General features: G+C 63.1%; 54 protein-coding genes and 4 pseudogenes (2 of these 58 only partly in view). 21 read left to right on the forward strand and 37 right to left on the reverse strand.

Translation table 11 applies throughout. The features are described 5' to 3' along the window. The 5 genes from V1273_RS11920 to V1273_RS11940 all read right to left on the reverse strand — a co-directional run. On the reverse strand, positions 1-512 hold the beginning of the coding sequence (locus V1273_RS11920; protein WP_334409721.1) for a LysM peptidoglycan-binding domain-containing protein. The gene continues 664 nt to the left of window position 1, outside the view; the window shows 512 of its 1,176 coding nt (coding positions 1-512); its start codon is at positions 510-512; the stop codon falls past the left edge of the window. 147 nt (positions 513-659) lie between these two features. Continuing rightward, a complete protein-coding gene (locus V1273_RS11925) occupies positions 660-1,151 on the reverse strand; it encodes a hypothetical protein (protein WP_334409722.1) in 492 nt (163 codons plus the stop codon). Then, positions 1,144-1,566: a hypothetical protein gene (locus V1273_RS11930; RefSeq protein WP_334382968.1), complete on the reverse strand. Its 423-nt coding sequence runs from the start codon at positions 1,564-1,566 to the stop codon at positions 1,144-1,146. Before V1273_RS11930 ends, V1273_RS11925 begins: the two co-directional genes overlap by 8 nt. Positions 1,567-1,599: 33 nt before the next feature. Further along, complete coding sequence (locus V1273_RS11935; protein WP_334367876.1) at positions 1,600-2,571, reverse strand: alpha/beta fold hydrolase; 972 nt, start codon at positions 2,569-2,571, stop codon at positions 1,600-1,602. A gap of 382 nt (positions 2,572-2,953) precedes the next feature. After that, a complete protein-coding gene (locus tag V1273_RS11940) occupies positions 2,954-4,369 on the reverse strand; it encodes a TolC family outer membrane protein (protein WP_334367877.1) in 1,416 nt (471 codons plus the stop codon). Positions 4,370-4,662: 293 nt separating this feature from the next. Here V1273_RS11940 and V1273_RS11945 point away from each other — a divergent pair, with 293 nt between their 5' ends. Beyond that, positions 4,663-6,561 (forward strand): acetyl-CoA hydrolase/transferase C-terminal domain-containing protein, encoded by a 1,899-nt coding sequence (locus tag V1273_RS11945; RefSeq protein WP_334409723.1) that lies wholly within the window; start codon positions 4,663-4,665, stop codon positions 6,559-6,561. 98 nt (positions 6,562-6,659) lie between these two features. Here V1273_RS11945 and V1273_RS11950 read toward each other — a convergent pair whose 3' ends face one another. Both V1273_RS11950 and V1273_RS11955 read right to left on the reverse strand, forming a co-directional pair. Next, positions 6,660-7,439: an enoyl-CoA hydratase gene (locus tag V1273_RS11950; RefSeq protein ID WP_334367879.1), complete on the reverse strand. Its 780-nt coding sequence runs from the start codon at positions 7,437-7,439 to the stop codon at positions 6,660-6,662. 113 nt (positions 7,440-7,552) lie between these two features. Continuing rightward, entirely contained in the window at positions 7,553-8,230 is a 678-nt protein-coding gene (locus V1273_RS11955; protein WP_334382964.1) for a hypothetical protein, read from the reverse strand. A gap of 348 nt (positions 8,231-8,578) precedes the next feature. Between V1273_RS11955 and V1273_RS11960 the strand changes: the two genes are divergently transcribed. Both V1273_RS11960 and V1273_RS11965 read left to right on the forward strand, forming a co-directional pair. Next, entirely contained in the window at positions 8,579-9,124 is a 546-nt protein-coding gene (locus tag V1273_RS11960; protein ID WP_334367881.1) for a sigma-70 family RNA polymerase sigma factor, read from the forward strand. A gap of 2 nt (positions 9,125-9,126) precedes the next feature. After that, complete coding sequence (locus tag V1273_RS11965; RefSeq protein ID WP_334382963.1) at positions 9,127-9,765, forward strand: DUF1109 domain-containing protein; 639 nt, start codon at positions 9,127-9,129, stop codon at positions 9,763-9,765. A 14-nt stretch (positions 9,766-9,779) separates the two neighbouring features. Here V1273_RS11965 and V1273_RS11970 read toward each other — a convergent pair whose 3' ends face one another. Then, on the reverse strand, positions 9,780-10,889 hold the full coding sequence (locus V1273_RS11970; RefSeq protein ID WP_334409724.1) for a DUF2336 domain-containing protein: 1,110 nt from the start codon (positions 10,887-10,889) through the stop codon (positions 9,780-9,782). Between the two features lie 62 nt (positions 10,890-10,951). After that, positions 10,952-12,100 carry a GGDEF domain-containing protein gene (locus V1273_RS11975; RefSeq protein WP_334382961.1) on the reverse strand — a complete coding sequence of 383 codons (1,149 nt, stop codon included), beginning with the start codon at positions 12,098-12,100 and terminating at the stop codon, positions 10,952-10,954. A 428-nt stretch (positions 12,101-12,528) separates the two neighbouring features. Between V1273_RS11975 and V1273_RS11980 the strand changes: the two genes are divergently transcribed. Together V1273_RS11980 and V1273_RS11985 are read left to right on the forward strand one after the other, a co-directional pair. After that, positions 12,529-13,098: a sigma-70 family RNA polymerase sigma factor gene (locus V1273_RS11980; protein WP_334367885.1), complete on the forward strand. Its 570-nt coding sequence runs from the start codon at positions 12,529-12,531 to the stop codon at positions 13,096-13,098. Then, positions 13,095-13,805 carry a hypothetical protein gene (locus tag V1273_RS11985; RefSeq protein ID WP_334367886.1) on the forward strand — a complete coding sequence of 237 codons (711 nt, stop codon included), beginning with the start codon at positions 13,095-13,097 and terminating at the stop codon, positions 13,803-13,805. The genes V1273_RS11980 and V1273_RS11985 overlap by 4 nt, the downstream gene beginning before the upstream one ends. Positions 13,806-13,837: 32 nt before the next feature. Here V1273_RS11985 and V1273_RS34015 read toward each other — a convergent pair whose 3' ends face one another. Then, positions 13,838-14,095, reverse strand: a complete 258-nt coding sequence (locus V1273_RS34015) for a hypothetical protein (RefSeq protein ID WP_334369297.1) — start codon at positions 14,093-14,095, stop codon at positions 13,838-13,840. Here V1273_RS34015 and V1273_RS11990 point away from each other — a divergent pair. Together V1273_RS11990 and V1273_RS11995 are read left to right on the forward strand one after the other, a co-directional pair. Then, entirely contained in the window at positions 14,094-15,560 is a 1,467-nt protein-coding gene (locus V1273_RS11990; RefSeq protein ID WP_442894081.1) for a S8 family serine peptidase, read from the forward strand. The genes V1273_RS34015 and V1273_RS11990 overlap by 2 nt on opposite strands. 546 nt (positions 15,561-16,106) lie before the next feature. Then, positions 16,107-16,646 carry a TIGR03809 family protein gene (locus V1273_RS11995; RefSeq protein ID WP_334409725.1) on the forward strand — a complete coding sequence of 180 codons (540 nt, stop codon included), beginning with the start codon at positions 16,107-16,109 and terminating at the stop codon, positions 16,644-16,646. 20 nt (positions 16,647-16,666) lie between these two features. Here the strand turns inward: V1273_RS11995 and V1273_RS12000 are convergent, their stop codons facing one another. The 6 genes from V1273_RS12000 to V1273_RS12025 all read right to left on the reverse strand — a co-directional run bounded on the left by V1273_RS12000 (position 16,667) and on the right by V1273_RS12025 (position 23,070). Next, on the reverse strand, positions 16,667-18,037 hold the full coding sequence (locus tag V1273_RS12000; RefSeq protein ID WP_334409727.1) for a TIGR03808 family TAT-translocated repetitive protein: 1,371 nt from the start codon (positions 18,035-18,037) through the stop codon (positions 16,667-16,669). A gap of 312 nt (positions 18,038-18,349) precedes the next feature. Then, positions 18,350-18,994, reverse strand: a complete 645-nt coding sequence (locus tag V1273_RS12005; RefSeq protein WP_334367889.1) for a pyroglutamyl-peptidase I — start codon at positions 18,992-18,994, stop codon at positions 18,350-18,352. Next, positions 18,991-19,983, reverse strand: a complete 993-nt coding sequence (gene meaB / locus V1273_RS12010) for a methylmalonyl Co-A mutase-associated GTPase MeaB (RefSeq protein ID WP_334409728.1) — start codon at positions 19,981-19,983, stop codon at positions 18,991-18,993. Before meaB ends, V1273_RS12005 begins: the two co-directional genes overlap by 4 nt. 48 nt (positions 19,984-20,031) lie before the next feature. After that, positions 20,032-21,543, reverse strand: coding sequence for a tripartite tricarboxylate transporter permease (locus V1273_RS12015; RefSeq protein WP_334382955.1), 1,512 nt, complete (start codon positions 21,541-21,543; stop codon positions 20,032-20,034). Positions 21,544-21,546: 3 nt separating this feature from the next. Further along, the gene (locus V1273_RS12020) at positions 21,547-22,032 is read right to left on the reverse strand and encodes a tripartite tricarboxylate transporter TctB family protein (RefSeq protein WP_028348941.1); all 486 of its coding nucleotides are present in this window, start codon (positions 22,030-22,032) and stop codon (positions 21,547-21,549) included. Positions 22,033-22,074: 42 nt separating this feature from the next. Next, positions 22,075-23,070, reverse strand: a complete 996-nt coding sequence (locus V1273_RS12025; protein ID WP_213285175.1) for a tripartite tricarboxylate transporter substrate binding protein — start codon at positions 23,068-23,070, stop codon at positions 22,075-22,077. A 222-nt stretch (positions 23,071-23,292) separates the two neighbouring features. Here V1273_RS12025 and V1273_RS12030 point away from each other — a divergent pair, with 222 nt between their 5' ends. After that, on the forward strand, positions 23,293-23,763 hold the full coding sequence (locus V1273_RS12030) for an SRPBCC family protein (protein WP_334367893.1): 471 nt from the start codon (positions 23,293-23,295) through the stop codon (positions 23,761-23,763). A gap of 7 nt (positions 23,764-23,770) precedes the next feature. Here the strand turns inward: V1273_RS12030 and V1273_RS12035 are convergent, their stop codons facing one another. From V1273_RS12035 to V1273_RS12075, 9 genes and pseudogenes are all read right to left on the reverse strand, one after another. Further along, positions 23,771-24,490 carry a DUF3298 and DUF4163 domain-containing protein gene (locus V1273_RS12035; RefSeq protein WP_334412200.1) on the reverse strand — a complete coding sequence of 240 codons (720 nt, stop codon included), beginning with the start codon at positions 24,488-24,490 and terminating at the stop codon, positions 23,771-23,773. Positions 24,491-24,604: 114 nt separating this feature from the next. Next, positions 24,605-26,762, reverse strand: a pseudogene (scpA, locus tag V1273_RS12040) (methylmalonyl-CoA mutase). A gap of 42 nt (positions 26,763-26,804) precedes the next feature. Continuing rightward, on the reverse strand, positions 26,805-27,269 hold the full coding sequence (locus V1273_RS12045) for a GFA family protein (RefSeq protein WP_334384278.1): 465 nt from the start codon (positions 27,267-27,269) through the stop codon (positions 26,805-26,807). Next, positions 27,269-29,137 (reverse strand): methylmalonyl-CoA mutase family protein, encoded by a 1,869-nt coding sequence (locus V1273_RS12050; RefSeq protein ID WP_442894082.1) that lies wholly within the window; start codon positions 29,135-29,137, stop codon positions 27,269-27,271. Before V1273_RS12050 ends, V1273_RS12045 begins: the two co-directional genes overlap by 1 nt. A gap of 92 nt (positions 29,138-29,229) precedes the next feature. Next, on the reverse strand, positions 29,230-29,721 hold the full coding sequence (folK, locus tag V1273_RS12055) for a 2-amino-4-hydroxy-6-hydroxymethyldihydropteridine diphosphokinase (protein WP_334367896.1): 492 nt from the start codon (positions 29,719-29,721) through the stop codon (positions 29,230-29,232). 1 nt (position 29,722) lies between these two features. Beyond that, positions 29,723-30,094: a dihydroneopterin aldolase gene (gene folB, locus V1273_RS12060; protein ID WP_334409731.1), complete on the reverse strand. Its 372-nt coding sequence runs from the start codon at positions 30,092-30,094 to the stop codon at positions 29,723-29,725. After that, positions 30,091-30,945, reverse strand: a complete 855-nt coding sequence (folP, locus tag V1273_RS12065; protein ID WP_442894147.1) for a dihydropteroate synthase — start codon at positions 30,943-30,945, stop codon at positions 30,091-30,093. Before folP ends, folB begins: the two co-directional genes overlap by 4 nt. An 89-nt stretch (positions 30,946-31,034) precedes the next feature. Next, on the reverse strand, positions 31,035-31,442 hold the full coding sequence (locus tag V1273_RS12070) for a DUF4332 domain-containing protein (protein WP_057848113.1): 408 nt from the start codon (positions 31,440-31,442) through the stop codon (positions 31,035-31,037). A gap of 51 nt (positions 31,443-31,493) precedes the next feature. Next, entirely contained in the window at positions 31,494-31,859 is a 366-nt protein-coding gene (locus V1273_RS12075; protein WP_065744201.1) for a hypothetical protein, read from the reverse strand. A 326-nt stretch (positions 31,860-32,185) separates the two neighbouring features. Between V1273_RS12075 and V1273_RS12080 the strand changes: the two genes are divergently transcribed. The 4 genes and pseudogenes from V1273_RS12080 to V1273_RS12095 all read left to right on the forward strand — a co-directional run bounded on the left by V1273_RS12080 (position 32,186) and on the right by V1273_RS12095 (position 37,198). Next, on the forward strand, positions 32,186-33,805 hold the full coding sequence (locus tag V1273_RS12080; protein WP_334409733.1) for a helicase HerA-like domain-containing protein: 1,620 nt from the start codon (positions 32,186-32,188) through the stop codon (positions 33,803-33,805). A 79-nt stretch (positions 33,806-33,884) separates the two neighbouring features. Next, a complete protein-coding gene (locus V1273_RS12085) occupies positions 33,885-35,204 on the forward strand; it encodes a glycosyltransferase family 87 protein (protein WP_442894148.1) in 1,320 nt (439 codons plus the stop codon). Positions 35,205-35,210: 6 nt separating this feature from the next. After that, positions 35,211-36,617, forward strand: coding sequence for a M20/M25/M40 family metallo-hydrolase (locus V1273_RS12090; protein WP_334409735.1), 1,407 nt, complete (start codon positions 35,211-35,213; stop codon positions 36,615-36,617). Between the two features lie 51 nt (positions 36,618-36,668). After that, positions 36,669-37,198, forward strand: a pseudogene (locus V1273_RS12095) (REP-associated tyrosine transposase). 167 nt (positions 37,199-37,365) lie between these two features. Here V1273_RS12095 and V1273_RS12100 read toward each other — a convergent pair. Together V1273_RS12100 and V1273_RS12105 are read right to left on the reverse strand one after the other, a co-directional pair. Beyond that, a complete protein-coding gene (locus V1273_RS12100) occupies positions 37,366-38,349 on the reverse strand; it encodes an NAD-dependent epimerase/dehydratase family protein (RefSeq protein ID WP_334409736.1) in 984 nt (327 codons plus the stop codon). 107 nt (positions 38,350-38,456) lie between these two features. Then, a complete protein-coding gene (locus V1273_RS12105) occupies positions 38,457-40,106 on the reverse strand; it encodes a glycosyltransferase family 39 protein (RefSeq protein WP_334367903.1) in 1,650 nt (549 codons plus the stop codon). Between the two features lie 345 nt (positions 40,107-40,451). On the opposite strand from V1273_RS12105, the gene V1273_RS12110 reads away from it, so the two are divergent. Beyond that, the gene (locus V1273_RS12110; protein ID WP_334367904.1) at positions 40,452-41,342 is read left to right on the forward strand and encodes a DUF308 domain-containing protein; all 891 of its coding nucleotides are present in this window, start codon (positions 40,452-40,454) and stop codon (positions 41,340-41,342) included. A 172-nt stretch (positions 41,343-41,514) separates the two neighbouring features. Then, positions 41,515-41,928: a MucR family transcriptional regulator gene (locus tag V1273_RS12115; protein WP_065728006.1), complete on the forward strand. Its 414-nt coding sequence runs from the start codon at positions 41,515-41,517 to the stop codon at positions 41,926-41,928. A gap of 21 nt (positions 41,929-41,949) precedes the next feature. Here the strand turns inward: V1273_RS12115 and V1273_RS12120 are convergent, their stop codons facing one another. Together V1273_RS12120 and V1273_RS12125 are read right to left on the reverse strand one after the other, a co-directional pair. Continuing rightward, positions 41,950-42,378, reverse strand: a complete 429-nt coding sequence (locus V1273_RS12120; protein ID WP_028348922.1) for a SufE family protein — start codon at positions 42,376-42,378, stop codon at positions 41,950-41,952. Between the two features lie 82 nt (positions 42,379-42,460). Continuing rightward, the gene (locus V1273_RS12125) at positions 42,461-42,892 is read right to left on the reverse strand and encodes a DUF5330 domain-containing protein (protein WP_334412201.1); all 432 of its coding nucleotides are present in this window, start codon (positions 42,890-42,892) and stop codon (positions 42,461-42,463) included. Between the two features lie 422 nt (positions 42,893-43,314). Here V1273_RS12125 and V1273_RS12130 point away from each other — a divergent pair, with 422 nt between their 5' ends. The 3 genes from V1273_RS12130 to V1273_RS12140 are packed head-to-tail and all read left to right on the forward strand — an operon-like array spanning position 43,315 to position 46,246. Next, positions 43,315-45,141, forward strand: coding sequence for an ATP-binding protein (locus tag V1273_RS12130; protein ID WP_334409737.1), 1,827 nt, complete (start codon positions 43,315-43,317; stop codon positions 45,139-45,141). Next, positions 45,134-45,868 carry a peptidoglycan-binding domain-containing protein gene (locus V1273_RS12135; protein WP_334409739.1) on the forward strand — a complete coding sequence of 245 codons (735 nt, stop codon included), beginning with the start codon at positions 45,134-45,136 and terminating at the stop codon, positions 45,866-45,868. Before V1273_RS12130 ends, V1273_RS12135 begins: the two co-directional genes overlap by 8 nt. A gap of 33 nt (positions 45,869-45,901) precedes the next feature. Further along, positions 45,902-46,246: a DUF1491 family protein gene (locus V1273_RS12140; RefSeq protein ID WP_028348916.1), complete on the forward strand. Its 345-nt coding sequence runs from the start codon at positions 45,902-45,904 to the stop codon at positions 46,244-46,246. Between the two features lie 13 nt (positions 46,247-46,259). On the opposite strand, the gene V1273_RS12145 is transcribed toward V1273_RS12140, so the two are convergent. Next, entirely contained in the window at positions 46,260-47,234 is a 975-nt protein-coding gene (locus V1273_RS12145) for a DUF2336 domain-containing protein (protein ID WP_334382942.1), read from the reverse strand. A 243-nt stretch (positions 47,235-47,477) separates the two neighbouring features. Here V1273_RS12145 and V1273_RS12150 point away from each other — a divergent pair, with 243 nt between their 5' ends. The 3 genes from V1273_RS12150 (at position 47,478) to V1273_RS12160 (ending at position 48,896) form a co-directional block, all read left to right on the forward strand. Further along, a complete protein-coding gene (locus tag V1273_RS12150; RefSeq protein ID WP_028348914.1) occupies positions 47,478-47,678 on the forward strand; it encodes a hypothetical protein in 201 nt (66 codons plus the stop codon). A gap of 16 nt (positions 47,679-47,694) precedes the next feature. Further along, positions 47,695-48,468 (forward strand): hypothetical protein, encoded by a 774-nt coding sequence (locus V1273_RS12155; RefSeq protein ID WP_334409740.1) that lies wholly within the window; start codon positions 47,695-47,697, stop codon positions 48,466-48,468. A 200-nt stretch (positions 48,469-48,668) separates the two neighbouring features. Continuing rightward, a complete protein-coding gene (locus tag V1273_RS12160) occupies positions 48,669-48,896 on the forward strand; it encodes a hypothetical protein (protein ID WP_334382939.1) in 228 nt (75 codons plus the stop codon). Between the two features lie 206 nt (positions 48,897-49,102). On the opposite strand, the gene V1273_RS12165 is transcribed toward V1273_RS12160, so the two are convergent. The 3 genes and pseudogenes from V1273_RS12165 to V1273_RS12175 all read right to left on the reverse strand — a co-directional run bounded on the left by V1273_RS12165 (position 49,103) and on the right by V1273_RS12175 (position 52,647). Next, a complete protein-coding gene (locus tag V1273_RS12165) occupies positions 49,103-50,308 on the reverse strand; it encodes a serine hydrolase domain-containing protein (protein ID WP_334382938.1) in 1,206 nt (401 codons plus the stop codon). A 297-nt stretch (positions 50,309-50,605) separates the two neighbouring features. Further along, a pseudogene (locus V1273_RS12170) lies at positions 50,606-51,717 on the reverse strand (IS630 family transposase). A 72-nt stretch (positions 51,718-51,789) separates the two neighbouring features. Then, positions 51,790-52,647, reverse strand: a complete 858-nt coding sequence (locus V1273_RS12175) for a LysR family transcriptional regulator (protein ID WP_334382937.1) — start codon at positions 52,645-52,647, stop codon at positions 51,790-51,792. A gap of 93 nt (positions 52,648-52,740) precedes the next feature. Between V1273_RS12175 and V1273_RS12180 the strand changes: the two genes are divergently transcribed. Continuing rightward, entirely contained in the window at positions 52,741-53,598 is an 858-nt protein-coding gene (locus tag V1273_RS12180) for an MBL fold metallo-hydrolase (protein WP_334409741.1), read from the forward strand. Between the two features lie 267 nt (positions 53,599-53,865). On the opposite strand, the pseudogene V1273_RS12185 reads toward V1273_RS12180, so the two are convergent. The 4 genes and pseudogenes from V1273_RS12185 to V1273_RS12200 all read right to left on the reverse strand — a co-directional run. Further along, positions 53,866-54,147: pseudogene (locus tag V1273_RS12185) on the reverse strand (DUF1254 domain-containing protein); the annotation flags it as partial. 60 nt (positions 54,148-54,207) lie between these two features. Then, positions 54,208-54,558 carry a DUF2846 domain-containing protein gene (locus V1273_RS12190; RefSeq protein WP_334409743.1) on the reverse strand — a complete coding sequence of 117 codons (351 nt, stop codon included), beginning with the start codon at positions 54,556-54,558 and terminating at the stop codon, positions 54,208-54,210. Between the two features lie 447 nt (positions 54,559-55,005). Continuing rightward, positions 55,006-55,608 carry a DUF4337 domain-containing protein gene (locus V1273_RS12195; RefSeq protein ID WP_334409744.1) on the reverse strand — a complete coding sequence of 201 codons (603 nt, stop codon included), beginning with the start codon at positions 55,606-55,608 and terminating at the stop codon, positions 55,006-55,008. 193 nt (positions 55,609-55,801) lie between these two features. Further along, on the reverse strand, positions 55,802-56,365 hold the 3' portion of the coding sequence (locus V1273_RS12200) for a DUF1254 domain-containing protein (RefSeq protein ID WP_334367916.1). The gene runs 57 nt beyond the window's last position; the window shows 564 of its 621 coding nt (coding positions 58-621); the start codon falls outside the window, past its right edge; the stop codon is at positions 55,802-55,804.

Raw genomic sequence — 56,365 nt, forward strand, 5'->3', positions numbered from 1 at the left:
AGGTTCGGCTCAAGCGCCACCGTCACGCTCTGCTTGGACACGATCTCTCTGCCGTCGGGCTGCTTGGCGCGCAACGTCAGATCGTAGGTGCCTGGCGGAAGCGGGCGCGGGATCATAACGAATTGTCCGGATTGATCCGCGACCGCGCGATCATGCAGTTCGCCATTGCGTAGCAGTTCCACGGTGACGCCCGGCGCCGCGCGTCCCGCGATCACAGCTTCGCCGGTCGGCTCGACGCGTGCGACGTCGAACGCCGGTCCGCCATCGCCGCTCTCGGGCGCGGCGATCGATCCGGCGAGTGCGGCCGCCACGGCGTTTGCCTCCGCCTGCACGCTTGCGAGTGCCGGCCCCTTAATGCGCTCGTCAGTGGCCGGTTTTGGCGCGACGCTTGCAGCCTTATCAGCAGTCGGCTCGCGCCCAATGTACTGCATGGCGACGATCGTTCCGATGCCAGTCGCCGCAACAAGCCCTATCAGGGGCACGACCAACCGGTTCATTGATGTCTTGATCATGGTCTTTAGCCCGTCGGCCGGAAGGTCGGCCCGCCACCACTATACAGATATTTCGGCCGGAATGGGTACTCAAGCCGAGAGATAACCCGCAGGCACAGAAGGGTTAAGCCGTCTAGGGCAGGCCGGCCAGGCTGGAACCCTGATCCCTCAAAGCTGCGCGGTGAACCGCTTCGGCGGCAGGCCGCTGCAGCCGCCCGCCTGTTCGGCGTCGAGCACCAAGAGCGCGCCGGCCGCGTAGAGACGGCCGACGAAATCGGCGTCGTCGGACCGCGCGATGGTGACATAGTTGTTCGACGCAAGAATGCGGCCGTTGGCCTTGGTGATGGTGCAGAAGCTGCGCCAGAAACCGAAGATGTGGCCAAGATAGTTGAAACGGCTTTCGCTGGAGCGGTCGAGGAAACGGCCGAAATCCTCGAAGGAGTAGACGATGTACCATTCGGGGAACGTGAAGAACGTGTTGTTCAGCTTGCGCCGGTAGCCGGGCTCATCGATCGCGGGCAGGGTGACGGCCGGCGCAATCGAGGTCGATGTGCTGGCCGCGGGCCGGCACGTGCCCTCGATATAGGCCAGTGGCAAAAGCACCGTCAGCGCAATCAGGATCGCGACGACAGCCAGGATGCGCCGCGGCCACTTAAGCATGAACGGCGTTCCGCGTCCGCGGCGCGAGCAGATAGCCGATCAGGATGGCCATGCCACCGAGGCCGAGATGCGGCGCGTTGGCGAAAAACCGCGTCGAGAGCGGCAGGTTGAGGACGCCGTTGATCAGGATGCCGAAGTCGAGATAGCCGCTGCCGGTGAGCAGGCCGAGTACGCCATCGGCAAAATAAAACACGCCGAACAATTGAAAAAACAATTCCGAGGCGCGGCGCGAGGTCATCGCCGCAATTGCGGCCCATAGCGCCGACACCAGATGCAGCCCATCGGCATACCAGGTGCGGCGAAACAGGCCGAAGATCATGTCATTGGCATCGATGAACGCCGGGATGTAGCCGGTGAGGATGACGAAGCCGAGCAGGGCGGCGTAGCCCCAGGCGCACGATCTAATGATGTCCATGATGTCTCCGGCCGGTTCGAATCTCGGTCCAGTCTAGAGTTTTCCAATCGTCTTGAGCAGGGCGTCGTTGAACAGGCCGGGGTCCTCGATTTGCGGAATGTGACCGAGCCCCGGCAGCAACGTCAGGTCCGTATCTGATGGCAGCAGCGTTCGCAGATCGTGGGCCTGCTCGACCGGGGTGATGGTGTCCTTGTCGCCCCACAGGATCGCGACGGGGACTTCCAGCTTCGCATACGCATTGCGGTCCGCGCTCGCGGCGTTGGTGTCGGAGCCGAGGAAATAATATAGCCAGTCGGCGATATCGCTCGTGCTGTCGCGCTGCGCCAGCGGCCGTTGCAGGATCGCGACATATTCCGGCAGCGCGCGCTCCTTCTTTGCGATCATCGATTGGAGCAGCATTTGCGTCGCGATCGGATTGGTGATGGTCAGCGACACCAGGATTTCGCGGATCCATTGCGGCTGGATCACCCAGGGCGCCGCCGATGGCGCTGCTGTCAATCCGAGCGCCGCATCGACTAGCACCAGGGCCCGCGCCCGATCCGGATATCGCATCACGAGTTCGGTCGCCGCACCGGCACCGAACGAATGACCGACGATGATGGCGGGCGGGGCCTCCAGCGTATCGAGCACGTCGTTGATCCGGGAAGCCTGGTCCTGCCGCGTATAGCTGCCGGGACGATCCGAGAATCCAAACGGCGGCAGGTCAAGCGCGATCACATGAAAGCCGGCCGCGGCCAGCACGTCGGTGGTATGCCGCCATAGCTCGCTCCACGCCGCCGTGCCGTGAAACAGGACCACCGGAATGCCATTCGCCGGACCCTTCTCCTGTACGAACACACCGCCCGAACGCGTCGGCACCAGATGGCCGGTCCCTGGCGCCAATTGGGCGCGCGTGCTGGTTTCGCGTATCGACGCCGCCATTCGAAATGAGGTGATCAGGAGGATTACCGACAGGAACAGGACCAGCAGGCCGTTGGCCGACCAGCGCAGGATGTTTGAAACCACAGGGCCTCGTAAATCGATCATCAAAAGGGGGGCGGGAACGGACCCGAGTTTTAGGGCAAGGCGAGTTGCTGGCGACTGAAAATACCGGACATGATCAGCGTCCGGTTAATTGCATGATAGGCGAGAAGATCTGGCACGACCGTGGGGGAGGTAGCCACAGCATTTCTTGTAGTCGGTCTTTCTTACCCTCCCCTGAAGGGCAGGGTCGGCTCGCATTGAGCGCAGCGAAATGCGAGATGGGGTGGGGTGATCTCTCCACTCGGGCACTGTTGGATGTGGAGAGACCGTCACCCCGCCCCGCCGCTCAATTCATGAGCGTCGACCCACGAGCGAGCTTCGCTCGTCTCGGACCCCTCCAGGGGAGGGCAAGTTACGGTACAACCTACTGACCGGACGGCGTCCGCAGGCCGTGCCAGGCGTCGCGCACCTGGTGATAGTGCACTTCCGGCAGGTAGTCCGGCGTGTTGAGGCCGAGATTCTTGACGTCGAGCCGGCCGATTGCGCTCAGCAACGTATAGGAGGCGATGACGCGGTCGCGCTGCGCGCCGATCAGCCGCGCCTTGGCCAGGATCAGGTCCTGCTGCGCGTTCAGCACGTCGACCGTAGTTCGCTGGCCGCCCGCCGCCTCTCGCTGTACGCCCTGCAGCGCGACGGTGGCAGCGCGCACTTCAGCTTCGGATGCCGTGACCGCAATCTTGGCACCTTCATTGGCGACCCAGGCGCCGACCGCGGCGGTGCGGGCCTGATTGCGGACCTGGTCCAGCACCTGCCGGCTTTGGGCTGCGATTTCCTTGGCTTGTCGGGTCTGCGAGGCGGCCATGCCGCCATCATAGATCGGCTGCGTGAGCTGGCCGGTCACGGAAGCCTGGTCGGTCCCCAGGGTGCCGAGCGTGGGGTCCGACTGCTTGCTACGGCTGGCGCTGCCTTGCAGCGTGATCGTCGGCATCAGGCTGCCTTCGGCGACGCGGATGGAAGTCGTGGCGACGTCGAAATCGAAGCTTGCCGCCATCACGGCGGGATGCCCGCGGAAGGCCTGCCCGGTGGCATCATCGCGGCTGCGCGGCAGCAGGCGGTCGACGGTGTCAGCGGGGCGGAGCAGGTTGGGCGCGTTGCCGATGACCTGGAGATAAGTCGCTTGGCTGACAGCCAGATTGACCTCAGCGGCATTCAAATCGGCGCGGCCCCGGCTCAGACGCGCCTCGGCCTGCGCAGCGTCGGTGGGCGTGACGTCGCCGGCATTCAGACGCTTCTGGGTGATGCCGAGCGTTTCCTGCAGAAACGCCACGTTGGCGCGCTGGGCTTCGACCAGCGATTGGTTGGCGAGAACGTTGGTGTAGACCGTGACCGCATCCAGCAGCACGCCCTGACCGACATTGCGCAGCGCCTCGCGACCCGCCTGCACCTGCAATTCCGCCACGCGTACACTGTTGGCGGTCCTGAAGCCGTTGAACAACGTCTGGGACACGGTCACGCCGATGGTCCAGGGCTTCAGGTTCGCCGACTGGACGGTGTTGTCGGGCAGCAGGTTGCGCACCGCCTGAAAGCCGGCGGAGAGAGTAGCGACGATCTGCGGCCGATAACCCGAAAGCGCTTGCGGCACGTTCTCGTCGGTGGCGCGCTGGCGGGCGCGTTCGGCATTGAGCGCGGGATTGGTCTGGTAGGCCTTGGCCAGCGCCTCGGGGAGGCTTTCACCACGCGCGGCTGGCGCGGCAAGCGCGAAGCAAGCCACAACAAGGCAAATGCCCGATCGAAGCAACCGTCTTTCAACGTAGCCAACCCTAGCGGCGCGCCTGGTCATTTGATTCCGTAGTCAACACAAGAACGTGAGCATGATCCGGAATGCCGGTTACCCGTCATGTCCGGATCATGCACTGTCCGTCCGCCCCCGCCGACATCCTCGGTTCGTCTACCTGTTTAGGGGGCACCATGGCCACAGGCAAACTGCCGCGCGACATCAGTACATTAATTCGGTGAAATCCGTGCTTGGCTGTTGCCCGTTCGTCACAGACGAATCTCCGGTGAAGATAGGCTATAGCTCTGGCGTCCGATTCCAGGACGGCTGCCTGCCAGCTACGCCCAGGTTCGCATTCGATGCCAAAGCTGTTTTCCGATCCCGAAGCGATCGCGGAGGATATCATCCGCGATGTCGGAACCAATCTCGTGGTTGGATTGCCGCTCGGGCTCGGCAAGGCGAACCACGTCGTCAACGCTCTGTATGCACGCGCACTGGCCGACCGTTCGATCAAGCTGACGTTATTTTCGGCACTGACGCTGGAAAAGCCGCGGCCCTCGAGCCTGCTCGAACAACGTTTCATCAGCCCGGTGATCGATCGCCTGTTTGGTGGTTATCCTGACCTCGCCTATGCGAATGCACTGCATGCCGGAGAACTGCCGCCCAACGTCAAGGTGATCGAGTTTTTCTTCCTGGCCGGCAAATGGCTGCACGTGCCGTTCGCGCAGCAGCATTACATCTCCGCGAACTATACCCATGCTGCATCGTATTTGCTGGCGCGCGGGCTCAATGTCGTCACGCCATTGGTGGCCAAGCGCGTCGTCGATGGCGCGACGCGTTACAGCCTGAGCTGCAACACCGACACAGCGCTTGATCTGCTGCGCGCCCGCGCCGAGGGGCGCGCTTCGTTCAAAGTGTTCGCGCAAGTCAATTCAGAACTGCCGTTCATGCCGGGTGCGGGCGATCTGCCAGGGGAAGAATTTTCCGCCGTGCTCGACAGCCCCGCGACGGATTTCCCGCTGTTCGCCCCGCCGGCCGAGCCGGTCAGCGACACCAAATACGCGATCGGGCTTCACGCCACTAGTCTCGTACCCGATGGCGGCACACTGCAGATCGGCATCGGGCAAGTCGGCGATGCGCTTGCGCGGGGGCTGATCGTCCGTCATCGGGACAGTGCGCAGTTCCGCGCCATCATGAAGCGGCTCGCGCCCGGCGTGGAGCCGATGGAGAGCGCGCCGTTCGCAAAGGGGCTGTATGGGGTCAGCGAAATGCTGATCGAGGCATTTCTCAGCCTGATCGAGGCTGATATTCTCAAGCGCGAGGTCGACGGCGTCGTGCTGCACGGCGCATTTTTCCTCGGGCCGAAATCGTTCTATCGCGCGTTGCGCGAGATGCCGCCCGAGCAACTCGCGCGCGTCCAGATGATGCCGGTATCGTTCACCAACGAGCTCTATGGCGACGAGGACGCCAAGCGCCGCGCGCGCATCGATGCCCGCTTCGTCAACAACGCGATGATGGCGACGCTGATGGGGGCGGCAGTCTCCGACGGTCTCGACAATGGCCAGGTCGTCAGCGGCGTCGGCGGCCAGTACAATTTCGTCGCGCAGGCGTTCGCGCTTCAAGGCGCACGCTCGGTCCTCACGCTGGAAGCGACGCGGCAGGCGGGCAGGAGGACGCACTCCAACATCCGCTGGAACTACGGTCACGAGACCATCCCGCGGCATCTGCGCGACGTGTTCGTCACCGAATACGGTGTTGCCGATGTCAGGGGCAAATCGGACGCCGAGACCATCGCGGCGATGCTCGCGGTGACGGATTCCCGTTTCCAGGATGAACTGGTGAAGATCGCCAAGGATGCCGGCAAGCTGCCGAAGGAGTTCGAAATTCCGCGCGCGCATCTCGAGAACTTTCCGGAGCGGATAGCGGATGCCTTGAAGCCTGCGCGCGAGGACGGACTGCTGCCGCCGTTTCCATTCGGTAGCGATTTTACTGAGGTCGAGCAGCGGCTGATACCGGCCTTGCAGTTGCTGCGGGAAGCGCAGCGGATGCCGCTGCTTCTACCCGGGTTGCTGTGGCAGGGGGTGACCCAGCCGCCGGATGCCTCGAACCGCGAATGCCTGGCGCGGTTAGGACTCGATCGCCCAACGACGTTTGCTGAACGGGGCTATCGCGCGCTGGTGAATGCGGCACTCGCGCGGAGTGGTACTATAACGAACGTCGTCCCTGCGAACGCAGGGACCCATAACCACAGGGCGTAGTTGCTTAGAGAAGATGTCTGCCCATCGTCGCTTCAACACGACGGCCGCGGCGTATCGGTCCCTGCGTTCGCAGGGACGACTGCGGAGAGAGCTCGGCGTTACCTGTTCTTGTTCACCGGCTTGCGCTTCTCGATGAACGCCGCCATGCCTTCGGCGCGGTCTTCCAGCGCGAAGGTCGAGTGGAACAGGTTGCGCTCGACATTCATGCCCTCCGACAGCGGCGTCTCGAACGCGCGGTTGATGGCTTCCTTGGCCATCGCGGCCGCGGGCCGCGACATCGAGGCGATCTTTTCCGCGGCCGAGAGCGCTTCTTCCATCAGTTTGTCGGCCGGCACGACGCGGCTGACGAGGCCGGAACGCTCCGCTTCGGCCGCATCCATCATGCGTCCGGTGAGGCAGAGATCCATCGCCTTGGACTTGCCGATCGCGCGCGTCAGCCGCTGGGTGCCGCCGATACCGGGGATGGTGCCGAGCGTGATTTCGGGCTGGCCGAATTTGGCGGTATCGGCGGCGATGATGATGTCGCACATCATGGCGAGCTCGCAGCCGCCGCCCAGCGCGTAGCCGCTGACGGCCGCAATCGTCGGTTTCCGGCAGGTGGCAACGCGGTCGCCGCCGATGGCGGTGAAATCGCTGGAGAACATGTCGATGAAGCTTTTCGGCTGCATCTCCTTGATGTCGGCGCCGGCGGCGAACGCCTTTTCGCTGCCGGTGAGCAGGATGCAGCCGATCTTGTCGTCGGCCTCAAGGTCGTCGACCGCGGCAGCGATTTCACGAAATACGCCGAACGACAGCGCGTTGAGCATTTTCGGCCGGTTCAGCGTAATGATGCCGACCGCGCCCTTGCTCTCGACAATGATGTTTTCGAACGTTGCCATGATCCACCCCGGGGTAGTCCTTTTCGCGGGCAATGTGCCCGCTGCCGGGGTGGGCTTCAAGTGGGCTGGAACGGATCCCGGATGCGGGGGCGCCGCGTCCGGTATGCCGACAGCTACGCCATGAACATACGCGCGGCCGAGGCCATCGTCAGCAGGGCGCCGAAGGCGATGAAGATCTTTCCGATCAGCGAGGTCTTGTCCAGGGTGGAACTCTCGTTGTTGACGGCTTGATCGGAGGCTTCCGATGCAGGTTTGGTCGAGGCCATCGCGACCGTCTGCGTGGCGGAGTCCTCGGGCAGGGTCGCCTGCAGCGCACGATCGACATCGTTGAGCTGGTCGGAGGCAACTACGGTAGCATCGGCCGGCGCCTCGGCGTCAGCCGGCTTGTCCGTCGCAGCTTGCAGGACGGTGTTGGCCTTCTCGGACATCGCCGCCGACATCCCCTTGGCGCTGTCGGCCGGCGCATCGGCTGCCGTCATTTGTGCGTTGGCGTTTGCGAGCCATTCAGGCATCCCGGGCGGAGTGCCGCCGCTCGCATCGGCGACCTGCTTTTCCTCAGGCTGCTTGTCCTCGACGGGTTTCGATGCCGCACGCGTGGATTTGCGATGGGCGGAGCGCTTCTTCAGGGAACGCGAACCCTGCTTGGCGGACTTCTCGGACGTCGCGCTTTCCGGTTTCGACACCGCGGCGTCGTCGGCGGGGGCCGCCGTCGCCGGCGATGGTGCTGCGAAACCCAACAAAAGCCCTGCCGCAAGAATGAAGGCCGACCCCGCGCTGGCTCGGATCGTCATGTGGAATCTCCCCATTGGCCGCCGCCCGGCGGCGAAATGAGACCCCCCAGGTGTCCACAGCACGGCGGAAAATAGGAATCTTCGGGCAACACCGGGCAAAAGCTGGGCAATGTCAGTCAGCCGACGTACTGGCGGGCATTTTGCCGACCGGAATTAGCAAGCTACGCCGGATGCGAGCCTGCGCAATCGATGTTATGAGCCTGCCATCGCGCAGCCGGTTGTCTCCCGATTCCTTTGGATAGGGAGCCAGCCCAAGCTGCCGACGGGGCCTTTGATCACGAGTTCGTGATTGGATTGTCCTGACGTAACAAATTGAAAGATCGAGCGAATTGCAGGGTAGGAGCGCGGGTGCGCGAACGGGATGACGAATGGACCGGCCTGATGCGGTCGGCCATTGCAGGCGATAGCTCGGCGTATCATCGCCTGCTCAAGGCCGTCACGCCCGTGCTCCGGGCCGCGGCGCGCCGCGGTCTGGCGCGGGCAGGGCAACCGGTCGATCAATCCGAGGACATCGTGCAGGACATTTTGCTGGCGGTCCATCTGAAGCGGCATACCTGGGATGTCACCGCCCCATTTGCCCCATGGCTGTTCGCGATCGCCCGCAACAAGCTGATCGATGCGCTGCGCCGCCGCGGCCGGCGCATTTTCGTCGATATTGACGATTTCGCCGAGACGCTGCCGGGCGAAGCGCCGGCCGAAACGGCTTCGCCAAGCGAGGTCGCTGCCCAGCTCCAGACGCTGCCGGCGCGGCAGCGCGAGGTGCTGCAGTCGATCGCGGTCGACAGCGCCTCGATCAAGGATACGGCCGCGAAATTTTCGATGAGCGAGGGCGCGGTGCGGGTGGCGCTGCACCGGGGGCTGACCAGCTTGACGGCGAAGTTGCGGGAAAATTGAGCATGGATACCGATCAGCTCATTCGAACGTTGGCGGCCGACAACGCGCACCGCGCGCGCCCGGTCGGCTTCGCGCTGATGCTGGCGCTCTTGGCCGCTGCACCGGTTTCGCTGTTGATGTTCTTCACCGAACTCGGCGTCAGGCCCGACGTGATGGCTGCAATGCGCAATCCGTTCTTCGACTTGAAGTTCGCGGTCACGCTGGCGCTCGCGATCTCGGCAATTGCCGTCAGCCTGCATCTGTCGCGACCCGAAGCATCGCTGCGCGGATTTGGTTGGCTGCTGCTGGCGCCGGTGGGAATTTTGACCGCTGGGATCGGCGGCGAAATGATAATGCCGCAACGGCTGCCGATGATGACGCGGCTGGTCGGCAAGAATTCGTGGGTCTGTCTGACGGCGATCCCGCTGATGTCGTTGCCGATCCTGGCCGGCGTGCTGCTCGGATTGCGTCACGGTGCCCCGTCGCGGCCTGCATTGGCGGGCGCCATCGCCGGACTATTGTCGGCGGGATTGGCGGCAACGCTCTATGCCTCGCATTGCACGGATGATTCACCGCTGTTCGTCGCGACCTGGTACACGATCGCGACCGCGCTGGTGACCGCGATCGGCGCGCTCGCCGGAGCGAAGCTGCTGAAATACTGAAGCAGGCTACGAACTTACGCCGGTAGGTTCTGCTGCATGCGATGGAAGCGCAGCACCTGCTGTGCCGTCGAAGGTCGCAACCGTTCATAGGTGTCCTTGCAGGCGGCAAGATCCGTCGGCTCCGCGCCGGACAGTTCGTCGCGCATCCTGATGATGGTCTTGACCGTCGACCATGACAGTCCTGCGACCTTCGCCAAAATCATCACGCCTTCGGCCCGGCTTTCGATCATCATGTTCTCGGCGATTGCGACCGGCACGTTGGCAAGCGCCGCAATCGAGGCGTTGGCCTCGTCGAATTTCCCGGCATCGGCAAACGACGCCACTTCGGATTCGTCGAGCCGGCCGTCCTCGTACAGGGACTTGACCAGCGCGTGCGCAATCTCAGTGTCCTTGGTGATATCAGAGGTCGCGGAGCGCGCGCGCCGCGTTGCCTCCTTGACCACGTTCGGCACCTCGGCCGCCTGCTGGGGATTGGCGGCCTCCAGCCGCTGCCGCACCGTATCGGAGGCCTTGGCGAGCAGTTTCAGGTAGAGATGCCGCGGCACGGACGGACGCATGCCGATGCAGGCGGTGAGATCGTCGTCGCCTTCGGCGCGGCTGACGAGGCGGGTAAAGCCGCGCTCGGTGAATTCCGCGCCGGGATTGTTGACGGTCGACTGGATCACCTGATCGTTGCCGCGCTGGACCAGCACCTCGGTAACCGCGCCGCTCAGCGTCTTGCGGGTCGAGATCGCCATCAAATGCGCCTGGCTCTTGCTGCGCGCATTCTCGATCAAGGTCTTGTCGTCGAGCCGCATCGATTGCGACAGCACAGGACCCGCCACCTCGATGACGTCGTCGAATGCAAGCGCGCGGATGGTGAGCGGCGGGGCAGTGTCGATCGGGGCGAGACGGTTGGCCAGCAGCATCTTGGCCGAGGTTTCGATGTGGTCGATCAGGCACTGGAAGACGTCGTCGAATAGCCCGACCTGCTCGTCCGAATAATCCACCGCGCCGTTGATGAAGAGATCGGTCACTCGACGGAGCGTCTCTACCCGGCGAGCGACGGTTCCGTGCGCAAGCGTGGACTGCAGCTCGTCGAGCAGGTTTCCGGGAGAAGGAGAGGTAGCGGTCTTCGAAATCATGACTCTGTCCTGGAGCAAAAAGCGGCGGAGCTTCTTCGCCGCCGGAGCTGAAATATGTCGGGTCAGGCGCTGGTAATCCGGTTACGTCCTTGCGCCTTGGCTGCATAAAGCGCGCTATCGGCGCGCGCGAGAAATGTGTCTGATGTTTCGTTCGGGTTCAGCGTTGCAACGCCTGCCGACATCGTCACCTTCATGCCCTGCGAGAATGCGCTCCAGTCGAGACCGGCAATAATGGCGCGCAACCGGTCGAGTGCGTGCATGGCTTGGTCGATGTCCATGTCGGGCAGCACCAGCAGGAATTCCTCGCCGCCATATCGGCCGAACCGGTCGATGCTGCGGATGTTGGCAAACATGGTGATCGAGAATGTCCGCAGCACCTCGTCGCCGGTCGGGTGACCGTAGGCGTCGTTGATGCGCTTGAACCAGTCGAGGTCGATCAGCGCGATCGAGCAGGGCGATCCGCTGCGGCTCGCGCGGGCAATCTCCTCCTCCAGCATCCGCATGATGCTGCGGCGGTTGGACGACCCGGTCAGTTCGTCGAGTTCGGCAAGCTCCTCGATCCGCTTGTACGCCGCCTTCAGTTCGAAGCTGCGGTCGTAGAGCATCTTGCGCATGGTAGAGCCATACAGTCCCACGAAGGCGCATTGTCCGATGGTGAGGACAAAGGAAAGCATGGCCGCGACGCGTTCGGTCTGGGTGGTAATCGGCAGGCCGATCGGGGTGCTGGCAAACAGGAAGATCGGCGCTAGGCCTACGATGGTGAGGGTCCAGGTGATGATCGCCTGCCGGGACGTCATTCGCAGCGCGCCGAATCCAAAGATGAGGAATACGACGCTCAGGAAGGCAAATCCGATCTGTGGCGCGGCCAGCAGAAAACAGAGCTGGAGCGCGACGTGGCCGGCGACCTGGAAGATCGTGAGATAATGGTCCTCGAACCGGTCGTTGAAGTGGGCTTCCGACAACACGACAAAGACCGACACCAATCCGATGCCGGAAAGGAAATAGGTCGATGGAATGATGATCGGGACGGTGCCGGCGTAGCAATAGACCAGCAGGACCGAGGTGATGAGCAAATAGCTGACGCCTTGCACGGCCAGCATCTGGCGGCGCTGGCCGGCCCGGCGCGTCAATACTTCCAGCGGCAGGCGGGCGACGCGCGCGGTCGCATTGTGGGAGCCTTGCTCCTGAAGCAATGATGCCGCGCTGCTCATGTCCCGCCGCTGTTGGTGATGCCGGACGAAACTTTAGGGAATAAAGCCTTTAGGTTTGGTATCTTTTGAGGTCGATCGGCTCCGTTAAAACCCTGCCATTGCACTGATTTCGCAACGGAAATCTGCCGAATTCCGATAGTGCGGAACCTGCCTGCGCGGGAACCCCAGGGGGCGTCACGTGGATGCTGCCCTGCCGGCGAAGCCTTGCTAAGGTCGGGCTCGCGTTTCAGGAAAGTGTTTCCGTAATATGGTACCAATTCTGGGGTTTAGCTCCTTTCTGGCGGCTTTCTGGCGGCAAAATGGCCTGGCACTGGCCATCTGTGGGGTAGATCACACATGCGATCCGGGCATTGCCGTAATGTGAAGAATCTCACTCTTCGCATCGAACCGCCGGCCACCCCCGTCAGACCAATCTTGCGAGACGGCCATTGAGCGCGACACAGGCGGCTTCAGACGAAATTCTGATCGCTCGGATCGCCCAAGGCGACCGGCTCGCCATGCAGGTGCTTTACGGAAGGCACCATGTCAGGGTGTTCCGTTTCGGGCTTCGGCTCGTAAGGGACGAACAGGTCGCGGAAGATCTCATCAGCGAGGTTTTTCTCGATGTGTGGCGTCAGGCTGGCAAGTTCGAAGGCCGATCCGCCGTTACCACCTGGCTCTTGGCGATTACGCGGTTCAAAGCCCTTTCGGCACTTAGGCGCCGCAAGGACGTTGGGCTGGACGAGGAGACCGCGAACGCGATCGAGGATACGTCCGACGATCCGGAAGTGGTGGCGCAGAAGAAGGATACGGGTGAAGCGCTGCGCAAGTGCCTGACGGCACTTTCGCCAGAGCATCGGGAGATCGTCGATCTCGTCTACTACCACGAGAAGTCCGTGGAAGAGGTAGCCGAAATCGTCGGCATTCCGGAGAATACCGTCAAGACGCGCCTGTTTTATGCGCGCAAGAAATTGGCCGAGTTGCTCAAAGCAGCAGGCGTAGAGCGAGGTTGGCCATGATGGCAGCGAGCAAAAAAATGCTGGATCACGAGCCCAGCGAAATAGAGACGCTGTTGCCCTTCCACGCGGCCGGCACCCTGAGCGCGCGCGATGCACGCCGCGTCGAGGAAGCGCTTGCCGGGGATTCCGAGCTTGCCCGGCAGTATGCCGTCATCCGCGAAGAATACGCCGAGACGATCAGCCTCAACGAGAGCCTGGGTGCACCGTCCACGCGCGCCATGCAGAAGCTGTTTGCCGCAATCGACGCGGAGCCTGCGCGTGAGCCCTCGCGCTCGGTGAGCCTGTCCGCGCGGGTATCGGAGTTTTTCGCAAGCCTGTCGCCGCGTACGCTCGCCTGGTCGGCGAGCCTTGGCGCCGTGGCGCTCGTGCTGCAGGCCGGCGTGATCGGCGCCGTACTGATGAAAAACCAGACCGCGTTGTTCGAGACGGCGTCGCTAAGCCTGAACGAGCGGCCATCGGCGCCGATTACGCGCGATCTCGCAGGCAGCGTCGCGCCACCGCGCGCGCTGGTGCGGTTCGCGCCTGAAGCGCGCATCGCCGACATCACGGCGCTGCTCGACAACTACCAGGCCTCGATCGACGGCGCCAAGGGCGGCATGTTCCGGCTGCAGTTCGGCAACAAGGCGATGAGCAAGGACGAAGTTGCTGGCCTGTTGAGCAGGCTGCAGCGTGAGAAAATCGTCAGCCTGGCGGTGGCAACGCCATAAGGCCGCCCGGGCCGGGCAAGAGGTCCCATGGTTCATGATGGCGTGAGTTGGCGGGCAAGGATCCAGCGTGCGGCATGGGTGTTGTCGACCGCGCTGCTTCCGCTGATCGCTTTCGGACCCTCGGCGGTGCATGCGCAAAGCATCATGCGCACCCCCAGTCTGAACGTCGGCTCGCGGATGCCCACCATCAGTCCGACGGTGACCCCGCGGATCAGTCCGACGGTTGCGGCGCGGCCGGCCATGCGCGCCGATACCGTCGCACGGACGCCGCCGTCCCGGATTGGCACCATGAGTTCGACCCTGCGAGTCCGTCCGGGCGCCGGCGTGCGGTCGACGCTGCCCCATGCGCGGTTTTCGCCCAACCTCTATCCGGCTTGCGCATATGCGCTTCGCGGTCCCGACGGTGAGTGCTTCGATCGTCCGGTGATGTCGACCGGCGGCGGCAACGGCACCTCGGCCAAGAAGGGCAAGGGCGGATCGGGCAACAACAACGCACAGGAAGCGGTCAATCTGCGCGCGGTCAAGAACGAACTCGTCGCCGAAATCGACGGCGCGTTATCCACCGCCGAAGCCGACCAACTGGCGCGGCGTCACGGCCTGGAGCGCATCGCGTCTCAAAACTTCCCGTTGCTCGGCGGCACCATCGGTCTGTTCCGCATCGTCGATAACCGGCCCGTGGACACCGTGCGCCGCGAACTCGCGGCCGACGCCAGCGTGCGTTCGGTGCAGCTCAATTTCCGTTACTTGCTGCAGGATCAGAAGAAGGCTTCGACCGCGGGCGATGCCGCGCAATACGCCGTCGCACAGCTTCGGCTGCCACAGGCGCACGCGCTCGTCCGCGGCATGAACGTCACCATTGCGGTGATCGATTCAGGCGTCGACATCAAGCATCCCGAACTCGCCAACTCGGTTGCCGACAGTTTCGATGCGCTCGGAAGCAAGGAAGGTCCGCATGTCCATGGCACGGGCATTGCCGGCGCGATCGTGGCGCATGCCAAGCTGATGGGGAGCGCACCGGAGGCGAGGTTGATCGCGATCCGCGCGTTCGGCGCGGGATCGAAGGGCGCGGAGAGCACGTCCTATGTGATCCTCCGGGGACTGGACTACGCGGCCGAGCACGGCGCGCAGATCGTCAACATGAGCTTTGCCGGTCCGAAGGATCCGCTGATCGAGCGGGGCATCGCCGCTACCGCAGCCCGTGGCATCCTGATGGTGGCTGCGGCCGGCAATGCCGGAGCGAAATCGCCGCCGCTCTATCCGGCCGCCAATCCCAATGTCATCGCGGTGAGTGGCACCGACGCGCAGGAAAGACTGTTTGCGGCATCGAACCGGGGCAACCACATCGCGGTTGCAGCACCGGGCGCGGATATCTTCCTGCCGGCGCCCGATGAAAAATACCAGATCACGTCGGGCACCTCGTTCTCCGCCGCCTATATCAGCGGCGTCGCGGCGCTGATGATGGAGCGCAATCCTTCGTTGAAGCCGGGCGATGTTCGCGCAATTCTGACCGGGACCGCCCGCGATCTCGGCACTCCCGGCCGCGACGATCAGTTTGGGGCAGGTGGGGCCGATGCCTTTGCTGCCGTCACGGCCGCCGCACCGGCGGTTCCGCTTGCCTCGGTTTCCGGTAAGCCTGCGGGGGAGAAAGCGCCGGCGCATGACCCGGCCGCGGATAACACTTCCGTGAGCCGCGCATTGAACGACGCCTCGCCCTCGATCGCAGCGGACAAATCGGCCGCAAACGCCGCAAAATAGCCTGCCGCGCAGCGATTTTCCGACGATCATCCCTGAAGACAAGGTTAAAAAAAATCGTCCGGCGTTTTGAACGTCCGGAGAGGGTGTCGCGACTTATCAACGTGGGAGCGGTAATCCCTCCCCATAGGCTGTATTCGGCGCGAGCGCCCATCCACCCCAAGCGCCCATATAGCTTGACCCGTCCGGTTGTCCCCCCGGACGGGTCTTTCATTTTCAGCGCAGGTTTTTGGACGAAGCTACGTTTCGTGCGGCACCGCGACGGCTTGCGGCTGCAAGTTTTCCGACTCGTCTGAACGATGCGCAATTTTCCCGTGCATCTTCTCAACTGAAAGGATCGAGGCTCGCCGCGTAACGCGACCATGCTGCTGTGCGGCTTGACCGCGAAGAGCGGATTAACCCGTATTTGTGCGGGTTTCTTCGATTGCTGCGCGCTCCCGTCGCTTCACGCACTGGACAACGAAAAAGTTTTCCACAGAATATCCCAGTCACATCCCACTGATTCGTCTCGGTTGCGTCTGCGTCCGTCCCCCTCTTACGGGCTGATTTATGGCACATCCTGCAGACGTGGCACGTGGCCGCAACATCGTTGCGCGCTGGTGCAGCCTTGCCGAGCAACGGTTGGAATACCTCACTGAACTGTTCGAGACCGGACGCTGGCGCCGCTTTCACACCGAACGCGAGTTCCTCGAAAACATCCAGGAAGCCAAGGCCGCCGTCGCAACCTGGCGTGACCTGTTGAGCCGCGAAGCCTCGCTCGACAACACGCAGATCGACATGGCCTGGCTCGGCCGCCGTCGAACGACGCCGCTGCTCTTGACGCCGCTGCCGCGCGACGAGGGCTATCGCCCGCCGGTCGTGCAGCTTCAGCCGCAACCGGCTCCGATGGCCGTGACGCCACCGCCGATCGCGGCCGCGCCGCCGCCCGATATCCCTGCTGATGTTCTGGTCGCGCTGGAAAGCCAACTCGTCGTGGCGGACGAGGCGCCGTCCGTGCCGGATGTGCTGGCGCTGGAGGAAATGCCATTCCCGGCGATCGATTTCGACGCGATGAAGGAACGATATCCGGCGTTGCGCAACGCGCTGTAGAGGTGAGCGAGGAGGGCGAACTACCGCCGCACCGCGTTGCCGCCCACCACCACCTGCGCGTAACGCTGCGCGCCTTCGGCGGACAGATCGGTCGTAATCGTGCGGGCGTGATCGAGCCCGACCACGGCGCCGCGCGGGGTTTCCGAAATCATGTTGTTGTTGACCAGCGCCATGCCGGCGCCCGGCAACACCGATACGCCGACGCCGACGAAGGCGTTGCGGATGACATTGCCTGATATCGCGACATCGCGGAGATATTTGCCCCATCCGGCGATGATGCCGAACGACGGCGCGTTCTCGATCACATTGCCTGTGACTGTGGAGTCCGCCTCGACATAGATGCCGATCCCGGCGTCGTCGTCGGGTGCAGTGCCGATCGGCCGCTTCGGCAGCAGGTTGCGGATGATGTTGCCTTGGACGACGGCGATGCGTCCGCTTTCGTTGAAATTGCAGACGGAGACGCCGACGGCGGCGCCGTCGACGGTGTTATTGGCGATCACGGCGCCTTCGAACGCAAATTCCGAATAGAGCGCGACCTCGCGGACATTGCTGACGCTGTTGTCGGTGATGTGAATATTCGACGCCGAATTGCCGCGCACGGCCGAGTAGTCGCAATTCTTGATGCGGTTGCCGCGCACGATCACATTGCCGGCGCGGAAGGCGTTGATGGCGTTGCCATACTGCCCGGAGCCGCCGGGGCCGGCCTTGATATCCTCGATCCGGTTGTCGAGAACCAGCGTCCCATCGTCGCCGATCGCTGTGCGCAGGATTTCGATGCCGTTGTCATTGGTATCGGTGATGGTGTTGCGCGCCACGATCAGGCCGAGCGCGTCGAAGGATGCGACGGCGGTGGTCGCAATTTTCGTGAAAATGTTACCGGAAATATCGCCCGAGACCTGTTCGAGCCAGATGCCGTTGCCGCCGCTGCCAGATATTTCGCAATTGGCGATCCGGACATCCCGCCCGCCGAGGCAGTGCACCAAGCCGCGGCGCGTCGGCAGCGGAATGCGACCGCCGTCGAAGGTGATGCCGGTCAGGCCGACGCTGTTGGCGCCTTCGCCCTGCAGCATCGAGGCGCCGCCGGTAAACACGAGCTTGGTCGCGCCGCGGACGCCGACCAGTTGCGTGCCGTTCGAAAGGCGCAGCATGCCGGTGCGATAGACCCCCGGCGGCAGCGCCAGCGGCACTTGCGCGCGTGCCGCCTCGTCGATCGCGCGCTGCAGTTTCACGGTCTGATCGTCCGGGCTGCCGGGGCGGACGCCATATTGCGTGACGTCGCGCCCGAGCGTGGACGTGAGGGGCGCTGCGCGCGCAGCGTCAGGCGACATCGCCAGCGCGCCGGCTGCACCGGCGGCGGACGCTCCAATGAGATGGCGGCGGTTCATGTCCATGGCTGATGACCCTAGCGCGATGCAGGTCGTGGCATTCGCGTTTCATAGGTATCGCGAAAATGCAGTGCAGCATGATGAAGACCGGGAAAGAGGCGGCGATTGTTGGGGGTAGGGTTAATGTTGGGTGCGATAAATTATGCTCGTCGTCCCGGCCAAGCCAACGGGTCGCGCGAATGCGCGCCCGATGACAGGCTCCGCGCGAGCCGGGACCCATACGCCGCGGCCCTTGGAAGGGGCACGAGCGCAGACGGCTTTTCTCACAATTGGCAACGGTGGTTATGGGTCCCTGCGTTCGCAGGGACGACGACGGAGTTAAGCCGCCGTTCTTGCCAGCCGCACCGTTTCCATGAGCATCGCTTCGCCGGCATCGACCAGCTCCTCCAGCGTGATGCGCGGAACACCTTTTCGTCTGGCCGCGCCGCTGCGCGCCAGCGGCGGGATGTGGATGAAGGTGGCAAGGCGGGGGCCGTTACCGGCATCCACGGCTTCAATCGCGCGCCAGCTCAGATAGTTGCAGAGATAGCTTCCGGCGTCGCGCGAGGCGCGGGCATCGAGGCCGGTGTTCTTGGCCACGCGCAGTAGTTTGGCTGTGTGCGGACCGAACCTTTGCGCATCGGCGCCGTCGGCGATCGATCCCTTGCGCGCGCGGGTTTGCGCGGCGTCAGGCCAGAGCATGGTGACGGCATTGCGGGCGCGGGTTTCGATCCGCAGATACGACGTGCGAGAAGCGAGGCCAAACATCAACAGCGCGTGCGGCTGGTGCTTTTGCAGCGCCAGCGGTAATTCGCGGTCGACCGCCTTGTAGGTAACGGGAAAGATGTGGCTGGACAGTTCGACGTCGGTGAAGGCCGGGCGACGCAGCCGCGTCAGACGTGCCACCAGCGACTGCGTGGGATTGTAGGGCGCACCTGGAAACGGGCCGAAGCCGGTGATGAGAATGCGAAGCTTGTCGCTCATCGCATCCACTCCGCGATCTGCTCGGCGGCGACCGCCGGCGTGATGCGGCCGTCGGCGACCTCGGCCTCGGTCTTCTTTACCTTGGCGCGGATCGCGGCATCGGCGCGCAGCCGCGCCATCATGCGCTGCTCCAGCATCGACCACATCCATTTCACCTGCTGCTCGCGCCGCCGGCCTGCGAACTCGCCCGAGGCGTTCATGGCGGTGCGGTGATCCAAAATCTTCTGCCACAGTGCGTCCATGCCTATGCCGGTCAGCGCCGAATAGGTCACGACCGGCGGATGCCAATGCTCCGAGCGGGGACTGAGAATATGCAGCGCGCTGCGATACTCGGCCGCCGCCAGATTGGCACGCTTGACGTTATCGCCGTCCGCCTTGTTGATCGCGATCATGTCGGCGAGTTCGACCAGACCTTTCTTGATGCCCTGCAATTCGTCACCGGCGCCGGGCAGCATCAGGGCGAGAAAGAAATCGGTCATGTCGCAGACGGCGGTTTCGGACTGGCCGATGCCGACGGTCTCGACCAGCACCACGTCGAAGCCGGCCGCTTCGCAGAGCAGCATTGCCTCGCGGGTTTTTGCGGCGACGCCGCCGAGCGTACCGGACGAGGGCGAGGGCCGGATGAAGGCGGCTTCGGAATTTGCCAGCCGTGCCATCCGCGTCTTGTCACCGAGGATCGAGCCGCCGGTGCGGGCCGAGGAGGGGTCCACCGCCAGCACTGCGACCTTGTGGCCGCGCTCGATCAGGAACATGCCAAGCACATCGATGGTGGTGGATTTGCCGACCCCGGGCGAGCCGGTAATGCCGACGCGTACCGCCTTGCCGGTGTCTGATAACAGCGCCTGCACCAGTTCGCGCGCCGCGGCCTGGTGATCGGAACGCCGGCTCTCGATCAGGGTAATCGCACGCGCCAGCGCCGCGCGTTGGCCCGCGCGGAGTTCTTTGGCGAGTTTCCCGACATCGGGGGAAGGATTCTTCGGCAGGGTCATGACTTGGTTTACAACGCCCGCGCCGTGCAGGCGAGGGGGCTCAGTCCTTCAGCGCGCCGACGTGGCAGGGACGGGGCTGCGTTTGAGCTTCCGCCATACCCAGACCAGCACCGGCCAGATCAGCGCGCCGATCGCCATGGCGGCGAGGATCGCGGCGATCGGCCGCTCGAAGAACGGCAGCACGCTGCCGTCGGACTTGATCAGCGAGGTCACAAAACTCTGCTCGATCATGGTGCCCATGACGATGCCGAGCACCATGGCAGCGACCGGATAGCCGTTTTCTTCCATGACGTAACCGATGACGCCAAAGGTTGCGACGATAACGACGCCGAATATGTTGTTGCCGATGGCGAAGGAGCCGACGGCGCAGCACAACATGATCACCGGCATCACCGTGGAGCGCGGCGCGCGCAGCACGAGGCTTGCGAGCCGGATCATGATGATGCCGAGCGGGATCATGATGATGTTGGCGATGATGAACATCAGGTAGATCGCATACATGCTCGACGCTTTTTCGGTGAACAGCGTCGGGCCGGGGTTGAGCCCCTTCATGTAAAGCACGCCGATCGCGATGGCCGCGATGGTGTCGCCGGGAATGCCGAACAGCAGCGAAGGCACCCAGCCCGAGGCGATGCTGGCATTGTTGCTGGCGCCGGCTTCGACCAGGCCCTCGACGTGGCCGGTTCCGAATTTCTCCGGTTCCTTCGAAAAGCGTTTGGACATGGCGTAGCTGACCCAGGCGGCCATGTCGGCGCCGGCGCCCGGCAGCACGCCGATGATGATGCCGATGATGTTCCCGCGCGTCATCTGCCAGTTGTACTTTTTGGTGAGCTTCCATTGGCCCGCCAAGATGCTTCCGAACCTGCGCCGCGGGATTGGCGGCGGCTCGGGCGTGAGCATCGCGCGCATGACCTGCGCCACCGCGAATACGCCGACCAGCGCCGGAATCGGTTCGATGCCGCCGAACAGATTGGTCATCCCAAACGTGAAGCGCGGCACGCCGCCGGGGTTTTCGATGCCGATGCAGGCGACGAGCAAGCCGATGAACATGCTGGCGATCGCCTTCACCGGGGAAGACCGCGCGACCAGCGTGGCGCACATCAGGCCGAGGAAAGCGAGCCAGAAATATTCGAAGGTCGAGAACGACAGCGCGATCTCGGCCAGCGGCGGCGCCAGGATCATCAGCGACAGCGTGCCTGCGATGCCGCCCACGGCGGAGAACCAGACACCGGCGCCGAGCGCGAGCTCGGCCTCGCCCTTGCGCGTCATCGCATAGGCTTCGTCTGCGTAAGCCGCCGAGGCGGGCGTGCCGGGAATGCGCAGCAGCGCGCCGGGGATGTCACCGGCGAAGATCGCCATCGTGGATGCGGCGACGATGGTGGCGATTGCGGCGATCGGTGACAGATAGAAGGTGACGGGGACCAGCAGCGCGGTCGCCATGGTCGCGGATAGCCCCGGCAGCGATCCGATGACGAGGCCATAGACCGATGCCGCGAGCATCGCGATGATGACTTCCCAGGTAGAGATGAGCGCAAGCGCTTGGGCGAGGGTGTTGAGCATCGATCACCAGGGCATCGGCAAAACGCCGGGCGGAAGCGGCACGCGCAGCAATTTTGAGAAAATCAGGTGGATGCCGATCGGCGCCAGCAGCGCGAGCGGCAACGCAACCTTCCAGCGGGCGCCGAGCGCCGTCGAGGTCACGTAGACGATCATCGCTGCCGTGAGGATGAAGCCGAGCCGGTCGGCGATAAACACGTAGAACAGCAACAGCGCCGGCGGGAGCAAAGCGCGCAGGCCATAGAGCTTGCCGGTTGGAGGCGGCGGTTGGCCGCCCTCGACCGGAATAAGGTGTTCTTCTTCCTCGAAGCTGCGGCCAATCCCGAACGCGATCGCGAGCCCGCACAGCGCGAGACCGGTGCCAATCACCAGCGGAAAGACGTTGGGCCCGACCGGCTGGCCGGGCACCGGCGGCAACTGCCAGCCGCCATACGCGGCAGCCGCGCCGAGGCCAACGAGAAACAATCCCGTGACGCGATCGGGTAGACGCATGAACTGGCTCCGCGGATATCGGGCGATGTCAGCCGATCAAGATCAGGCCTTGGAGAGACCGGCGGCCTTCATCGCCACGCCCATCTGGGCGTCGCCCTTCTCCATGAATGCGGCGAACTGGGCCGCATCGCCCCACACCGTTCCAAAGCCGCGATTGCTCATAAAGTCCTTGAACTCCTTGGAGTCGTAGACCTTCTTCAGCGACGCGGTGAGTTTCGTCGCCACGTCGGCCGGCAGACCCTTGGGGCCGGCAATGCCGCGCCAGGCGCCGGTCGAATAGTCGATGCCCATGGCTTCCTTCAGCGTTGGCACGTCCGGGAATGCAGGATTGCGGGCTGTAGCCATGACGGCGAGGCTGCGCGCCTTGCCGGCCTCGATGATCGCGCGGGCTTCCGGCACCGAGCAGGTGGTGAGGTCGAGACCGCCGGCAGCCAGATCCTGCATCGCGGGCGCGGCGCCGTTCGACGGCACCCAGGCCACGTGATTGGGGGCAAGTCCCATCGCCTGCATCCAGCCGACCAGTGCGAGATGCCAAATGCCGCCCTGGCCAGTGCCGGAGGCCTTGAACTTGCCGGCAGGGGCGGCCTTGATCGCATCCGCCAGTTCCTTCACGGTCTTGTAGGGCGAGGTGGAACTGACCTGGATGCCGGGCGGATCCTCGTTCATCAACGCCAGCGGCGTGTAGCTCTTGGGCGCCAGTTCAGTGAGCCCCTGCCAGTGCATCATCGAGATTTCCACCGTCAGCATGCCGATGGTGTAGCCGTCGGGCTGTGCGGTCGCGATCGCGGAATGGCCGACCACACCGGAGCCGCCGGTGCGGTTGACCACGTTGAACGGCTGGCCGAGGTCCTTTTCCAACAGCGCCGCGACAATGCGGGCGGTCGCGTCGGTGCCGCCGCCGGCACCCCAGGGCACGATCACGGTCACCGGCCGGGCCGGATAGGCCTGCGCCAAAGCCGGCTTGAAACCGAAGCCTGCGACAGCCGCGGCAGCAACGGATGAAGCCGCGAAGGCGCGGCGCGTGATCTTTTTGGACATTGATGGTTCTCCCTGCGGCGTCCGTGATGCCGGGCGCTCTTGTGATGAGACATTCTAGGCGGCTTTGTGTTGGGGTCGCAAGGCATTGGCGAATGATGGGGGTCGGCGCCGGGTGGCATCTCGCCACATCCGGAAATCGGGTGGCGGGGATCGGGCCACCCGAAATAGGTATCCATCTGCGGCCCCAGTCATCGCGCCGCGATCGCTTACGAAGAGAGAGCCATGACGACAGCCTATTACAGCACCGTGCTGGACCATCCCATGGAAACCGTGTGGGCCCTGATCCGGGATTTCAACAATTATCCGGCGTATATCGAAGGGGTCAGTGAGAGCGTGATCGAGGATGACAAGGGCGGCGACGAAATCGGCGCGGTCAGACGCTTCTGCTATCTCGGCAACTGGATCAGGCAGCAACTCGCCGCTCACTCCGATCAAGCGCATTCGCTGACCTATGCAGGCATCGAGCCGCTGCCGTTTCCGGCCGGGTTGGCGCCGGACGCGACCGGGCCGACGCGCTATGAGGGAACGATGCACCTGCTTCCGGTCGTCGAGGGCAACCGGACCTTCATCGAATGGTCGGTGAAGCTCGACAGCGCGCCGCAGGATGCCGATCGCTGGCAAGCGCTGTTCCAGTCATGGATTCCGGATTGGACGCATTCGCTCGAACGGTCGCTCGCCCGCCTTGCTGCTTGATAATCAATCATTGCGGCCGGTCTTCGTCTTTCTTCGGTCGCGCGCCGCCGAAAATCCTGGCGCCCTCCGGCGTCAGATATGGCTTCAACGTCTCCCAGGGCACGAAGGCGACATACTCGCCTTCGGCATAGGAGCCGACCGCGTAAGGTGCGTAGTAAAAGTTCAGGCCGGAGCTCTTGCCTTCCTCGGTCGATGGCGCCAGTGCGATCGGGCCGATCTTGAGAAGCTTTGGCTCGATGCTTTCGATGGCGCTGACGTCCGTGCCTTCCGCGCCGCGTTTCTTTTTCTCGGCCGTGAGAGAGGCAATGACGCCTTGCCGCATCGCTTTCAGCGTCGGGCCGTTGTCAGCCGTTTCGGTGAAGAACGGACGGATGCTGATGCGCTTGCCCGCTGACTTGTCCCACAGGATGGTGTCGGACGCGCCGTTGGGGTGTGCGCCGCCGGTATATTCGTAATCGGCCCTGACGATGCTGACATAGCGGCCATCGACCACCGAGCGCGTGTCGTATTTCCGTTCATACGACCACGCGTTGCGGAACAGGTCCGGATCCTGCTTGCGTTCCTTGTCGGCATCGGCGCGGTTCTTGGTGGCCCATGCCTTTCCCTCAGCCAGGCAGTTCGCCGCCAGCGCCGGATCGGCCTTGATCTTCGCGTCGAGAAAGACGCTGGCTTCGACCCATTTGGTCTTGATGGAAAAGTCCGGCTTGGGCTCGGCGGCAACCGCCATGCCCAGCGCCGCCGTACATGCGAGGGCGCCCGCCAAACCAATTGTCCGGGTGAGCGTGAGGAGTGCAATGCCGCGCAAGGGCTATCCTTTGGAAGAGCCTAAACCGGTGGAGGGCTATTCCGCCGCCTCGCTATGGCCGAGCCGGGCGTTGAGCTTGTGGATCAGCTCTTCGGCGGCGTCCGAGATCACGGTGCCGGGCGGGAAGATCGCTTCGGCGCCGGCCGCATAGAGCGCGTCATAATCCTGCGGCGGGACCACGCCGCCGATGATGATCATGATGTCCTCGCGGCCGTGCTTCTTCAGCGCGGCCTTCAGTTCCGGTACGGCGGTTAGATGGGCCGCCGCCAGCGAGGAGACGCCGAGGATGTGGACGTCGTTCTCCACTGCCTGCCGCGCTGCCTCGTCGGCGGTGGCAAACAGCGGCCCGATATCGACGTCGAAGCCGACATCGGCAAAGGCGGACGCAATCACCTTCTGGCCGCGGTCGTGGCCGTCCTGGCCGATCTTGGCGACGAGGATGCGAGGCCGGCGGCCCTCGGCAGTCTCGAACGCATCGATCAGCGCCTGCACTTTTTCGACCCGGTTGGACATGGCGGACGCCTCCCGCTTGTAGACGCCGGTGATGGACTTGATCTCGGCGCGGTGCCGCCCGAACACCTTTTCCATCGCGTCCGAAATTTCGCCGACGGTGGCTTTCGCCCGCGCTGCATCGATCGCGAGCGCCAAGAGATTGCCGTTGCCTTCGCCGGCGCTGCGCGTCAGCGCGGCCAGCGCAGAATCGACTTCCTTCTGGTCGCGCTCAGAGCGCAACCGCTTGAGCTTGTCGATCTGCAGCCGCCGCACGGTGGAGTTTTCCACCTTGAGCACGTCGATCGGCGCCTCGTTGACCGGCTTGTACTTGTTGACGCCGATCACGGCCTGCTTGCCGGCGTCGATCCGCGCCTGCGTTTTGGCGGAAGCTTCTTCGATCCGCAGTTTGGGCACGCCGGCCTCGATCGCCTTCGCCATGCCGCCAAGCGCTTCGACTTCCTGGATGTGGCCCCAGGCTTTCACCGCGAGATCCCGCGTTAGCCGCTCGACGTAATAGGAGCCGCCCCAGGGATCGATGATGCGGTTGGTGCCGCTCTCCTGCTGCAGGAACAGTTGCGTGTTGCGGGCGATGCGGGCTGAAAAATCCGTCGGCAGCGCCAGCGCCTCGTCGAGCGCGTTGGTGTGCAGCGACTGCGTGTGGCCTTGGGTCGCCGCCATCGCCTCGATGGTGGTGCGCATCACATTGTTGAAGACGTCCTGCGCGGTCAGCGACCAGCCGGAGGTCTGGCAATGCGTGCGCAGCGACAGCGAGCGCGGGTCCTTCGGATTGAACTGCTTCAACAGTTTTGCCCACAGCAGCCGCGCGGCGCGCATCTTGGCGACTTCCATGAAAAAATTCATGCCGATCGCCCAGAAGAACGATAGCCGCGGCGCGAAGCGGTCGACGTCGAGGCCCGCCGCCAAGCCCGGCGCGCAAATATTCGACGCCGTCGGCCAGCGTGTAGGCCAGCTCGAGATCCTGCGTAGCTCCGGCTTCCTGCATGTGATAGCCGGAGATCGAGATCGAATTGTACTTCGGCATCTTTTGCGACGTGTACGCAAAAATGTCCGAGATGATCCGCATCGAGGGCGCCGGCGGATAGATGTAGGTGTTGCGCACCATGAACTCTTTCAGAATGTCGTTCTGAATGGTGCCTGACAATTTTTCCGGCGGAACGCCCTGTTCCTCGGCGGCCGCCACGAACAGCGCGAGGATCGGCAGCACCGCGCCGTTCATTGTCATCGACACGCTCATCTGGTCAAGCGGAATGCCCGCAAACAGCGTGCGCATGTCATAGATGGAATCGATCGCAACGCCGGCCATGCCGACGTCGCCGGAGACGCGCGGATGATCGGAATCGTAGCCGCGGTGGGTAGCGAGGTCGAACGCGACCGAAAGACCCTTCTGCCCGGCGGCGAGGTTACGGCGATAGAACGCGTTGGAATCCTCCGCCGTGGAGAAGCCGGCATACTGCCTGATCGTCCAGGGCTGGTTGACATACATCGTCGGGTAGGGGCCGCGCAGGTAGGGCGCGACGCCCGGCCACGTCTCCAGGAAATCGATGCCTTCGAGATCGGCCTCGCTGTAGGTGGGCTTTACGGGGATGCCCTCAGGCGTCAGCCACGGCTCGGCACTGCCGGCGGGCTGCGCGGGCGCGGTGGGTTCAAAGGCGATATTCGCAAAGTTCGGTATGCGGCTCATGTTACCCATTATACCATATCTGGCTGGCCGAGATCGCCACCCCTAATCATGGTCCGGATGCTGGTGGCTGACGATGGTCGCCATCTTTTCCGGCCCGTAATTCTGCTGCGTTGTCTGGCTCGGCAGGTTGGCGATGCCGACCACCCAGCCGAGCCGGGATTCGGTGCCATATTGCCGGGTCGGCACGACCAGGTCTGGGCGGTCGAACGTGCCGGTCATGATCTCGATCCGGGGGCCGCCGATCAACCGGTAGGTCAGCGGCGTGCCGCAGGAGGAGCAGAAATCGCGCTCGGCGATCGAGGAGGACTGGAACGACGCCGGCTTACCGCGGGTCCAGGTGAAATGCTCGTGCTCGATATCGGCGAGGGAGGCGAAGGGTGCGCCCGATGCCTTCTGGCACATCCGGCAATGGCAGATGCTGACCTTGGGCGGCACTTTCGACACGGCAAAGCGGATGGCGCCGCACTGGCAGCCGCCGGTCAGGACCGTCTTGTGGTTGGTTTCCATCATGCTCGCTCCATCCGCTGCCAGGCCGCTTGCAGCATCGCCAGCGCATCCCCGCCGGCAAAGATGAAATCGCCGACGCCGGCGGAACGCAGCGCGGCCTCCTGTGTGCCGGGCCGCCCTGCCAGATAGATATGCTTGGCGCCGGCCGCTTGAAGGGCCTTGGCGGCGGGTGCCGCGTGTTCCGCATAGACCTTGTCGGATGAGCACAGGCAGGCGATTGCCGCGCCGGACGCCGTGAATGCGGCAGCGAGTGCCGCGGGATCAGTAAAACCTTGCGTGTCGATCGGCTCGATGCCGCCGGTCTCGAAGAAGCTCTTGGCAAAGGTCGCACGTGCCGTGAAAGCGGCTGGTGTGCCGAGGTTGGCGAGGAAGATCTTTGGCCGCGCGCCCGATGCCTTGAGCTTTTCGTCCGATTTATCGCGCAGGGCCTCGAACGGCGCGGCCAGCCGCATCGGCGTCAGCGGATCGAACTTGTACTTCGCCTCGCCATACGGCGGCAGCACGATCGGCGCAGCTTCCAGCACAGCGATTTCGTCCTCATGCAGGTTCGGAAATTCGCTGGCGCCGGTCAGCACGTCCCTGCGCTTGGCAATATTGGCCTCGCGCGCCGCGCGGGTTGCGGCGACCTTGCGCTGGATGACGTTTTGTTCGAGGCCGGCGAACATGCCACCAGCCTTCTCGATTTCCTGGAACAGCGACCATGCAGCTTCGCAGAGCTGCCTCGTCAGCGTTTCGATGCCGCCGGAGCCCGCTGCCGGATCGCTCACCTTGGCGAGATTGGATTCTTCCAAAAGCACCAGTTGCGTGTTGCGCGCGACACGCCGCGCGAACGGATCAGGCAGCCCAAGCGCCAGCGTGTGCGGCAATACGGTGATGGCGTTGGCGCCGCCGAGGCCGGCGGAGAAGGTCGCCATCGTCGCGCGCAGCATGTTCACATAAGGGTCGCGCTGCGTCAGCATGCGCCAGGCGGTATCGGCGGCGATGAACAGCGGTTTGGGCGTCAGGCCACAGGCCTGCTCGATCCGCGCCCACAACAGCCGCAGCGCGCGGAATTTTGCCAGCGTCAGAAACTGATCGGCATCGGCGGCAAGCCGTGCATAGACCATGCCCTGCGCATCTTCGAGCGTAATCCCGGCCTGTTCGATCGCGCGCAGGTAAGCGACGCCGGAGGCGAGCACGAATGCAAGCTCCTGCGCTTCCGATCCTCCGGCATCGTGGATCACCCGTCCATCGGCCGCTGCGAACGGACCCTTAAAGCCCATGGCGGTGAGGCCCTGGATCGCACTGGTAACCGCGGGCACGATTTCGTCCCAGCTATGGGGACTGGAGCCCGACACCGCACAGGATCCCAGCGGGTCGAGACCGAAACGGATATCGCAGGCCGCGGGATTAAGTCCTTTGCGTTTGATGTATTCGGCGACGTGAATGGCCGCCATGCGCGACTGCGGGCCGATCTGCAGCTCGATGCCGATGCCGGCGTCGAGATAGATGCCGTCGAGAACCGCTTCGACGGCTTCGGCCGAAGGGTCCAATCCAAACCCGTGGGCGGCATTGGCGCCAGCGAACACCAGTATCAGCCCGGTGGCGCCGTTTTCGAGATCGTGCAGCGCCTGCGCGTTGGCCGCTTTGGCGTCGGGATGATCGATCTGCTGCATAACCTGCCAGGGCACGGCGGCGGCACGACCGGCGACCGGCGCGGCGCCTTTCGCGCGGCGATAGATCGGATCGATTTTCAACCCGTCGGACGTCTTGCTGACCAGTTTCTCGAACGGTGCGCCTTTCAGCACCCCGTCGACCAGCTTGCGCCAGTCCTCGTAGGTCGCCGCCGGAAACTCCGCGGCCAATGTCAGCTCATCGTTATCGGTCATCCGGCCCATTATTCCCTGGTCGTCTCTTGATTTGGCCGGAAATTGCCACGGGGCGGCCGCCAAGCCAAACGGTTGTTTTGGGTCTTTCGGGCTCAATCGAGGTCGGGTAACCGCTCAATCCCCTCGGTCGACAATTGTGCCAGCGCATCCCGCACGCGGCGTCCCGCAATGACACGGTCGGGAACGATCTCGACCAGCGGCACCAGCACAAAGGCGCGCTCGAAAACCCGCGGGTGCGGCAGCGTCAGTTCCGGCCTGTCGAGGCTGACGTCATCATAGGCGATCAGGTCGAGGTCGAGGGTGCGTGGACCCCAGCGTGTCTCATGAGCGCGGTCGCGGCCGAACTTTTTCTCGATCTTGTGCAGCGTGAAGAGCAGCGCATGCGGATCGAGGCTGGTTTCGATCTCGATGCAGGCGTTGATGAAGGGCGCCTGGTGTTCCTCGCCCCAGGGCGGGGTGATGTAGTCAGAGGAACGCGCGAGCAGCGCTGCCTGGGTCATGCCGCAAATACTGGAGATGGCCTTTTTGAACGTCGCGCGGACATCGCCGACATTGCCGCCGAGCGCGATCAGCACATCGGCCATGTCAGGGCGATTGCCGTTTGCGCACGAGTACCACGCCGACATCCTCGAAGATCTCGGCGATCGGCGCATGCGGCTTGTGCACGGTGACCTTGAGCGCATGGGCGCGTGGGAACGCCGCGAAAATCGCGTCGGAAACGGCGCCGGCCGCACGCTCCAAAAGCTTGTAGTTGGTGTTCGTGAACGCGGCGGTAGCGGTCTCGACCACGCTGGCATAAGACACTGTGTCGGACAGGCGATCAGAGTGCGAGGATTCTGACAGGTCGACGGAGAGTTCGAGATCGATCACGAACCGTTGCCCGACTTTGGTCTCGTGCTCCATCACGCCGTGGCGGGCGTGGATGACGACGCCGGTGATGAAAATCGTATCGCTCATTGCCGTTCCCTGATTGCCGCAGCCACCCGCAGCGCCTGTACGGTTTCGGCGACGTCATGCGCCCGGATGATCCGCGCCCCGTTTTGGGCCGCCAGCAGATGCGCGGCAATCGAGCCGCCGAGGCGTTGATGCGGTTCCGACGGCGTCACCGTGCTGATGAAACGCTTGCGCGAGGCGCCGACCAATACTGGAAGGCCGAGCGACTGCAACTCGCCGAGCCGCGCCAGCGCGGTCATGCTCTGCTCGGGCGTCTTGCCGAAGCCGATGCCGGGGTCGAGCACGATCTTGTCGGATGAAATTCCCGCCTTCGCGGCGATGTCGAGAGAGCGCGCAAAGAAAGCGGCGATATCCTGCATGATGTCTACAGCAGGATCGGCCCGCTCGCGGTTATGCATCACGATGACGGGCGCACCACGCTCCGCGACCAGCCCGGCCATGCCGGAATCGCGCTGCAGCCCCCAGACATCGTTGGCGATTGTCGCACCCTGATCGAGCGCCCAGGCGACGACGGCCGACTTCATGCTGTCGATCGACACGGGAATGCCGAGCGCGACGACATCGGACAGTATCGGCTGCAGGCGCTTCAATTCCTCTTCCGCCGAGATCGGTTCCGATCCGTAGGGCCGGGTCGATTCCGCGCCGATGTCGATGATGTCGGCACCCTCGGCGATCATCCGCCGGGCTTGGGCCAGCGCCCGCTCGGGGACGGCGAATTGACCGCCGTCCGAGAACGAATCCGGCGTCAAATTCAGTACGCCCATCACCGCCGGATAGGGTCTGGACAGCAGCGCAGGCAGCACCGATTGACCGGCCGGACCGGACGCAGCGGGAGGTCTGGGCTTGGCTGCCATCATGCGGTCGCTTTGCGCGGTCCGCGCCGCCGAGTCAAGGCGTGAGGGCCGGCACCGCGGGGCTGGTCTGGCGGTTCAGTCGCTGATGTTCAATAGCTGATTTTGGGCGGCAGCTTGCGCGCTTGCTCGATCAGTTGCTCGACTGATCGTTCGGAGGGCAAAACCCGGACGAGTTTGCACTTCGTGTTCACGTCTTTCATGTTCTGGGCGAGTCGCGCCGGGTTGCGATGGGCGAGTTCGCGTACCGTGGTGACGCCCGCGGCGCGCATCAGGCCCACCTTGGCCTTGCCCATCCCGGGAATGCGCATGTAGTCGGAAAAATTGGCCCATTCCAGCAGTTGCTGCTCGCTGATGCCGGTCTTCGCTGCGAGCGACTTGCGCCCTTTCACGGTGCGAGCGGCCTCCAGCAGCGCATCGGTCGTGCGAATGCCCAACGATTTCAGTTTCGAGGCAGAGTAGGCGGTCAAGCCGTCGATCTCGGAAAGGGGATAAGTCATGATACCAGATGAAAAAAGAATGTGCCCGGGCCGAATGTGTTCACCAAGATGCTATGCAAACTGGCTGAGGCCCGGTGTCCCTGAAATGATTTCGCCCATTTGATCTGCTCCGATTTTGTCGCGACCGAACCTGAAAAGTTCACGCGCCACGCTTTGAATTTCACTCATGCCCAGACCGAGCGCCATCAGCCTGGTGCCAACCGCCATCAAGCCTCCGCCCATCAGCTTCGCGAAGCCGCCATTGCTGCTGGAAGCCGCAATCGCAGCTTCGGCGCCCGGAATTTGGTCGATCAGAGCCTGAACCTTGTCGGAGGGGCCCTCGTTGCGGAGAAAACCCAGAACGATGCCGATGGTTTTTTCAGCGACAGCGCGATCGATACCGGCCTTGGAGGCCAGTCGCCCTACCAGTTCGTCCATATTGCCCCGTCCCCAAACCGGCTTTACCGGGTCGTCCACTTGCAAATTTATCTTGAGCGCCTGCGATCTGAAATACAAGCGATCCGCACGTGCGAAGACCTAGATCGAGTCGCGAGTGTTGCAGCAATGCAAGAGTGAAGGCCGGATTTACGCTGACTTGTTGCGCTGCGCTCTCGATTTTTCTGCCGAAGGTTGGAAAAAAGCATGAGAAGCATGAACGAAGAGGCGGGCGAATGCTCACGTATTTACCGCCGACGGTTTCAATCGGCGGGCAGGATGCGATATGATCGCCAACCAAATCCCCCGGCGCGCGAAGAGGCGATGCGATGGTGACTTCCGATAACAAGACGGCCGATACCGAAGAGAAGATCTTCATCGGAAAGGGCGAACAGACGGCTTGGCTGACGCTGGCGCTTGCCAATCGGCATGGCCTCGTCACCGGAGCGACCGGCACCGGCAAGACCGTGTCGCTGCAGGTGATGGCGGAGGGCTTTGCCCGCGCCGGTGTTCCCGTGTTCGCGGCCGATATCAAGGGCGATCTGTCCGGAATTGCTGAAGTCGGTGAAGCAAAAGACTTCATTCTTAAGCGCGCCGGCGAGATGGGCCTCAAATTCCAGCCCGACCAGTTCTCGACGGTGCTCTGGGACGTATTCGGCGAGCAGGGTCACCCGGTGCGCGCCACGGTCACGGAAATGGGGCCGCTGTTGCTATCGCGAATGCTCGACCTGAACGACGTGCAGGAAGGCGTCCTCAATGTCGCATTCCGCGTGGCGGATGAAAACGGATTACCTCTGCTCGACATGAAGGATCTGCGGTCGCTGCTGGATGCGATCGCGCCCGCCGGCGGTAAAAGGGGGCCGGATGCCGAGGAGGATGAACACGCGGAGATCCGAAAGGCCGCGCAGAGCTTCGGCAATGTCAGCAAGGCAACGATCGGGACAATTCAGCGTCAGCTTCTGGTGCTGGAAAACCAGGGCGGAACGAAATTTTTCGGAGAGCCGGCGCTTTTGCTGAAAGACTTCATGAAGACCGACAGCGACGGCCGGGGAATGGTCAATATTCTGGTCGCTGACAAGCTGATGCAGAACCCGAGGCTCTACGCGACCTTCCTGCTGTGGATGCTGTCGGAGCTGTTCGAAGAGCTGCCGGAAGCCGGCGACCTGCCGAAGCCGAAACTGGTCTTCTTCTTCGATGAGGCACATCTGTTGTTCAACGATGCGCCGAAGGCATTGCTCGACAAGATCGAGCAGGTGGTCCGCCTGATCCGCTCCAAGGGCGTCGGCGTCTATTTCGTCACGCAAAACCCGATCGACGTGCCGGACAAGGTGCTGGCGCAGTTAGGCAACCGCGTGCAACACGCGTTGCGCGCCTTCACGCCGCGCGACCAGAAGGCGGTGAACGCGGCGGCGCAGACCTTCCGGCCGAACCCCAAGCTCGACACCGCTCGCGTCATCATGGAGCTCGGCAAAGGCGAGGCGCTGGTGTCATTCCTCGAAGGCGGCGGCACGCCGACCATGGTCGAGCGCGTCATGATCCGGCCGCCGACGGCGCGGATCGGGCCGATCACGCCGGAGGAGCGCAAGACGATCATGGGCAACAGCCCGGTCAAAGGCAAATACGACACCGCGATCGACAGGGTGTCCGCTTTTGAGATGCTGCAGAAGCGGGTAGCTACGACGGCGGCGCCTGCGGAGGGGCAGGATGGTGGCGGTGGCGGCATTCTCGGCCAGATCGGCTCGATCGTCGGCACGATCTTCGGCACCAACGTCAGGCGCGGCAGGCTGACGACTGGTCAAGTCATCGCTCGAGACGTCACCCGTTCGGTCACCAATAAGGTCGTCGGTGGCATCGTCGCCGATCTCGGCAAGTCGGTCGGCGGATCGCTCGGCGGTTCAGTTGGTCGCGCGCTGGTGCGCGGCGCGCTCGGCGGCTTGCTGCGCCGATAGGAGTTTTTGAGCGAAGATGGTAGTCGGTTCGCGTGAAGAGCTGCGACGTAATCTCCTCTGAATCCGGAACGAGCGTGTGCTGAGATATCCGTCGCTACGAAGGCCGCTCGATATCCTGTTTCTGGTATGTTGCGTCGCGCTGACGGCCGACGTGCTGGTCCCGGAAATCTGGGGGAGCGGCAAGACCAAGGACTATCCGCTCTGGTTCTGGGCGGGGCAGCAGGTGCTGCAGGGCAAGAATCTCTACCCTGACGACCCCGCCACCAATTTCGAATTCATCTATCCGCCGCTGTCGGCGGTGCTGCTGGCGATCCCGAGCTGGTTCGGCAAGATCCCGCTTTATCTCATCCTGTCGTTTCTCAACATCGTCGCATGGTGGATAACGGCGCAATTATCGCACGCGATGGCGGGATCGGGGAAGAAGCCCGGGCCATGGCTGGAAGCACTGCCCGGCTTCGTCACCGTCACCTTCGTGTTCGACATGTTCGACCTCGGCCAGCCCAATCTCGTGCTGCTGGCGCTGATGCTCTACGGGTTCTGGCTGCTGCGCGATCACCGCGGCTGGATGGCAGGAAGCATGTTTGCGCTCGCTACCGCGATCAAGGTGTTTCCGGTCGCGGTGTTGCCTTATCTGGTGTGGCGAAGACAGTGGGCGGCAGCCGCGAGCATGCTGGTTTTCATCGGCCTGTTTCTGTTCGTGCTGCCGGCGCCGTTTCGCGGCTTCCAGCACAATTTCACGGAACTGAGGACCTGGTACCAGGGCATGGTGGGTTCGAGTTCGGAGAAGGGGTTCGGGCAGCGCGACGCGCAGAACTGGTCGTGGGTCAACCAGTCGATCATCGCGGTGACACACCGGCTGACGCGGCCGGTCAACTACAACCAGGACAATCCGGCCAAACCCGCGCGCACGATGAACATCATCGACGTCGATTTCAGGACGGCGAACTGGATCGTAGTGGCGATCTCGCTCGCGATCGGGCTCGGCTATCTCGCTGTCATGCCGCAGGCCTCGCGCCGCACGGAACGGTCGGATGCCGAAGAGATCGGCATCCTGTTTTGCCTGATCACGATCGCTTCGCCGCTGGCCCGGCAATACTACTTCCTGTGGCTGTTCTTCCCGATCACTGTTTTGGTCCACCGCGCCGCTTACGATCCGCGTCCGGCGGTCAAAACCGGAACTTGGGCGTTGCTTGCCATTGCGGGCGGCTTGCTGTGCCTGTCGCTGCCGCTGTTCCCGGTTGATCTGCAGGCCTATGGCAACAATCTCGCCGCCACCATCCTGCTCGCGGCGGGGCTGGTCTGGCACATATTGCGTCCGCCTGCCGAAGACGTTGCCTTGCCTCAGCCCACGGGCAAGCTACAACTTGACGCTAACAACAAGGCTCACAGCCAGGGATAACAAGCCATGTCCAACGCCAAGATCCAGCCGGTCCTCGATCACATCGACGCCGATTTCGACAAGAGTCTCGAGCGGCTGTTCGCGCTGTTGCGGATCAAGTCGATCTCGGCCGATCCGGCTTTTGCCGGTGATTGCAAGGCGGCCGCCGATCATCTGGCGAAGGATATCGCGACACTCGGCTTCAAGGCCGAGGTGAGGCCGACGGCGGGGCATCCCGCGATCGTTGCCAAGCTCAATGGCAGCAGCGACGGCCGGCCGCACGTTCTGTTCTACGGACATTACGATGTGCAGCCGGTCGATCCGCTGAATCTGTGGCACCGGCCACCGTTCGAGCCAGTTGTCACCGACCATGCTGACGGCCGCAAGATCATCGTCGCGCGTGGCGCGGAGGACGACAAGGGCCAGTTGATGACTTTTGTCGAGGCCTGCCGCGCCTGGAAGAAGGTCACGGGGGCGCTGCCGGTCGACATCACCATCATCATCGAGGGCGAGGAGGAAATCGGATCGAAAAACTTCGTGCCGTTCCTGGAAGCGAACAAGGCTGATCTGAAGGCCGACTTCGCGCTGGTTTGCGACACCGGCATGTGGGATCAGAACACGCCGGCGATCACGACTTCGCTGCGCGGGCTGGTCTATGACGAGGTCAAGATCAAGGCGGCCAATCGCGACCTGCATTCCGGCATTTTCGGCGGCGGCGCGCGCAACCCGATCCGGGTGCTGACCAACATTCTCGGCGGCCTGCATGACGAGAACGGCCACATCACCATTCCCGGATTCTACGATGGCGTAAAAGACCTGCCGCCGGACATCCTGGCGCAGTGGAAGAACCTGAACCTCACGCCGGAGTCATTCCTGAAGCCGATCGGCCTTTCCATTCCGGCCGGTGAAAAAGATCGCCTGCTGATCGAGCAGGTTTCCTCGCGCCCGACCTGCGACATCAACGGCATCATCGGCGGCTACACCGGCGAGGGCTCCAAAACGGTAATCCCGGCGGAAGCTTCCGCGAAAGTTTCGTTCCGGCTGGTAGAGGGACAAGACCCGGAAAAGATCCGAAAAGCCTTCCGCGACTATGTCCGGGCGCGCCTGCCCGCCGATTGCAAGGCCGAGTTCACCGACCATTCCAACGCGCCGGCGATTGCGCTCGACTGGAACATGAAACCGCTGGCGGCTGCCAAGCGCGCGCTGACGGACGAGTGGGGCAAGGAAGCGCTGCTGATCGGCTCCGGCGCCTCGATCCCGATCGTAGCCGATTTCAAGCGCACGCTCGGCCTCGACACCGTGCTGGTCGGCTTCGGCCTCGACGACGACAACATCCATTCGCCGAACGAGAAGTACGACCTCAAGAGCTATCACAAGGGTATCCGCTCCTGGGCGCGGATCCTGGGCGCGTTCGCGGAGGAAGTAGCCGCGTAGGATGGGTAGAGCGAAGCGAAACCCATCACCTCGCCGCATGGGCAAGTGAAGATGACCAGCTACCGTCGCAATTTCATCCCCGGTGGTTGTTTCTTCTTTACAGTCAATCTTGCCGACCGGCGGTTGAGGCTGCTGACGGAATACGTCGAAGCCCTCCGCTCTGCATTTCGTGAGATCCGCCAGCGTCATCCGTTCACGATAGATGCGGTGGTCGTTCTGCCAGATCATCTGCATGCGGTCTGGACGCTGCCCGATGGTGATCGGGATTTTTCGACGCGTTGGCGGCTGATCAAGTCGACGTTCTCACGCAATATCCCGCCCGGCGAGGCTGTCTCACGCAGCCGGCCGCCAAGGGCGAACGCGGCATCTGGCAACGGCGCTATTGGGAACATACGATTCGCGATGAGGACGATTTGGCGAGTCACATCGACTACATCCATATCAATCCGGTAAAGCACGGCTTTGTAACTCGAGTCAGGGATTGGCCGCATTCGTCGTTTCATCGGATGGTAAGGCTTGGAATTTACCCCGAGGATTGGGCAGGTGATATTGCGGCTGGGAATTTCGGCGGAAGGTCTTGATGAGGCGACGTGATGGGTTTCGCTGCGCTCTACCCATCCTACGACAGTGGATCAAATAAAAACGCCGCCCGGGATTGGACGGCGTTTGATTCCGAGACGTGTAGAGGGTGTGTGACAGGCAGTTTAGCGGATCCGCGCGGCTTGTCCACCGGATACTCTCGCCGCGCTCACTCTACCGGGTAGGGTCCCTCGCGAAAGACGCGGTCGTGATAGCCCTTGCTGCCGACCTCGCGCGCGAGTGAACTGCGGATATCCTCGCCGGCCCGCAGCCGCGCAATCAGCGCGCGGAAATCATGGCGCGGTTGCCAGCCGAGTTCGGCTCGTGCGCGGTCGTTGACGTAGACGCGATCGATGCCTGGAATCATCGTCCAGCCGCGCCGCGCAAATTCGGCCTCAAACTCCGGCACGTAACGGCGGACCACACGCGGCGCGTCGCTGCGCAGTTCCGCCGTGTCGTTCGGTGAGAATGGCGTGGTGGCGCTGATGATGTATTTGGCGAAACCGACCGATGGCGCGCGGTCGGCCGCCATCAGATGCGCGCTGACCACGTCTTCGATATCGACGCGCCGATAGAGGAACTCGTTGGTCTTGATGTTGGCGTCGGTGTAGGCCTCGCGTGTCGCGCGATTGTCATCCTCTTCAGGGAAGAAACGCGAGGTACGCAGCACGATGTTGCGAAGCGCGTGATTGCGCGCAAAGAGCTGGCACAGATCCTCCGCGGCGGCCTTGGTGACGCCATAGATATTTTTCGGCACGGCCGCGACGTCTTCGGTGATCCAGGCCGCCGGCTCGCCCGGCGGTGGCACCAGCGCCTCGCCGAAGACGCTTGTGGTGCTGGTGTAGACGAGCGTCGTGACGCCGGCTGCGATGGCTTCTTCGAGCAAACAGAGCGTGCCGGTGATGTTGACGTCGATAAACTCCTGGCGGCTGTGGGTCGCCACATGCGGCTTGTGCAGCGTCGCGGCGTGCAGCACGGTCGTCACGCCCTTCATGCAACGGCGCACGAAAGCGCGGTCAGTGATCGAGCCTACGTGATGCGTAAACACGCCGGGCAGAACGTCAATACCGACGGCCTTGCGCCGCTGCGCCTGTAGCGTACGCATCAGCGCCTCGCCGAGATGGCCGGAACTGCCGGTCACCAGTACGGTCACGCCGCCATAACCTTTCGCACGCTCGAGAATTGTTGATTTTCGAGAGCGAGCGTAGCCCTGCGCCAGCTCAGCAGCAAGGCGCGGCCGGGCGCGGCTGTTATGCGGGATCAGGGCGCCGGAATAGCCAACAGCGTCGAGATGGCGCGGCCGCGGATGTCGTAGACGCGCGCGAACACGACGTCGTCGCGCTTGATTTCCACCATGACCGGCGCAGTGAGGCCCTTGCAGTAGAACTCGCCCAGCGTCATCGCGAAGTCGGCCGACTGGCTGTCCCAGCCGATCGTGAAGTCCGGGCCGAGCGCCACCTGCGCCGGACGCTGCGGGCCGCACACCGCGACCTTCCACTTGCGTCCCAGCGGAGGAAATTCCTGCCGTTCGACCAACTCCTCGCGCAGGCCGTCGGAAGCCTGCTTCAGCGCCAGCCCCCAGTAATCCAGCATAAACATCTTGTCGGCGCCGCGAACCGTGCCGGCAATGTGATTGAAATGAGTGTATTCATAAGGGTGCAGGCGGATCATCTCGCTGAGTGGCAGCAGCAAACCGAACGAGAACACCGCAAGCGCGGCGGGCTGCCAACTGCGGCGATTTTGCTTCAGCCATTTCATTCCCCAGGCGAACGCGACGCCCGCAAGCACCGTCATCGGCGGGACGACGAAGATGAAATGCCGGATGCCGTTGTAGAGCGCCGGCCGCTTTACCATCGCGATCACCAGCGGCAGTGTCGCCGCCAGCGTCAGCATCAACAGGATGGTCTTGCGGCGGGCAGCTATATCAGCGCGCGACAGCGACATGAAAGTGCCGACGACACCGCCAATCAGAAGCGCGAGCAATATCTCGGGAAGCTGCAGCGCGAACAGCGTCGGCAGATATGACCACGGCATGTCGGGCACCGAGACCAGCGCGCCGTCGAACATTTCCTTCCAGGGCTTTTCGAAGAAATGCGAGAAATAGGTCAGCGCCTGGAACGGATGGCCAGGCTCCATGATCGACCACGGCCACACCAGGCCCATGATCAGGTATCCGAACACGAGCCCCGGGACCAGGACGTACACGACATGGGCGAAGCGGCGTATCGCCTCGCGCGGGCCTTGCTTGCGAACGTCCTCGATCAACAGCGGGACGAAGCCCACCATTGCATAGACTACCGCCAGCCCACCGAGAATCCGGCAGCCGATCGAGAGACCGGCGCCGAGGCCTATGATCAGGATGGTACGCGGTGAGGGCGCGGGATACTCCTCGGCGAGGCGCACCAGACCCAGGATCAGGATCACCATCGAGACGGCAAACGGCGCGTCCTTCGGGTTCATGAACATGTGTCCGTAAAAGGTCGGGCACAGCGCCAGCAGCAGCAGCGTCGCGAGCCCGGCAAGCGGGCCGCCGACACGCCGCGCCAGCCGCCAGGTCACGGCAAGGCCGATCAGGCCGACGACGGCGCCGAGCAGGCGGCGCGTTTCGAACAATTCGAGCGGAATGACCTTGTGCAGCAGGGCGGCCGCCATGTCGAAGCCACCGCCATACATGTAGAGATTGGCGAACGACAGCGCGCCGGTGTCCTTGAAGCCGGAACCGTACATCCGCAGCAGCAGATCGGCATATTCGGCGTGCGTGTAGTCGTCCCAGCCCAGCCCATAGTCGCGGAAGGTCAGGCCAGCAACGAGCGTGACAACGGCCAACGCGAAGATGGCGAGGTCATCACAGGTCCGCTCCATCGAGCGCCGCGCAGGCGTATCGAGAGCAGAAGTTGTAATGGATGACATGGCGATTGGTAACCTAGAGTCCCCTATGGCCCAGCTTGGATATTCTTGAGCCTCATTCCCCGGGTACCCATATAGCGCAGTTCCATTACCAAGTAATTGGGAATTGTGGCGTAAATCCCTGATGCAATGCAACAAAAGGGCAGTAATTGGTAGGCGGTAAAGTTACGGGCGCCGGAGTGAACGGCACCTGAATGGCACGAAACACCTGCGTCCAGGATTCCTGTAACCGAACAACGCCATGCGGAACCCAGTGTGCAATTGGCGGGTGGCGATGCGCACAATATGACGGTATCGTGGCGTTGGGCGGCTTGCGAGCGTTTCGGGCGCGGCTGAGGGGTTAGTTCTATGATGGTTGTTATGTTGGTCGCCGGGATCGGCCTCGTTTTGGCGGGGCTGCTGGCGATCGGCTTCGGGATCCCGATCAAGGAATTCAGCACCGGCAACACGCTCATCATCGCCGGCGTGATAGGCGTCTGCGCCGGTGCGATCATGCTCGCGCTCTGGATAGCGGTCCGGGAACTGAAGAACGTTGCGCGGCGGCTCGGCGCTAGTATGGCTGAAGCGCGCGGCGAGGCCGCGGTGCGGCCGGTGCTTCCTGCTGCCGCGACGCGGGATTCCGCTCCCTTCGGCGGCGGTTTCCCGGCCGCCGAACTGCCCGCTGGTCCCGGACCGTTCTCCCCAACGGCACCGCCGCCTTTCTCGTCAGCGGCGCCGCCGCCTTGGCAGAACGAGGCTGTCCTGCGGGATCACCCGATCCCGGAGCCGACCCACCCCGAACCGCCACCATCGGCTCCGAAACCGAAGCGCAATTTGCTGTTTTCATCGACGTCACGAAGGGAGCGCGAGCGCGCGCAGGGGCGCGCCAGTGAGCCGCTGCCGCCGGATCTTTTGTCATCGGACCTTCGTTCCAATCCACCCGCCGTGCCGCCGGTCGAGCCGGACGAACCGCCGCGGGCGTCGTTCGAGAATGCCTGGCCGAAAGCGGAACGCGCAAAATCCAGCGAACACCCGCTGCAGCGCCGCGGCGGCCGCACACCCCCGGCACCCGCGGAAGCCAATGGTGGACCGCCGCGCACGGAGGATCAGCCGGCGGTGACCGTGCTGAAGTCCGGTGTCGTCGATGGCATGGCCTACTCCCTCTACTCCGACGGTTCGATCGAGGCCCAGATGCCGGAGGGGATGATGCGCTTCGCCTCGATCGACGAACTGCGCGCGCATCTCGATCAGCGGTCCTGAACCGGCAATACTTGCCGGACGGCGACTATTGGAAATAAAGCAGCGCCGTTCTTGTCAATTTCCCGGCACTTCGTTCATATACGCCAAGTTGTATAGGATGCCGCCGATGTATAGGCGCGGTTGGATACTGTCCGAACCGTACAGATGCATCGTGATCCCAGAAGGTTGAGCCATGACCGATCCCGCAGGCAAGACGCCCGTCGAACTGACCGCCAATATCGTATCGGCCTATCTCAGCAATAATCCGACCCAGGCCTCGGAAATCCCGAACCTGATCAGCCAGGTCCACGCCGCGCTGATGCGGGTGTCGAGCGGCCGGCCCGAGACCCCGCTAGAGCCAGCCAAGCCGGCCGTGTCGGTGAAGAAGTCGATGACGCCGGAATATCTGGTCTGTCTGGAGGACGGCAAGCGCTTCAAGTCGCTGAAGCGCCATCTGCGCACGCAGTACAACATGACGCCGGAGCAATACCGCGACAAATGGGGGCTGCCGCCGGATTATCCCATGGTGGCGCCTAACTACGCGGTGGCGCGTTCGCAACTTGCCAAGAAGATGGGACTTGGCCAGCAGGCGCGGAAGCGGAAGTAAGCCCGGTCAATGCGACGGTGTCTACGAGGCCGCGGCAAGCGCCTCACGCGCGTCGGAGCGGATGCGCTCGACCATGGAGCGTAGGCCGTTGGAACGCTGCGGCGTCAGGTGCTCGCGAAATCCGAATTCGTCGAATACCGCGAGCGCATCGGTTGAAAGGATGTGCTGCGGCGTGCGGCCGGAATAGAGCGTGAGCAGGATCGCGATCAGGCCGCGCACGATGTGAGCGTCGCTGTCGCCCAGATATTTCAGCCGCGGTTCGCCGTTGCCGCTGCGATCGATCTGCCTGGAAAGCCAGACCTGGCTGACGCAGCCATTGACCTTGTTCTCGGCGGAATGCTCGGCCTCCGGCATCGGGTCGAGCGTGCGGCCGAGTTCGATGACGTACCGGTAGCGGTCGTCCCACTCGTCAAGCAGTTCGAAATTGTCCCTGATCTCGTCGATCGTCATCTTGGCCCGCGTCCGTTTCAGTACGCCTTATATAGGATGCCGACCGCACGAAAGCGACGGAAACGGAACCGGTTCCGCGGCCTTATTTTGAAGCCAACGGCGTCCGCGGCAGCCGCCATTCGATCGCCATGTCGTCCTCCGTCAGCGCTTCAGCGGGCGAAGCGGCCGCGATCACGGCCTCGGCGTCGCCGGCGGTGCCGATCGAGCTGGTATGGTCGGGCTTCTTGTCGGGGACGGCGGGCGGCTCGGGCTTCTTGTCGGTGATGATCTTGTACAATTGGCGGGCGCCCTCCTGGGCGCGCTGGCCAAGCGCGGTGGCGGCCTGGCCACCGACCTCGCAGGCCGCCGGCTGGCGCTTGCAGAACTGGCCCATGTCAGAGACGGCGGCGGTCGCAGCCGATACGGCCTCGGACGCGCCGATCTGCGGCACCTTGTCCGATTCAGGCGTCTTTTCTCTGGGCAACAGCACGAGCACGAGCCCGAGCCAGAATGCCATGCGAAGCAGAAAAAACATCTCGCGACCCCGGTCGTCTCTTATGGTTGTGTTGCGGTTAAGTCCGCTGGCTTTGTTTCTGACTAACAGCCCTCGATAAATCGCAAGTGTTTGCATTGAGGTAAAATCGCCGAAAATTTTCTGAAAACCGCAACGATTCGATTCGGCGTAAATTTTCGATTGACGATCACCGCCGCGCGAAAATTCGCGCCGTTCGCGCATCCACCATTTCGAAACCATAGATCGATCGCGCTGGAAACCTGCCGTTCACCATCCGGGTCGAATGACCGTCGCGTGAGACGTCAAACCTCCGCGGATGCGCGTTGTTGGTCGGCCATGCGCCGGGCCTTAGCGTTCGCTTAAGCTCACTCTGACACGGTGACGCAAAGATAAGGGGGCGTTCCGGTGCGTCTGTCTGACGAACAAGCCGAAGCGCGAGAGCCGTGACTGTTTTGAGTATCATCCGCGATTGTCTCGATGCGCTGCTGCATCCCTCGGCACGATATGATGCGCTGACGAGTGCGCGTCATCGTGCTTTCATGGCGCCGCGGCTGCTCGGCAGCCTGGTGGCGCTTGCGGCCTTTCCGGTCTATCTGGCGATGCGCGGGGCGCCCACGGCGCTCGAGGTCGCGGCCTTCGCCTGGCTGATCGCACCCATCCTGTTGTCCTGGTTCCTCTCGCGCACCGGCCGCTACGAGAGCGCGCATATCCTGTCCGCGCTGGCGCTGGCGGGCCTTGTCATGATGGTGGCCGTGACCACCGGCGGTATCGAATCGTTCGCCGCGGTCTGGCTCATCGTCGTTCCCCTGGAAGCGGCGCTGTCGGCCTCGCGCCGCGTGGTCGTGTTTGCCTCTGCGCTTGCGCTGTCATGCGTCGCCTTGCTGATCGCGCTCGGGCATTTTCACCTGCTACCGATGGCGGAGCCGAACGCGGCGCTGCACGGCGTCCTGATGGGTGCTGGCGTTGCGTCGGCAACGCTCTATGCGGCGGGACTGGCCGTTAGCGCGGAATCGCTGGCGCGCACTTCAGTGTCGCTGCTTTATCTCGAGGAAGACCGCTATCGCCTGCTGGCGCGAAACATGAGCGACGTGATTTCGCGTCACAACCGCAGCGGTGCCGTGGAGTTCATTTCGCCGGCGGCGGAAGCCATGCTCGGCACGCCCGGCGCCCGGCTCACCGGCCATGGACTGTTCGACCGCGTCCATGTCGCCGATCGTCCGGCCTATCTCACGGCCCTGTCGGATGCCGCGCGCGGCAGCGAGCAGCGCAGCGTCGAATTCCGCCTGCGCCGCGACGCGGTCCGCGGCCAGAACGCTTCCGCCGATTTCATCTGGGTAGAGATGCGTTGCCGACCGCTCGAGCAGGTTTCGCCCGAGGCCGATGTCGTCGCCGTGATGCGCGACGTCACCGACCGCAAGATCCAGGAGCAGGCGCTTGAAATGGCGCGCACCGCCGCCGAGCAGGCGGATGCCTCCAAGACGCGGTTCCTGGCTACCATGAGCCACGAACTGCGCACCCCGCTGAACGCCATCATCGGCTTCTCCGAGATGATCGTGCACGAAGAGGCGATGATGCTCGACGCCGCGCGCCGCAGGGAATATGCGCAGTTGATCAACGATTCCGGCCAGCATCTGTTGTCGGTCGTCAACGGCATCCTCGACATGTCCAAGATGGAAACCGGCAATTTCGAAATTTCGCCGGAGCCGTTTGCGCCGCGCGCGGCACTGCTGCATTGTTGCAATTTGCTGGCGCTGAAGGCGCGCGACAATGGTGTCGACCTGATCACGCGCGCAGCAGAGGACTTGCCCGTGATGAACGGCGATCCCCGCGCGTTCAAGCAGATCGCGCTGAACCTCATCACCAACGCCATCAAGTTCACCGAGCGCGGCGGCAGCGTGACGGTTTCCGCTGCGGTCGAGGGATCGCGGCTGATGCTGAGCGTCACCGATACCGGGGTCGGTATTCCGGCTGAGGATCTCGCGCGGATCGGCGATCCGTTCTTCCAGGCCGGCAAGACCTATCAGCGCAAGCACGAAGGCACCGGCCTCGGCCTGTCGATCGTCAAGGGTCTGGTTGGATTGCACAACGGCGAGATGAACGTGCAGAGCAGGGTCGGCGAGGGTACCACGGTGGCTGTTACCTTGCCGCTTGACTTTGCGCCTTCGCTGACCACTTCGAACAACGTCGCGACGCTGAAACCGGCGGAGCGACCCGAATCTCAGGATCCGGAATCTCAGGATGAAGTCCATCAGGTGAAGAAACGTGCCTAGGCGTATTGACGACGATGACGAGATGCCGCGCCGCCGCCGTCGCGGCGCGAAAGCGGTTGCGATCGAAGCGGAGCAAGAGCGCGGCCTCGTGATGCGCATTCTCCTGCACAGTCCGAAAGACATGATCGCGGGCTTGCTCGCGGCTGCCGCAATCTGCGCCATTGTCGCCAATGCGCTGTTCCTGCAGGCCGGCCGCCATCCGTCGCCGATGTTCGGCTCGGTCGTGACGCTGCCGGCGCCGCAAGCGGCGGTCGTAAGTCCGCTGCCGCGCCCGCGCCCGGTCGAAATAACAAGGCCGGTCGATTCTGATCCGCCGGAAATCAGGCCGGTCGAGGTGAGGGGTGCCGATCCCAAACACGTCGAGACCAAGAGCACCGAGTCCAGGAACAACGATTCCAGGAACAACGATTCCAAGAACGCCGATCCGATGGCCAATCTGGTGGTCAAGTCGACCGGCGCGCCCGCCGCGGCCCCTTCCAATGTGGTGCGACCGCCGGCGCCGATTCCGACGAATGGGCAAAGCGCCGGCGCGCGCCGCGTCGCGGCGGTGCAGCGCGCACTGACGCAATATGGCTACGGCCAGTTGAAACCGACCGGCGCGGTCGGTGCGGACACCCAGACCGCGATCTCGAAATTCGAGCGCGACCGCAAACTGCCGGTGACCGGCCAGATGTCCGATCGCCTGGTGAAGGAGCTCACGGCGATGATCGGGCATCCGATCGACTAGCATCCGCCCGGTCGCTGGCCTATCGTCGATCCCATGCGATTGAAATCAAGCATCTGGGTGGCCGCATACCTGCGCCGCTGCCAGAACGAGGGAATTTTTGGCGCCGTGCGCAAGCGCGGGGCAGAGGAGGCGGGGGCGGTGTTCGTCAAGGTGGCGCTGCTCGACGGCAACGCCATGCTGTATGCGCCTGCGCCGCAGACCGTCTATGACGAGAGTCGTCCAGCCGAGCGGCTGTTCGCGCCGGCCTCGCCGCAGCCGGTGCCCGAGCAATCGGTGGAGGAGCGTCTCGCCAAGGAACTCCGTTTCGATCCCGACGCCTGGATCGTCGAGACCGAAGATCGCGCAGGGCGGCACTTTCTCGATTTGGCCAAAGCCTAGAAGCGCCGAACGCCTAGCGCTTCGAGCCGTCGGTGCCGGTGCGTACCGGCGCGGTTCCAGGCTGGACCGCGGGACGTGTTTGCGAACCCGCCGCACGCGGGCGGTGCCGTTCTTCGTCGTACAGAGCGGCGCGATATTTGGCGCGGCTGACTGCCATGGTCGAGCCGCGCCATGCGGCCAGCATGACGAGCGCGGATCGTTCGCTCAAACGGTCGTAAAGTCGCGACAAGCGATAGACGTTGTGCACGGATGAGCCGAATTCCGGATTGAGGAACAGCAGCACGCGCTGGAAGATTGCGCTCGGCATGTCGAGCGCCTTCGCTGCGCATGCCAGCGGCTCGCCGCCGGGATCATTGACAACTTGCGTTGCGATCCGCGATGGCAGGATCAGGGCGTCGCCGAGTTCGAGCGCGAAGCTTTCGGCGTCCTCGGCGAACGCGGCCATTTCCAGGATATGAAGCGCGCGGGCGACGCGGGCTGCGGGAATTCGCGCCGAGGCCTTCAGCGGCGTGTCGGCGAGATTGTGCAGGATCAGCGCGCGCTCGCTGGGACCGGCCGTGAAGAACATGTCGCTGATTTCGGCAGCATCGTTGGGCCGCATTGCCAGGTTGGACGCCATCCGCAACTGCGCCTCGGTCGGCGCCTTCACCGTCGGCGCGTCGGTCGGGGGAGCGGTGATTGCAGCCGCGAGCGGCAGGGGCTGATCGGGGTGCGCACGCCGCAGGCCGAGCCTGTCCATGATCTCGGCCGGTGTCGCCGGATAGATCGCGAGCCGCGCCCGCACCGCCGCGCGGGTGGCGTCGTCGACCTGATCGATCAGGCGGGACGTCAGTTCAACGAACTGCCGCTCCTCGTCGGCGGAATGGGCGCTGGTCTGGACATAAAGGTCGGTCAGCACGCGCAGCAAGGTCGGGCGGATATCGACGCCCTCGCGGCGCGAGAGCGTCATCAGCCCGTCGAATCCCGGAAACAATGGAGCTGCAGTCATGTCAGGTGTACGCGACTTCGATAATCCTTCGCGTCAGCCTACGCAGGGCGTTTTAAGAGTTGGTTAAGGAAAACAGCCCCTGAAGAAATCCGATAAAATGCGAGCTTTCGGCAGGCGGCATGCGCCGCGGAACCCGTAACTGTACCGCCTGCACAAATTAAGATGCCGTTAACCACGTTCTGTTCTGAATAATGGCATGTCGCCGGTCAAAATCGTGACCGCGGCAACCAGAGAGAACGGAATATGGGCACCATCATTGAATTTCCGGCGGATGCGGCTTCGCGGCGGCCGGGCTCAACCATGGATGGCGCTCCACGCGATGGCCTGGGTACCGTGCTGATTCTTCCTGTTGTCCGTATCGAACGCGAAGCCGGCGGAACCGGTGATGGGCGCGGGCCGGAAGAGGGGACGGCGCCTGGTCGCCGTCGCCGTCGGCGCCCCTGAACGACGGACGTTTGCAATGCCGGAGCTGAGCCTCCCGATTCGGACCACCGGGCTTCGGTCACTCCCGGCTCTCATGCTGCTTGTTGTAAGCGCAGCGCTCGGCGGTTGCAGCGGCGGCGATTTCGGCCGCACCCGCGCCGATATGCGTAACGACGACATGCACCGCTGGTTAGGGGCCGAGGCCACGGCCAGCGTCGGCCTGAAACCTTCGCATTTCCAACTCACCGAAAACGAACGCCAGCTTCGCGATCTCGCCTATCCCCTGATCGAACCGCCGCATTCGCGGCCCGCCTGGAAGAGCGTGTTCGGTGATTACCAGCCGCTGCCCTCGCCATGGCGGCAGAAGGTGGTGTTCGACCGCACCACGTACGGACGCGCTTTGATCGACGAGCCGCACCGCTCGCACACCTCGCGTTATCAGCAGTTGATCGAGGACGTTCGCAACGACATCACGAGGTTCGAGCCGTTCTTTGCCTCCGCCATCCGCGTCATCGAGCTCGACCGCAAGCGCAGCGCCAGCCTGAAGATGGTGTCGGAATTGTCGCCGCGCGAACAGGCGGATGCGATCGCGCGCATGGAAGAGAACACGCTGATCGTGCAATGGGTCCAGCAATGCCTGGAGCGGCGCATTTCATCGTACCGCTGGGCGCTGGAGCGGCTGGTGATCCACGCGCCGGACGGTATCGCCGCCGACGCCGACCGTCTGATCGGCGAGCTCGCCGCGCAAACAGCCAATCCGCCAGTTGCGGCCCAGCCTGTGATCGGGCGCGCCGTGACGGTGAAGGGGTAGTCACGCGAATCTAAAGTTCGTCACATAGGGTTTGCTGAGCTTTGTGACAGAAGCCGCGCACGGAAGGGCGGCACCTTTCGCTCTTCGCATCTGCAAACCGTGTACGCTGACGGCTCACCGCGAAACTACGCGAGGAAAAGGCATGACTGACAGTGGGCAAAAGCTCTTGGTAGCGCTCGTCTTGATCGTCGATCAAATATTTGGACAAGTACGGCGACGAAGTCGACAGCCGCTCAATGTGGGCCGGAGAACACGCAATTGAGGCGTTTGCGAGCGTCGGCTTGATGGAGATCGTCAACATCCGGTTTGGGCGATGGACGGAGGCGGATAAGCAGTTTCGCCGAGAGGAAGCCGGAATACGCGATCCTGAGCCGATCGACTATCCGGGCCAGATAAAGTTGGTCGGGAAGTCACAGCCGGAAAACTGATCCCGACAATATGTTCGCTAACGTCGACTATTGGCATCTTTGCGAAGTCGAGCCCCCTCCCAAGATGTCCGCTTATTGGGGTAGAGCGGAAGTCATCCGCGCATCCTCAGAACGACGTGATTGACCCGTTGCGGACCTCGGCAATCCGCTTCTGCACGTCGCCGCGCGGCAGCGGTCGCCTTCGGCATTCGGCAAGTCGCGAGAACTCAATGTTGCGAGATATTCAGCGCTCCGTACGTCAGATTGCGCATCGCCGTGAAATAATCGCTGACCTTTTCTGGTGCGACCTGGATCATCTGTACAGCGATCACCTTCTGCGCCGGATCAACCCAGAACTGCGTCCCCCAAACTCCACTCCAACCAAAACTGCCGACTGACCCGCCGCTGGTGCGAATGGCAAAGCCGAGGCCAAACGTTGTCCCATGGTCTGGGCCGACACTGCGGCCCACAAAGCTAACATCGTATGGTAGCGCGTTGGCGGTCATCAGCTTCACTGTCTCAGGTGCGAGTATCCTAACTCCGTCGAGCTCACCGCCATTGAGCAACATTTGGCAGAAGCGCAAGTAGTCGAGAGCCGTCGAGGCAAGTCCGCCGCCACCTGAAAGGAGCTTGCGCGGCTTTGTGATGTCAAATTGAGGAGGACGCGTCGTTGGTGCCTCGACCACGCGGCCGAGGTTTTCGCTCGGTACATAGAAGCCGGTGTCAACCATCCCGAGGGGCTTGAAAATGCGGCTCTGCAGGAATTGATCAAACTGCTGGCCGGAAGCAACTTCGACAGCCCTCGCCAGAACATCTACGCCCCAGCTATATTCCCAGACCTCACCCGGTTGGTGTGCCAGCGGCAAGCTCGAAAGACTTGTCACAAACTCGGCGAGGGAATTGTCCGGCTTGAAAGCGGCCTTGGCGTAGAGCCTGTTGATCGGCTCATCCACAAATTGCGGCGGATAGACCAAGCCGGAAGTATGACGAAGCAGGTCGCGCACGGTCATTGGTCGCTTCGGCGGTTCTAGCGCAATGTCGATCTTCCCTGACGCCGGGTTAGGCTTCGCGGTCGCGACTTGCATGGTCTTCAGCTCGGGCAGGTATTTCGCGACCGGAGCATCGAGATCGAGCTTGCCGTCGTCTACCAGCATCATGGCTGCAACACTGGTGATCGGCTTGGTCATCGACGCGATCCAGAAAATCGAGCCGGTCGTCATGGGAATGGTCTTGGCGCGATCTTGGAAGCCAATGGGTTGAAGATAGGCAAGCTTGCCCTCTTTAGCTATGGCGATGACTGCACCCGACAGGTCCTTGCCCGAAGGGTCGACCGCATCAATCCGTTTCTTGTACCAAGAGGTAATCTGCGAAAATCCCCCTATCGAAGGGTTCTTGATAGCAGGATAGATAGCTGTCGAGAGCGCGACAGTCATAAGAACACATCCGATTGCACTGAAGAATGCCAGGGCCTTTGTCAGTGAGTGTTGCATATGCGTCATGGCGTGCTTCCGCGAAGATAAAGTGGCTCGCTCTGCGTGCGCTTGTGGCACATTCAGCATATCGATTTGAATGAGGTTTGCTACTGCCGTTACGGTGCGCAATGTCGCTTATTGGCCCATCGCGTCATTTCGCTGCGATGAGGAATTTGGTCGCTATCCGGGGCATAGCGGACATCGATCAGCCGCGCCAATCAATCTCGATTTCTGAGTACGCATCCTAGTCACGTGAATCTAAAGTTCGCCACATAAAGTTCGCTGGGCTTTGTGACAGAAGCGTTTGACTGAAGCCAAAATCTGGTCAGCAGACTTGGTCCATTTGAAGGGCTTCGGGTTTTTGTTGTGCAGGTCGATGAAGGTACGGATGTCGGCTTCGAGCTGCCTGACGGAGGTGTGAACACCTCGCTGGATTTGCTTTCTGGTGAGTTCAGCAAACCAGCGTTCGACCTGATTTATCCATGACGCGGATGTCGGCGTGAAGTGGACATGATAGTGCGGCCGTCGGGCGAGCCACGCCTTGATCTTGGGTGTCTTGTGGGTGGCGTAGTTGTCCATGACGATATGGACATCGAGGCCTTCAGGAACTTGAGCATCGATCTCTTTTAGAAACTTCAAGAACTCGACTGCTCGGTGGCGCTTGTAGCATTTGCCGATGACGAACCCCGAGGCGACATCGAGCGCGGCAAACAGCGAGGTCGTACCATGCCGCACATAGCTGTGCGTACGACGTTCCGGCACGCCAGGCGTCATCGGCAAGACCGGCTGCGCTCGCGATCGAGTGCCTGAATCTGGCTTTTCTCATCGATGCTGAGGACAAGGGCCCGGTTCGGTGGGGACAGGTAAAGGCCGACGATATCGCGTACCTTATCGACGAACAGCGGATCGCTCGACAGCTTGAAGGTCTGGCTCCGGTGCGGCTGCAAGCCGAACGCCGCCCACATTCGGCGGATCGTGGTGTGGGAAAAGCCGGTTTCCGCAGCCATCGAGCGGATCGACCAGTGCGTCGCGTCGGCCGGTGTCGTACGCAACGTTCGCTCGATCACCGCGGCAACCTGATCGTCGTTGATGGTGCGAGGGCGGTCGGGGCGCGCCTCGTCGAGCAGACCATCACAGCGATCCTTCAAAAACCGGCGGCGCCACTTGCCAACGGTGTGCTCGTGGATGCCGAGTTCGGCAGCCACAGATTTGCTTGGCAAGCCGTCCGCACATCGCAGGATGGCGCGGCACCGCTCGGATAGCGACCGGGCAACACGGTGACGACGCACTTGCCGCTCCAAATACGTCCGCTCCTGCGCACTCAGCACCAACGCCGCGATCGGCCGGCCTCTCACACCTGCATTCGCCACAAGCGCTCTCCTCTATCGAGAGAGATTCGAGCTATCATTCTAATGTGACGAACTTGCGTTCCAGATGACTAGTCAGCTACTCCGGGACTTCGATTTGGTGCGGCCTGCTCCGGGCCGTTGCCGCTGCAGTTTCGCGATAAAGTTCTGCAGCACCTCCGACGGCGGCCGCCCGGCGCTGTAGGCGAGCCCGACCTCGCGCTTCACGTCGACATCGATTGCGCGCACGACGACATCGGAGTTGGCGCGCGCCACGCCTTCGGGAACGATGGCAATGCCGACGCCGGCCGCCACCAGCGCCATCGCCCAGTCTTCCGATTCGGCAATCGCCGCGGGCACACGCGACGGTGATGCAGCGCGACTGAAGAATTCGCTCTGCTCGCAATGGCAGCGATCAACTATGGCGGCGCTGGCGAGATCGGAGGTGCGCAGCCGCTCCTTCAGCGTCAGCGGATGCGATGGCGGTAACACGGCGACGTAGCGCTCGACCCAGAGCGGAACGAAATGCTCGTCGGCGCGCAGTAGGTTTTTGGAGACGATCCGTGCATCCGCGGCGTCATCGACGCCAACGAGGCGGAGCGCGATGTCGGCGCTCTCGGTCAGCGGCTTCAGAAGCGCAATGGTTCGTGGCCGGTCGAGCGTGCGCATCAGGCCGAGCGTCAGCGCGTTCCGCGTCGCAGGTTTTCGGAACAGGTTTTTCGCGGCGTCCGCCTCATCGATGATGCGGCGGGCGACGGCATGGAATTGTTCGGCCGCTTCCGTCGGTGCCACGCCCTTCTTGTGCCGGATGAACAGCGCCGTGCCGAGCTCGGCCTCCAGATTGGTGATCGCCGCCGAGATCGAGGGCTGCGAGATGAAGCAGCGCTTGGCGGCCGCCGTCAGGTTGCGCTCCTTGAACACGGCCGCGAAATAGCGGAGTTCGCGGATATCCATAGGCTGATCCTATTGGTACTATCAGATATCGATATTTTACCTATGGTTTTCTGGATGGCAAGCAAGGCGACTGACCTCGAAGGAGACATTGTCATGCGCGTCCACCATCTCAACACCGGCACCATGTGCCCGATCGGCCGGCGCCTGGTGAATGGCACCGGCAGCATTTTCCAGCGCGCGCGCATGGTGTGCCATTGTCTGATGATCGAGACCAATGACGGGCTGGCGCTGGTCGATACCGGCATCGGGCTGGACGACATTGCCAACCCGCCACGGCTGGGACCCAAATGGGTTCGGCAGACCACGCCGCGGCTCGATCCGGCCGAGACGGCCGTGCGGCAGATCGAGGCGCTCGGCTATTCCAAAAGCGACGTGTTGCATCTCTTGCTGACGCATCTCGATCGCGATCATGCCGGCGGCATTCCGGATTTTCCGAACGCGAAGGTGCACGTCCATCGCCGCGAGTACGACATGGCGGTGACCGGCCGGACGCCGGCGCCGAAGGGGCGCTACATTACCGATCAGTGGAAGCATGGGCCACAATGGGCGTTCTACGACGAGGGTGGCGAGGACTGGTTCGGTTTCAAGGGCGTGCGCGCGCTTGGCGATCGCGAGCCCGACATCCTGATGATCCCGCTTCCGGGTCATACGCTCGGCCATTGCGGCATCGCTGTGCGAAGCGGAGACAAATGGCTGCTGCACGCCGGCGACGCTTATTTCTTCCACGGCCAGATGCAGGCTTCGCCGCGAATGCCGCTGGTGCTCGGCATGTTTCAGCGCCGCGGCGATATGGATCGCGCCATGCGGATCGAAAACCAGGAGAGGTTACGAACGCTCAAGGCCAATCACGGCGATGCCGTGACCATCTTCAACAGCCACGATCCGGTCGACTACGAGAATTGCCGCTGCGGCCAACACCAGGAAGTGCCGGCTCACGCTAGAGCAGGATGAGATTAGGTTGGGCCGTGACGACGGACCATCTCGTGCTCCGGACGCAAGCGGCGTGAGTGCTGCGAGCCGGGGCCCATTCTACTTTGCATGGGGTTGTTTTCGCGATTTTTGTGTCTAGGCCCTGCGGTGTACCACCGAAGAGTATCTGCACTGCGTCCGGGACACGAGATCGTTGGCTTCGCGCTAATGAGGAATCGATTCGACTCCTACCCATCCCGTCGAGGCCGTGATCAGCGCTTGGACCGCGGCGCCGGGGGTGGCGGGGGGTGGTTCGGGTTGCTTGGCCGGCGTCGGCTCGGTCTGCAGGGTGCAACGCGACGCCGCGAGCGAGGCCTGTGCCTGCGGCATCAGGCCCGGCTCCGGCGCCAAGGCCTTTAGCACGATCAGGCCAGTCGTGGTGGGGGAATCGATGATCAGTCGGTCGGCGGCGGTGACCTCCTCATCCTCCGGCAGGGCGGAATGCTGCTCTTCCGTCATCAGGTCGAGTTCAATCACCTCGCGGCCAGCCGAGCGGTCGCTGATCGCGTAATAGGCGACCTCGTTGCGCGTCATGACGCGGCCCTTTGCTCGGACCCGCGGCATGCAGTTTAGTTCGTCCCGCGCAAGGGATCAGAATTTGGTGCCGACGTACCTGAGGCGGCCTATGTCGGATTGTCCCTGCTCGGGAAATTCGAGCGTCGGCGTGACGTGGCCGACGAGTATGCCGGGTGTCACGGTTGTCTTGATGTACTTCGTCTCGCCCGCTGCCAATTGGAACGTAACCGCATTTTCCACCTCGGTTGCCGTTGTTACGGCGTATTTCCCCGGGGGGCGGTCGACATAAGAGAAGCCGCCGGGCACCGATCTGCCGACGACTTCATTGTTCAGCCGAATCTCGGGCTGAATAGCCGATCCCGTCAATTCACCCGGCCGGGTGAAGTAGACACGGCCGTAACCCGGCTTCAATGCCGGGATCTGCAAGGGCGGTTCATCGAGGCCGCGTGGACTCGCGCAACTCGCCAGCAAAATCCGACAAGCACAAGGGGCAGCGCCCCGACTTTTGACCTCATATGCCCCCGTCTCAGTATTGGAAAGCGCCCAGTTCGAAATCGACGGCAAACAACGAACCGCTGGCAATTGCCTCGCTGTTTCCTCGCCCCACGGGCTCAATTAGGCATACTCGCTTTGGTTGTTCAACGCTTTTCGCTCCGCGCGATCTCCGCGTCCGCGCGATAGACCGTCTTCACCGCTTGCCCTTCGGTGCAGGGGCTGGCGCGGGCGCTGCCGGTTCGGGTTGCTTGGCCGGTGGAGGCTCGATCTCCGTGGTGCAACGCGACGCCGCGAGCGCGGCTTGTGCCTGTGTCACATTGTCGTCGCTCCCCTCGTCCTTGGCAAACAGCACTCGCACCACCATCCGCGTGCGGACCTCTATGCTGCCAGAAACGGTATCTCGACCGCCAGTGTGTAGCCGTTGACCATCAGCAGGCCACCCGCGGCACCGACGATGCCGCCGACGATCGCAAGCCAGGGCAGCGTCGCGACGATCGAGACCGAGATCAGCACGATGGCGATCTGCAGAAGAGCTTCGGCATAGTCGAAGTAGGGATCCTGCTTCAGCGCATGGTCGCGCTTGCTCTCGTAGTCCTTGGCCCGCGCCATCAATTCCTTCTTGCCCTCCTGCGTCTCGGGCTCGGACTCGTAGCGTGCCGCCGTCTTGCGATAGGCCTCCGCTTTTGCCTTCAGGGCCGTCCTGGCCTCGGCGTTGAGGCTTCCGTCCTGCAGGAACGCCAATTCGATCGCGTCGGCCGCGAGGTTGTAGTCGGTCTGGCGGATGTTCTTGGCCTGGTAGAAGGCATAGTGGTTCGCGGCATAGATGTTGTTGTTGGTCGCCTCCTTGCCGGCGTTGGCGCCGCCAAGCCCGGTGATGGCCAGCAGCATCGCCAGAATGGCGATGCTGACCGCCGCGCGCTGCTTGAAGCGGTCGTTCTCCTTCTCCTGATCCATCATGTCCGCGGCGTCTTCGGCTTTCATCGATCGGCTCCTCCTCGCTCCTAAAGGGCAGGCACGATAAACAACGGCGTTATGTCACCATCGCGACGCATGAGCACGTTGATTTGTTCCACAGAATGCGGCAGGCGCGATCGGTCATAGGAAGGGATCGGCAATTCCCACGCAGCGATCAAGGTTTACGCTAGGTAAGTGTCGGCCCCGACCAAGTCGTCATTCAGCGCTTGGATCTTGGCGCGGGCGCAGGGGCTGGCACGGGCGGTGCGGGCTCGGGCTGCTTGGCCGGCGTCGGCTCGGTCTCCACGGTGCAACGCGATGCCGCGAGCGCGGCTTGCGCCTGCGGCATCAGGCCGGGCTCCGGCGCCAGGGCCTTGAGCACGATCAGGCCTGTCGTGGTGGGAGAGTCGATGATCAGCCGGTCGGCGGCGGTGACTTCCTCATCCTCCGGCAATTCGCCGTGTTGCTCCTCCGTCATCAGATCGAGCTCGATAACCTTGCGGCCGGCCGAGCGGTCGTTGATGGCGTAGTAGGCGACCTCGTTGCGGGTATAGAACGACACCGACGTATAGGCCTGACTGACCGGCACCGTCAGCTTGAGCGGTCCCCCGGAGAGGTCGTAGCGGCAGATCGCGACCGCAAAGGCCGGGTCCATGAACGGCATCGGCGCGTTGTTCGGTTCGGCGAGCGGCAGCGCCGTGACGGCGTTCTCTTTGGTCATCGGCGTCAGCCGCGAATAGGCGTCTTGCGTCGCGATGCGCGGCAGCGCCAGCACGCTGACGAG

The organism is Bradyrhizobium sp. AZCC 1721, assembly GCF_036924715.1.
In the GTDB taxonomy this organism is placed as follows: domain Bacteria; phylum Pseudomonadota; class Alphaproteobacteria; order Rhizobiales; family Xanthobacteraceae; genus Bradyrhizobium.

Bases quoted from the DNA above. Each gene is read 5' to 3' on its own strand.
- V1273_RS12090 (WP_334409735.1), top strand. From the start codon at position 35,211: ATGTCCAACGCCAAGATCCAGCCGGTCCTCGATCACATCGACGCCGAT.
- V1273_RS12175 (WP_334382937.1), bottom strand. From the start codon at position 52,647: ATGGATATCCGCGAACTCCGCTATTTCGCGGCCGTGTTCAAGGAGCGC.
- V1273_RS12000 (WP_334409727.1), bottom strand. From the start codon at position 18,037: ATGGACATGAACCGCCGCCATCTCATTGGAGCGTCCGCCGCCGGTGCA.
- V1273_RS12145 (WP_334382942.1), bottom strand. From the start codon at position 47,234: ATGACTGCAGCTCCATTGTTTCCGGGATTCGACGGGCTGATGACGCTC.
- folP (WP_442894147.1), bottom strand. From the start codon at position 30,945: ATGGCAGCCAAGCCCAGACCTCCCGCTGCGTCCGGTCCGGCCGGTCAA.
- meaB (WP_334409728.1), bottom strand. From the start codon at position 19,983: ATGACCCTGCCGAAGAATCCTTCCCCCGATGTCGGGAAACTCGCCAAA.
- V1273_RS12110 (WP_334367904.1), top strand. From the start codon at position 40,452: ATGATGGTTGTTATGTTGGTCGCCGGGATCGGCCTCGTTTTGGCGGGG.
- V1273_RS12005 (WP_334367889.1), bottom strand. From the start codon at position 18,994: ATGAGCGACAAGCTTCGCATTCTCATCACCGGCTTCGGCCCGTTTCCA.
- V1273_RS11995 (WP_334409725.1), top strand. From the start codon at position 16,107: ATGGCACATCCTGCAGACGTGGCACGTGGCCGCAACATCGTTGCGCGC.
- V1273_RS11955 (WP_334382964.1), bottom strand. From the start codon at position 8,230: ATGACGATCCGAGCCAGCGCGGGGTCGGCCTTCATTCTTGCGGCAGGG.
- V1273_RS12075 (WP_065744201.1), bottom strand. From the start codon at position 31,859: ATGGACGAACTGGTAGGGCGACTGGCCTCCAAGGCCGGTATCGATCGC.
- V1273_RS11940 (WP_334367877.1), bottom strand. From the start codon at position 4,369: ATGACCAGGCGCGCCGCTAGGGTTGGCTACGTTGAAAGACGGTTGCTT.
- V1273_RS12025 (WP_213285175.1), bottom strand. From the start codon at position 23,070: ATGTCCAAAAAGATCACGCGCCGCGCCTTCGCGGCTTCATCCGTTGCT.
- V1273_RS11930 (WP_334382968.1), bottom strand. From the start codon at position 1,566: ATGGACATCATTAGATCGTGCGCCTGGGGCTACGCCGCCCTGCTCGGC.
- V1273_RS12115 (WP_065728006.1), top strand. From the start codon at position 41,515: ATGACCGATCCCGCAGGCAAGACGCCCGTCGAACTGACCGCCAATATC.
- V1273_RS12105 (WP_334367903.1), bottom strand. From the start codon at position 40,106: ATGTCATCCATTACAACTTCTGCTCTCGATACGCCTGCGCGGCGCTCG.
- V1273_RS12030 (WP_334367893.1), top strand. From the start codon at position 23,293: ATGACGACAGCCTATTACAGCACCGTGCTGGACCATCCCATGGAAACC.
- V1273_RS11985 (WP_334367886.1), top strand. From the start codon at position 13,095: ATGATGGCAGCGAGCAAAAAAATGCTGGATCACGAGCCCAGCGAAATA.
- V1273_RS12020 (WP_028348941.1), bottom strand. From the start codon at position 22,032: ATGCGTCTACCCGATCGCGTCACGGGATTGTTTCTCGTTGGCCTCGGC.
- V1273_RS11975 (WP_334382961.1), bottom strand. From the start codon at position 12,100: ATGAGCAGCGCGGCATCATTGCTTCAGGAGCAAGGCTCCCACAATGCG.
- V1273_RS12070 (WP_057848113.1), bottom strand. From the start codon at position 31,442: ATGACTTATCCCCTTTCCGAGATCGACGGCTTGACCGCCTACTCTGCC.
- V1273_RS34015 (WP_334369297.1), bottom strand. From the start codon at position 14,095: ATGGTGCCAATCCGGGACGGCGGCGTCCGTGCGACGGTATCGGCGCGC.
- V1273_RS12165 (WP_334382938.1), bottom strand. From the start codon at position 50,308: ATGACTGTCGCGCTCTCGACAGCTATCTATCCTGCTATCAAGAACCCT.
- folK (WP_334367896.1), bottom strand. From the start codon at position 29,721: ATGGCCGATGTGCTGATCGCGCTCGGCGGCAATGTCGGCGATGTCCGC.
- V1273_RS11945 (WP_334409723.1), top strand. From the start codon at position 4,663: ATGCCAAAGCTGTTTTCCGATCCCGAAGCGATCGCGGAGGATATCATC.
- V1273_RS12195 (WP_334409744.1), bottom strand. From the start codon at position 55,608: ATGAAAGCCGAAGACGCCGCGGACATGATGGATCAGGAGAAGGAGAAC.
- V1273_RS12050 (WP_442894082.1), bottom strand. From the start codon at position 29,137: ATGACCGATAACGATGAGCTGACATTGGCCGCGGAGTTTCCGGCGGCG.
- V1273_RS12080 (WP_334409733.1), top strand. From the start codon at position 32,186: ATGGTGACTTCCGATAACAAGACGGCCGATACCGAAGAGAAGATCTTC.
- V1273_RS12015 (WP_334382955.1), bottom strand. From the start codon at position 21,543: ATGCTCAACACCCTCGCCCAAGCGCTTGCGCTCATCTCTACCTGGGAA.
- V1273_RS12150 (WP_028348914.1), top strand. From the start codon at position 47,478: ATGGGCACCATCATTGAATTTCCGGCGGATGCGGCTTCGCGGCGGCCG.
- V1273_RS12120 (WP_028348922.1), bottom strand. From the start codon at position 42,378: ATGACGATCGACGAGATCAGGGACAATTTCGAACTGCTTGACGAGTGG.
- V1273_RS11970 (WP_334409724.1), bottom strand. From the start codon at position 10,889: ATGATTTCGAAGACCGCTACCTCTCCTTCTCCCGGAAACCTGCTCGAC.
- V1273_RS12045 (WP_334384278.1), bottom strand. From the start codon at position 27,269: ATGGAAACCAACCACAAGACGGTCCTGACCGGCGGCTGCCAGTGCGGC.
- V1273_RS12155 (WP_334409740.1), top strand. From the start codon at position 47,695: ATGCCGGAGCTGAGCCTCCCGATTCGGACCACCGGGCTTCGGTCACTC.
- V1273_RS12035 (WP_334412200.1), bottom strand. From the start codon at position 24,490: ATGGCGGTTGCCGCCGAGCCCAAGCCGGACTTTTCCATCAAGACCAAA.
- V1273_RS11990 (WP_442894081.1), top strand. From the start codon at position 14,094: ATGAGTTCGACCCTGCGAGTCCGTCCGGGCGCCGGCGTGCGGTCGACG.
- V1273_RS12125 (WP_334412201.1), bottom strand. From the start codon at position 42,892: ATGTTTTTTCTGCTTCGCATGGCATTCTGGCTCGGGCTCGTGCTCGTG.
- V1273_RS12140 (WP_028348916.1), top strand. From the start codon at position 45,902: ATGCGATTGAAATCAAGCATCTGGGTGGCCGCATACCTGCGCCGCTGC.
- V1273_RS12180 (WP_334409741.1), top strand. From the start codon at position 52,741: ATGCGCGTCCACCATCTCAACACCGGCACCATGTGCCCGATCGGCCGG.
- V1273_RS11950 (WP_334367879.1), bottom strand. From the start codon at position 7,439: ATGGCAACGTTCGAAAACATCATTGTCGAGAGCAAGGGCGCGGTCGGC.
- V1273_RS11925 (WP_334409722.1), bottom strand. From the start codon at position 1,151: ATGCTTAAGTGGCCGCGGCGCATCCTGGCTGTCGTCGCGATCCTGATT.
- V1273_RS11965 (WP_334382963.1), top strand. From the start codon at position 9,127: ATGGATACCGATCAGCTCATTCGAACGTTGGCGGCCGACAACGCGCAC.
- folB (WP_334409731.1), bottom strand. From the start codon at position 30,094: ATGAGCGATACGATTTTCATCACCGGCGTCGTCATCCACGCCCGCCAC.